This window comes from Tepidiforma sp., from assembly GCF_026419595.1.
Lineage (GTDB): Bacteria > Chloroflexota > Dehalococcoidia > Tepidiformales > Tepidiformaceae > Tepidiforma.
The window spans coordinates 1-55,856 of record NZ_JANZZD010000013.1; the positions used below are offsets into that span (position 1 = coordinate 1).

Here is a 55,856-nt window from a genome sequence, read left to right on the forward strand (position 1 = left end):
AGCGTGAGCACGGGTTCGACGGCGGGCGGCGTCCAGCCGGGTTCGGGCGCGGGCCAGGCCGGCCGCCGCCGGCGGAGCGCCTGCACGGCGAGGACGGCCGCGCCGGCGAGCAGGGCGGCGATGAGCAGGAACTTGAGCAGGCGGCCCATCATGCGCCTCCGCGGGCAGTTTCCCGTTCGAGCAGCTGCTCGGTCACGAGCCGCAGCGCCTCGTAGAGGTAGAGCACCTGGTCGCGCGGGTGGAGCTCGACCTTCTTCAGCGTCTCCTTCCGGGCGGTGACGGGGTCCCACGAGCCGGTGAGTTCGATGCTCTCGTGGTCGATGCCCATCTGGAGCTCGTACAGCTCGCCGTCCTCGGCGACGACGATGCAGCCGAGCTCCGGGTCATCGGCGAGGGGGCCGATGTCGACTTCGATGGCGTTCGTGAAGAGCGCGTTGGGGAAGGGCGGGAAGGGGCGGAGCTCGGCGCACGCCTCGCGGAGGAGATCGGCGAGCTGGAAGGCGGCCCGCTCGAGGATGGCATCGGCCTGGGCTTTCCGCCGGAGTGCTTCGCTGGCCATACGGCCGCAGTATACGGCGGCGCGGGCGCCGGGTCTGCGGGCCATTGCGGGCTGCGAAGGGGCGGCCCGGCAGGCTGTCGTCCTTCGAAGCCGCCCGCGGGTGTAGACTGGGGCACCCGGGCAACAAATGTTCACCCACCTGCACACTCACACCGAATATTCGCTGCTCGACGGCATGAGCAAGATCGGCCCGCTCATGGACCGGGTGAAGGCGCTCGGCCAGGAAGCCATCGCCATGACGGACCACGGCGCCCTCTACGGCGCCATCGACTTCTACCGCGAGGCGACGGCGCGGGGCATCAAGCCAATCATCGGCGTCGAGGCGTATGTCGCACCCGGCAGCCGCTTCAGCCGCGAGAAGAGCGAGAGCTCGCCCTACCACCTCGTGCTGCTCGCCCGGAACCTCGCCGGCTACAAGAACCTCATCGCGCTCGTCACGAAGGCAAACCTCGAAGGCTACTACTACAAGCCGCGCATCGACCGGGAGCTGCTGGAGAAGCACTGCGAGGGCCTCATCGCGCTCTCCGGCTGCCCCTCCTCCGAGTTCCACCGCCGGGTGCAGGAGGGCGACCGCGAGGGCGCTATCGCCGTCGCGAAGTACTACCGCGAGCTGCTCGACGGCCACTACTACCTCGAAGTGCAGGACCACGGCGACGAGAAGTTCACCCGGCTGAACCCGGTCATCGCCGATATCGGCCGGGAGCTCGGCATCCCCGTGGTGGCGACGAACGACAGCCACTACACCTACCCGGAGGACGCGGAGGCCCACGACGTCCTCCTCTGCATCGGCACGAACGCGACGGTCGACCAGCGCGACCGCTACCGGTTCGACGGGCAGGGCTACTACGTGAAGAGCGAGGAGGAGATGCTCCGGCTCTTCCCGGAGAACCCCGAGTTCATCACGAACACGATGCTCGTCGCCGATGCCTGCGACCTCGACCTGAAGTTCGACCGGCAGCTGCTGCCCGAGCCGCCGGTGCCGCCCGGCCGCACCAGCGACGACTACCTCGCCGAGATCTGCTTCCGCGGCCTGCGCGAGCGGTTCGACGTCGTAACGCCGGAGCTGGAGGAGCGGCTCCGCTACGAACTCGACGTCCTCCGGCAGACGGGCTTCACGGACTACATGTTCGTGGTGAAGGAGATCGCCGATTTCGCCCGGAAGTCCGGCATCCGGATGGGCGTCCGCGGCTCGGCCGCCGCCTCGCTCGTCCTCTACGTCCTGAAGGTGACGGACATCGACCCGGTGGCGAACCGGCTCGTCTTCGAGCGCTTCCTCAACATCGAGCGGCGCGAGATGCCGGACGTGGACTTCGACTTCGCCGACGACCGGCGCGACGAGATGATCCGGTTCGCCTACGAGCGGTACGGGCGGGACCGCGTCGCCCAGATCATCACCTTCGGGACGCTCGGCGCGAAGGCCGCCATCCGCGATGTCGGCCGGGCGCTCGGCCTGAGCTACGCCGAGACGGACCGGGTGGCGCGGCTCGTGCCGGAAGTCCTCCACATCACGCTGCCGGACGCGCTCGAACAGTCGGCCGAGCTGCGCGAGGCGTACGAGAGCGACCCGAAAGTGCGCCGCCTCGTCGATACCGCGAAGCGGCTGGAGGGTGTGGCCCGCCATGCGAGCACCCACGCGGCCGGCGTCGTCATCTCGCGCGACCCGCTCATCGAGCACGTGCCGCTCCAGCGCCCCAGCCGCGGCGACGAGGACAGCATCCCGATGACGCAGTTCGCCATGGAGCAGGTGGCGAAGATCGGGCTGCTGAAGATGGACTTCCTCGGCCTGTCGAACCTCACCATCCTCCAGCGCGCGACGGACCTCATCCGGGAGACGACGGGGGAGGAGATCGACCTCGTCCGGCTGCCGGACGGCGACCCGAAGACGATGGAGATGCTCGGCAAGGGCGAGACGTTCGGCGTGTTCCAGCTGGAATCGGCGGGGATGCGCCGCTACATCCAGGAGCTCCAGCCGACGAACATCGCCGACCTCTGCGCGATGGTCGCGCTCTACCGCCCGGGGCCGATGCAGCACATCCCGCGCTACATCGACGGCAAGCACGGCCGCGTGCCGATCACCTACCCCCACCCGGACCTCGCCGACATCCTCGACGAGACGTACGGCGTCATCGTCTACCAGGACCAGGTGCTCCTCATCGCGCGGAAGTTCGCGGGCTACACGCTCGGCCAGGCCGACATCATGCGGAAGGCGATGGGGAAGAAGAAGGCCGAGATCATGGCCGAGGAGCGGGGTCGCTTCATCGCCGGCGCCGTCGCGAAGGGGTACTCGGAGGAGGACGCGCGCGCCGTCTTCGACCTCATCGAGCCGTTCGCAGGCTACGCCTTCAACAAGGCACACAGCTGGTGCTACGGCCACATCGCCTACCAGACGGCCTACCTGAAGGCGAACTACCCGGTCCAGTACATGACGGCCCTGCTGCAGCTGGCGAAGAATGCGCCCGACACGCACGCCCGCATCGCCGCGGCCGTGGCGGAGTGTTCGAAGCTCGGCATCGAGGTGCTCCCGCCGGATGTGAATGCCAGCCAGGACAACTTCAGCGTCGAGCGCCGCCCGGACGGCTCGATGGCGATCCGCTTCGGCCTCGGCGTCATCAAGAACGTCGGCTCGGCGGCCGTCGAAGGCATCATCGCCGAGCGGGAGCGGGGCGGCCCCTACCGCGACATCGAAGATTTCTGCCGCCGGGCGGACCTGACCTCGGCGAACTCCCGCGCGCTGGAGCACCTGGCGAAGGCCGGGGCGTTCGACATGCTCGGCGGGCCGCCGGGCCCGTACAACCGCGCCACGCTCGCCTTCAACGCCGAGCGGCTGATGGGCCTCGCAAAGCGGGAGCGCGAGCTGCGCGAATCCGGCCAGGCGACGATGTTCGACCTCTTCGGCAGCCAGGTGGAGACGCCGCTGCCCTCGCTCGACCTCGAGGCGGTGCCCCAGAAGCGGGAGGACCTCCTCGCCTGGGAGAAGGAGCTGCTCGGCGTCTACGTCTCGGACCACCCGTTCAAGTCGGTGGCCGCGGAGGTCGGGCGGTTCGCCACGCACAGCATCGCGGACCTCGGCCCGGAGCTGGCCGGCCACCCGGTCACCGTCGCCGGCATGCTCACCCGGGTGCAGGCGCGGAGCACGCGCGATGGGCGGAAGTTCTACCTCGCCGAGCTCGAAGACCTCTCCGGTTCGGCCGAGCTGATGGTCTGGAGCGACACCATCGAGCTGACGGGCGAAGAGGCGTGGGCGGAGGGCCGCGTGCTCGTCTGCCAGGTGGAGGTGCGCGACCGGGGCGACCGCGGCGTCGGCTATTCGGTCCGGAAGGCCGCGCCCTACGATGCGGCGAGCGGCACCGCGGCCGGGTTCGCCGCCGCCCAGTGGCAGGTCGAAGCGCCGAAGAAGCGGCCCGCCCCGGCACCCGCGATCGATGACGACCTGCGGCGTTCGGCAGCCGGCGCGCCGCCCGCGGCGAACGGCCGCCCGCCGGCCGCGACCGGGGCGAACGGGAACGGCGGCTACCGGGCGGCCGGCCCCGCGGCGGAGGCGAGCCGCCCCGGCGTCACCCCGCCGGTCGAGGGCGAAGCCGCGCGCCTCGCCATCACGCTCATCGAGACGGACGACGTCGACGCGGACGAGGCGCTCCTGAAAGCGGTGGTGGAGCTGCTGGGCAAGCACCCGGGCAACGACGAGGTGCGGGTGGTGATCCGGGACACGGCGGGCGAAGAGACGGAGTTCGATTTCCCGCGGGCGCGCGCCTCGGAGGAGCTGGCGCGGTCGCTCCGGAGCCTGCTGGGGAACCGGGGCAGCGTGCGGCTGGCCGGCGGCGCGAAGGTCGCCGGCGCGGCGTAGGGCGCTACCAGAGCAAGGGCGGCTCGCGCCGGATCCAGTTCGGCTGGAAGCCGACGACCCGCGCATTCGCCGGCACGTAGAAGCAGATCTGCCCCTCGACGAAGCGCCCCGGCAGCAGGTCGAAGCCCCCGTACTTGTCGTTCACTTCTTCGAACGGCCGGCGCAGCTCCCAGCAGGACGTCGACCAGGCGGTCCCGTCGGCGAGGACGAGCGCAGAGCAGGTGTCGCCGCAGAAAATCTTCTCGGTATTCGACCCGATGTTCGTCGCGCGGGCGTAGATGACCACCACGCGCTTGCCCTCCGGCACCCAGCGGACGCCGACGTACGGGTCGATGATGCTGATGACCTCCCAGCGGATGACGGAGTCGTAGGTGCGCACGTCGATGCTCCGGCCGATGGGCACCTCGACGTTCCGGGGCGCCGCGGTGGGGCTGGGCGTCGGCGACGGCGTCCGGGTCGGCGTAGCGGTGGGCGTCGGGCTCGGCCGTGAGGACGGTGTCGGGGTCGGGGTTGGCGACGCGGTGGCCGTCGGCGTGGGGGACGGCGTCGGCGAGGGCGAGGCGGCCGTCGTCGAGGTCGCCGTTGGCGAGGCTGTTGGGGTCGGCTCTGGTTCCGGCGTCGCTGTCGGCGGCGGCGGCGGTTGGGGGGCGCTCCCGGCGGCCTGCGGAGGCGCGGGTGTGGGGACGGGCGTCGAGGTCGCGGCCGGCGGCGCCGTCGGCTGGCGGACGAGGTCGCGGCGAGCGTAGCGCGGGGCCGTGTCGGCTTCGCCCGGGTCAGTCTCGAGGTCAGAACAGGCGGCACCGAGCGCGGCGAACCCCGCGATGACGAGTGCGAGGAGGGGAACCCGGGCCGCGGACTTCATGCGCGGCATTCTGGATCGTGGCAACGGCCGGCCGCCAGTGGTGATTGGCGGCGCGGCATCAGCGGTCGAGCAGATGCGCGTCGAAGAAGTCGGCGACCATCCGGGTGATCTCCGCCCGCGGCGGGTCCGGCGCGCCGCCCTGCGGGACGAAGCCGTGGCCGGCGTTCGCGACGCGGACGAATGTGACGGGCACGCCGGCGGCCTGGAGGGCTGCGGCCAGCGCCTCGCCCTGGCTGATCGGCACGAGCGCATCCTGCTCGCCGTGGACGATGAGGAAGGGCGGGTCATCCGGGGAAACCTGGGCGACCGGGCTGGCGGCTTTCACCTGGGGCGCGCTGCGGTCGTTCGCGCCGAAGACCGTCGCGAGGATGCCGTCGGAGGTGCCGGGCGTATCGGCCGCGAAATCGGTCGGCCCGAAGAGGTCGACCACGGCGGCGACGCTGGCATCGCCCGGCACGCCGGCCGGTTCGTAGCCGCGGCCGTGGGTGGTGCCGAGGAGGGACGCAAGGTGGCCGCCGGCGCTGCCGCCGTAGACGCCGATGCGGCCCGGGTCGATTCCCAGCTCGGCAGCCCGCCCCTTGAGGTAGAGGATGGCGCAGGTCACGTCTTCGATTTGCGCCGGGAAGCGGTGTTCGGGCGCCAGGCGGTAGTCGATGGACGCGATGGTGTAGCCGCGGCGGAGGAGTTCGGGCCACATCTCGGTGCCGGTACCGGCCGTCCTCGAGCCGGTCGTCCAGCCGCCGCCGTGGATGAACACGATGAGTGCGCCGTTCTTCTGCTCCGGGTGGTAGATGTCGAGCTTCTGCTCCTCGCCGCCGGCCGTGCAGTAGGTGATGTTGCGCTCGGCGGTGCCGGGGAGGTCGGCGGGAGCGGCCGGCCCGAGCCCGTCGCCGCGCCCGGGGCGGGCGGCGCTGGGCGAGGGAGTCTCGGCCTGCGTGGGAGGCCGCCCGGTAGCCGCGGCCGTTAGGGGCGTTCCCGTCGCAGTTGGCGAGGGGGCGGGAAGGGCTGGGCCGGTCCCCTGCGCGCAGGCAGCGGCAAGTGCGAGAAAGGATGCGCAGGCGAGAACGAGTGCGGATCGAAGCATCGCAAGGTCTCCTTTGGACCGGGATGTGATGGCGGGACGGGAGCTGACAGGGCCTCGCCGGCAGTTCAACCGGCGAGGTCGGCGATGTCGCCGGAGGTCACGACGGCGAAGTGCTCGGCGGCGTAGGCCACGAGCCGCTCATAGGCGTCCCAGATGCGTGCCTGCTCCTGCGCGCTCCGGGGCGAAGAAGGGTCCGGCGCGGCGAGGTTCCAGGGCGGCGGGAGAGGGTCGCCCCGCTGCCCCTTCGTGATGGTGAAGTAGATGCTGCTCCAGGCCTCCGCGCCGCGCCGGTAGACGTTGTTCTCGTGGATGTGGCTGATGATGAACGGTGGGCGCGGGCGGTGCGCCTGCTGCCAAGCGGTGAACTGGATGTCGAGCAGATGGAGCGGGTCGTACTCCCCGCCGGCGTCGCGGGCGACGAGGTTCCACCAGAAGTTGTCGCTGCCGTCGATGGGCGTCACCCGCGTGACCGAGAAATCGACTGGCCGGGCGAGCAGCCCGTCGACCTCCTCGAAGGGGTCGTCGATGGCGGTGCCGGCTTCGTGTTCGATGACGGTGACGCGGGCGCCGAGCTGGCGGTAGACCGTGCGCGCGGCGGCGGCGAGGCCGCGCATCCCGGTGGCCGGGCTGGCCGTGACCGGCGCCGTGCCGAAGACCTCGGCGACGTAGCGGTAGCCCCCCGGCCGGCTCCGGTCGAGGCCGCCGGTTTCGAGGTCGAGCGCAAAGGTTTCGTACTCGAGGATGGCGGCTTCGAGGGCGGCGCCGGTGAGCCCGCGGAGGGGCGCTTCGAAGCCGGAGGAGAGCGGGTGGGGCGGGCGGACGTGGTAGCTGATGCCCTGGCGGCTGGCGATGAGCCGCTCGATGGTCGCGGGGTGACGCTCGGCGAGGACGCGTGTCACCTCCGGCGTGAAGTAGAAGTCGCCCTTCACGCCGTGGGCTTCGAAGATGCTGCAGAGGCGGTCGAGCGTCGCCGCGCTCTCGTCGTGGTTCACCCAGTCGTGGACGTTGACGGCGAAGGTGATGCGGGCGGCGGGCTCCGGCGGCGGCGCTGCCCCTGCGGCAGGGGATGGGGAGGGGAATGGGGTAACGGTGGCGGGCTGCGGCCCGCGGGACGGGGTGGCCGGCGTGCAGCCGGCAGCCGCGAGGGCGAGCGCGCCAGCGGCGCCGAAGAGGAAGGTTCGCCTGCGCATGGGGGTCTCCTGTGAAGCTCGAGCGGGCGCTACTTCGGCGCGGTGCCGGGGTTCGCCCGCTCCCAGGCGATGAAGGCGTCGGCCATCGCGGAGAAGGTGGCCCAGGTCACATCGCCCGCGGCGACGAGCGGGCCGACGCTCTCCGCGAGGAACCGGTCGATGACGGCGAACGGCGCGGCGGCGCTGCCGCGGAACTCGCCGGGGTGGATGGTGAAGTGATAGACGTTGACGCGGTCGGCGCGGCTCGCGGCGAGCGAGGCGCGGAGCCGCTCGCCGAGGTAGGCGAAGTAGGCCTCGTCGCCGCCGAACTGGCCGCCCCGGCGGGCGCTGGCGAAGTCCTCCCGGTCGTAGGCGCCCTCGGGCAGGAAGATGACCGGCCCGGCCGGGTCGTGGCGGCTGAAGGCGGAGAACCCGGTGCCGTCGGTGCCGCCGGCGGGCCGCCAGGGGTTCACGCCCGTGAGTTCGAGCGGCGTCGACTGGCTCGCCGGGTTCTTCCAGTCGGAGTTGACCTCGAGCCCGGCGGCCGCCGCCGCTTCGTACACCCGCGGGTAGAGGTTGCCGCCGCTCCAGGAGCGGATGCGGTCGACGCCGCTCGCCCGCCGGAGCAGGTCGAGCTCCTCCTCCAGCACGGCGGTCCAGCGGCCGACGGGGAGCGACGCGGACGATGGGCCGAGGTGCGCGTCTTCGTGGAAGTGGAGGGCGATTTCGTGGCCGGCCGCGGCGAGCTCGCGCAGGATGCTGCTGCCGCGGGCGATGACGGCGGAGGTGAAGGGAGACTGCGCCTGCACCGTCATGCGGCCGCTGTGCTGTTCGACGATCGCGGCGACAGCCCGGATGTCCTCGGACTGGCGTTCGAAGAAGGTGCGGTCGGCGTAGTCGAGCTGGCGGCCTTCGACAGCGCCCGAACGGAACCCTTGCGCGGTGGTGCCGAACGGTTCGATGTGCAGGCCGATGGTGAAGCGGAGCACGGGCTTCGCGGCCGGGGAGGGCGCCGGGTCCGGACGCGCGCCGCTGGAGGGCGTCTCCGGCGTGCAGCCGGCGATCGCCAGCGCGGCCGCGCCGCCGCCGAGCGCGAGCAGCCGCCGGCGGGTGAGGGTGCGGGCGTTCGAAACCGGTTCGGGAGTCATCGGCTGCCTCCGTTACCGTCCGAATGGCGGCCGCGGAGGCCGAAGTGACGGGCGGGCCGCCCGCCGACGTGTGAGAAAGTCGTTAGAAGCTCACCGCGGGAGGAGGCCGGCCTTCCGCGCGTCGTCGAGGAACCGTTCGATGCCGACGTCCGTGAGCGGGTGCTTCAGCATCTGGGGCAGGAGCGACGGCGGGATGGTCGCGATGTGGGCGCCGGCGAGCGCGGCCTGCGTGACGTGGAGCGGGTGGCGGAGGCTCGCCGCGAGGACGCGCGCCTCCAGGCCGTGCGTTTCGACGATCTCGACGCACTGGCGGATGAGGTCCATGCCGTCGTGGCCGACGTCGTCGAGCCGGCCGACGAAGGGGCTGAGGTAGGCGGCGCCGGCGAGGGCGGCGAGGAGCGCCTGGTTGGCGGAGAAGATGAGGGTGACGTTGACGCGGATGCCTTCTTTGGTGCAGCGGTGGATGGCTTCGAGGCCTTCGGCATCGATGGGGATTTTGACGACGACGTTGGGGTGCCAGCTGGCGAGTTCGCGCGCCTCGGCGACGAGCTCGTCGGCGGTGCGGGAGATGCACTCGGCGGAGATGGGGCCGTCGATGACGGCTGCGATCTCCTGGATGCGCTGCTTGTAGGAGACGCCGCCCTCTTTGGCGAGGAGGCTGGGGTTGGTGGTGACGCCGCTGATGACGCCGTAGCGGGCGGCGGCGCGAACCTCGTCGATGGAGGCGGTATCGAGGAAGAGCTGCATGGGAAGGTCCCCGGGGCTGGCGTTGCGGCTCCATGGTACGGGAGGGGCAAGCTATGCGGGGGCGGGTGAAGGCCAGCGGCCCCCGCCTGGGGAGGACAGGGGCCGCTGGGGGGTGCCAGGTTTCCGCCTGAGGGGAACGCAGCAGGAGGAGGGCGTCGACCTGGTGCCTGCGGGCGGTCCCAGGGGCCCTGGAACCCTGAGCCGCGCCACACCGTGGATATTAGGGAGCCCTAACGAAATGTGCAAGGCCTACGCGCGAAATTATCGGTGGTGGCGCGAATGGGAGTTGGGAGTTGGGAGGCAGGAGGAAGAGGGCGGTCCTTCCGAACCGCGACCGGGAGGGAGCGGCGCGGTGGTGTGGCCCAGCTCGCCCGCGGAGGGACCGATGGCGGGGGTCAGCGGACGGTTTTTGCGGAAACGGGATGGACCCCTTGCGCGGGAGGGGTGGCGGTGCGGTAGTGTAGCCGACAGGAAAAATTCGACCCGAGTGGAGGTGTGCGATGTCCTTGCGCGAACGGCGCTCCATCTGGATTGCGGGTGCTGCGGTGGCCCTGGCGGTGCTCGCCGGCGGCTTTTTGGCCGGCCGGGCCGTCTTCGATGACGGGCCGGTGACGGGCGCACCACCCGAGCCACCCTCCTCACCCGCTGAGGTGACGCCCCTGCCAACGCCGTCGCCTAGCGACGAAATCGACACGAGCCGGCCTGGCTGGGCGCTCTCCTACCTCGAAGCGGACAAATTGCTCCCCCGCTACGACCAGGTGATCAACGGCATCACCGTCGGGCCCACGGCCCCGGGTGCGGAATCGGGCTTGTGCCGACCGGGCGAGGCCCGCTGGGTGCTGCTCGAAGAGGCGCAGCAGCTGGATCCCGCCCTGGCTCGGGTGCCGACGCGGCTTCCTGCCGGGGCGATCCTCGACCGGGTGATGGGCATCGCCTGCGGCGAGCACCTGATCGAGATAGATTTCACGTTCGCTATCCCGTCCGCCCCGGATGCAGCGCGGCAGATGGCCCAGGGCCGCAGTTGGTTCGATGTCGAGCACGGCGGACAACTCAGGGTGATCAAAGGACGCGCAACCAGCCCGGTCGCATCGTCCAGCATCGCTGCCGAGCGCTGGGAGGCCGGGACAGTCGCGGGGTTGCCTGCGGCCATCGGGCGGGCGGTCCTCCGCGACGAGCTGGGCGAGAGCATGGTTGTCGTTTGGGACGCCTCGCGGAACCTGCTCATATGGGTCAACGGCACCAACCGCAAGCTTCCCGAGCTGCTCGCCCTCGCCGAGGAGGCGGTGCAATGACGCGTATTTTCGTGACTCCTGCCCTCCTCCTGCTCTTCGTCGCCGGCATGGCAATCGGTGCGCTGACCGCGCCCGGCGCGGGCGCCGCGCAATACACGTACTTCCTCTACGTCAATCCCGGGGCCTCCACCAACCTGCTCACCTGCGGCTGGCACGACGTTTGCGAGCATCCCTACAACTGGGGAAACGCCCTGGACTGGGGGAACGACCCATACACGAACCGATACGTGTACTGGCGGTCGTGGGGCGTCGCCGATAGCGGGTCGGGGACGATGGCCTACGCCTCCCCTTACGACGCGAGTAGCCAGCGATGCTATGGCGCCGGCGCCCATGTTTTCGACCTTGCCTGGCAGTGGAAGGGCTCGGTTGCCTGGCTGCACACGCTGCTTTCGCCGAGCGCGCCGACCATCTCCATCGATGGGAGCTGGGCGGGCGCCTTTACGAGCGGCGGGCCGATGGGAACGACGGTCGCCAGTGAAAAGTCCATAGACTGCCGCTGGACTGCCCCCCACCTCCACCAGTACAGCACGGCGGCTGGCTGGTTCGCCAACACCGAGGTGTATCCACCGGCCCCGAGCGGTGGAACTGGCTACAACCTCTCGGCCTTCGGCAACTGGCAGAACCGCACCACCTGGACCAATTAGGTTCCACCAGTCCGACCTCCTTGGGAGGGGCATTTCGACCGCGCGGGCGCCGCCTCCCCACTGGCGGCCGGGAGAACGGCCGAGCCAGCGGCCTCCCAACTCCCGACTCCAAACTTCCGCGGGCGCTACTGCATCACGAGCTGGCCCGGCTCGCTCATGGAGATCCAGTAGACGCGGAAGGTGAAGAGCCCGCCGAAGTCGTTCAGGTAGCGCGGTTGGCCGGGCAGGTGGCTCAGCCACCGCCCGGTGGCGTTGTCGTATTCGAGGACCTGGTCGTACTTGCCAGCGATGCTAGCGAGGGCATCGGCCACGGCCCGCGCCGGCCCGGTGTAGGTGAAGTTGTTCCAGCCGGCGGCGAGCTCGATCGTTCGCCCGGGGGGCGGGTTGGGATTGAGCGAGGCGACGTTCGCGGCCGGGGCATCGACCCAGTAGGCGTCGAATTGCTGGATGACCGGGTAGTCGTTCACGGCGGCGGGCGCGCCGCGGATGAAGCGGAGGTAGGCGCCGAGGGCCCCGTCGGCCTCGCTGAAGGTCCACTTGAGCGGGTCCCAGCGGTAGATGGCGTTCCACGGCAGCGGCAGCGTCGAGGCCGCGCCCGGCAGCGCGCCCGTCGGCTCGAGGTGGGCGAGGTTCGACCAGCCGCTGCCGAGCGTCTGCACGACGACCGTGCCGGGCGGCGGCGAGACGCTGCTGACGAACAGGCCGGCGATGCCGAGGTCCGCGTTCGTCCCGCCCCAGGTCACGGTCGGTTTCGCGGCGAGGCCGCCGACGACCAGCTCGACCGTCGCGCCCGGCCCGCCGCAGCCCGGCTGCTCGGCCGCGCTCCGCACCCGGAGGGCGAAGGTCGAAACGGGCCCCGCCGCGATGGCCGCGGTCGACCCGCAGACGGCGGACCCGATGCGGGCTTCGATGGCGGTGCCGCCGGGCACATCGCGCCAGTCGCGCTGGGGGACGCCGGTGATGAGCATCGGGATGCGGGCCACGGCGCCGCCGACGTCGATGATGCCGCTGCCGGCCCAGTTCTGGCCGTGGGGCGCGGGCGGCGCCGGGGTGGCGGCCGCGCGCGCGGCGGCGATGTAGTCGTCGGCGTTCAACCGCGAGTTGCGCGAGATGAGGAGGGCGAACATCCCGCTCACGAGCGGGGTCGCGAAGCTGGTGCCGCCCTGGAAGCCGCCGTTCGGCTCGCCGATCTCGGCGTACGGGTTCGAAAGGCCGATGTCCGTCCGCGTGGTCGAGAGCAGCCGGTTGCCGGGGGCCGCGAAATCGACCGCCGGGCCGTAGTTGCTGTAGCTGGCCCAGCTCATGCCGTCGAGGTTGTTCGCCGCGCCGACGGCGATGAGGTTCGGGTACTGCGTGTAGGCGGCCGGGTAGGCGACGCCCGCCGGCTGGCCCGCGCTGTGGTTGCCCGCCGCCGCCACGACGATGACGCCGTTGTCCTGCGCGAGCTGGAGCGCCGCCCGGAGCGCGGGGATGTCGGCCTGCGTGTGGGGCGGGTCGCTCGCGATGCTGATGTTGATGACGCGCGCGCCCTGCCGGACGGCGTAGACGATCGCGTCGGCGATGCGCGTCATGAACCCTTCGCCGCGGCAGTCGAGCGCCTTGATCGGGAGCAGGCGCACCTTCCACGCGACGCCGCTGACGCCGATGCCGTTATCGCCCGCGGCGCCGATGATGCCGGCGACGAGCGTGCCGTGGCTGTTCGGCATGTCGTCGAGGATGGCGCCGGTCGGCGTCGAGCTCGTGTAGCCGCACATCGCCTGGTTCACCTGCGTCAGGTTGATGAAGCGGCAGCCGTAACGGTCGTTGATGCAGCCGTTGTTGTCGCGGTCGATGCCGTCGCCGCGGTTGTCGACCGGGTTCTCCCAGAGCTGGCCGGCGAAGTCGGGATGGCGCACATCGAGGCCGGAATCGATGACCGCGACGATGACATCGCGGGAGCCGGTGTGGAGGTCCCACGCGGCGGGCGCGCCGATGGCCGCGAGGTACTGGGCCTGGTTCGGGCCGCTCCCCGAGCCGAGGTAGTACGGGTCGTTGGGGATGGCGGCGGCGCGGACGGGCGCATCCGGCACGGCGCTCAGGACGTTCGGCGCCTTCGCTACCTCGGCGGCGAACTCGGCCGGGTCGCGGCCCGGCGGCACGGGGAGGGAGAAGTAGCCCTGCTCGGCGAGCGTGGGCGGCGCCTCCCAGGCGCGGAGCGGCTGCGCGCGGAGGGCGGTATCGAACTGGACGGCGATGTAGGCGGCGGGCGCTTCGGGCTCGTCATCGGCGGCAGCCGGGGCAGCGCTCCCTGCGGCGGCGGCCGCGCTCATCCCCGCGGCGGCCAGGATGATCGCGAACCAGCGTCTCCGCACGGGGCCTCCTTCCGCCCTCAGGCCGTCAGTTGCCGATGACTCCGATGGCCGGGGTCGGGATCGGCGTCGGCTCCACGGCGGGGGCTTCGCCGAGGAGCTTCCGGTCCACCAGCACGGCGAGCTCCCGCGCCTGGTCGGTCGACATGTACGGCTTCGCGCCGAACGTCTGGACGGCGACCACGGCGTTGCCGCGCCGGAAGATGACCCGATGATAGACGGAGGGGATATCGGTCGTCCCGATGGTGGGGCCGTCGAAGCGGAAGGCGGCAGACTGGTTGGCGAGCGGCCGCGCCTGCGCCGGCTGGCTGCCGGTGCGCGCCTTCATCCGGTCCTCCAGGTAGTCGTAGGCGAGCTTCGCGCCGGCCGGCGATTCGAACAGGTAGACCTCGACGGCGGCGTAGTAGCCGCCCTGGGCGACCTGCGCGGCCCGGCCGATGGGGTCGAAGTAGACCTGGTAGCCGTCGATGATGCGCCACTGCTTCGAGAGCTCTTCGCCGCGCGCGTTCGTATCGAACCAGTAGCTCGCGGCGAAGGTGGAGATGTTCATCGTGAACGTATCGGAGGTGTTCACCTCCATCTCGGGCGGCATCTCCTCGAGGAGCGGGGTGTACTTGCTGGCGGGCAGGCTCACGGTCGGCTCGGGGCCGCCGGCGAGGCCGCTCGTGCTGGCGGGCGTGGGCTCCTTCACGTTTCCTGAAACGTTCGAACCGCCGCCGGAGTTCCCGTCGCCGCCGCTGGTGAGCAGGAGCGTGCCGACGGCGCCGCCGGCGATCAGCACGAGGCCGGCGAGCAGGACGAGCACCGGCGTCGCGGGCCGCTTCCGGCGCGCCATCAGTTGCCCGCCGAGGGGTTGTAGTTGCTGGTCGGCGTCGGCTCCGGCGCGTCGAGCTGGCCGAGCGCCTTCTTGTCGCTGATGAGCGCCAGTTCGCGCGCCGCGTCCACCTTCATGAACGGCTCGGCGCCCTTCGTGAGGACGACGCAGACGAGGTTGCCGCGCTGGAAGAGCACCTGGTGGTAGACGGCGTTGACGCTCGATTTGCCGATGGTGCCGAGCGTCATCACGTAGGCCGCGCTCTGGTTGCCGACCCGCGTCATCGTCACGGGCGCCATGCCGGGCTGGGCCGCGGCGAACCGGTTGAAGTAGTCGTACGCCTGCTTCGCGCCCGCTTCCTGTGCGAAGAGGTGGCATTCGGTGCGGATGTAGTAGGCGCCGTTGAGGACGGCGGTGTCGCGCCCTTCGGGCGAGTAGCCGGTCTGGTAGCCGCCTTCGTAGCCCCACTGGCTGAGCAGCTTTTCGCCCTCCGCCTGCGAGGGGAAGACCTTCGTCTGGGCGTAGCCGGCAGCATCGACCACGACCGTCGCGGGGATGTCGGTGATCCAGTTCGTGCCGAGGTCTTCGACGCGGATGACGTACTTGCTTGCGGGCGGCGAGAGGTCCGGGCTGACGCCCGGGTTGGTGACTTCGACGGTGGCAGTGCTGCCCCCGGCCGGGGCGGGCGTATCGCCGGCGCCGTCGCCGCAGGCGGCCGCGAAGGGCAGGAGGGTTGCGATGGCACAGGCGGCCAGCGCCATGGCGCGAGACATACCGAACCTTCCCCGGGGGCGTTGCTTTCGCGAGTGTACGGGCGGCCCCCGGTTAGCGGAAGAAAAGGCGAAAGGTTTGGGAAGGAGGTTGGAGGTTGGAGGTTGGAGGTTGACCTCTCTCCCTGCTCCCTTCTCCCTCCTCCCTTCTCCCTCCTCCCTCCCTCCCCCGGTGCCACCCGCCGCTTGGAGCTGCGGCCCGGGCCCGGCCACGCTCGGCAGCATCACGCCACGGAACGGAGGTTCGCCCCGCGATGCCCTACCAGCAGCTGCCCCTGCCCGACCCGCCGCTCCCGGCGCTCCTGCGCCAGCTCGATTTCGACCGGATGGCGCGCTACCGGGAGTGCCTCGACTTCTACCAGGGCCGCCACTGGCCCGGCCGGCCGCGCCGCGGCGAACGGCGGCTCACCTTCAACTACGCGCGCGCCATCGTGGACAAGGTGACCGGCTACCTGCTGGCCGGCGCGTCCGTGCAGGTCGCGGGCGACGAGACGCCGGCCGGGCTCGAACGCGCCCGCCTCGCCGAGCGCGCCCTCCGGCGGGTCGAAGCCGCGAACGGCGTGAGCCAGCTCGATTTCGAAACTGAGCTCGACTGCGCCGTCCTCGGCGATGGCGCCTACCGGGTGGCGTGGGACGCGGCCGCGGGCGAGGTGCGCATCACCGCGCCGGACGTGCAGGGCATCTTCGCCTGGCGCGACCCGGCCGACCCGAACCGGCTCACCGCCGTCGCGCACCGCTACCGCGCCGGCGAAGAGGAGCTGATCGAGTACTGGACGCCGGGCGGGTTCGAGCTGTGGCGCGGCTCGACGCTCGAGGAGCGGCTGCCGAACCCCTACGGCTTCATCCCTTACGTGGTCTTCCCGAACGTGCGCGAGCCGAAGCAGGCGTGGGGGTCGAGCGATATCCCGCCGCTCGTGGAGGCGAACCGGGAGCTGAACCGGGCCTTCAGCCAGCTGAGCCAGGTGCTCGAACTCTCGGGCAACCCGATCGCCGTGCTCGAAGGGGTGACCGGCTCGGAGGACATCACCGTCGAGCCCGGCGCCATCTGGGAGGTGCCGGAGGATGCCCGCGCCTACCTGCTCGACCTCCTGCAGGGCGGCGGCGTCGCGCTCCACACGGCCTACATCGACCTGCTCTACCGGGTGCTGCACGACCTCGGCGAATCGCCGCGGACGGCCTTCGGGCACAACCCGCAGGGGCTGAGCGGGGTGGCGCTGAACACCGAGCTGGACCCCATCGCCCGCAAGGTGGAGCGGAAGCGGCGCATCCGGACGGCGGTGTACGAGCGGCGGGCGTGGATGGTGCTGCAGCTGCTCGCCCGGTTCGAAGGGCTGGAAGCGGAGGGGCTGCGGCCGGTGATGCAGTGGGGCCCGGTGCTGCCGGCGGACCGCTCGCGGCAGGTGCAGGATGCGCGGCTGCTCGTGGCGAGCGGCATCATCTCGCGCCGGACGGCCGCTGCCAGCCTGGGCATCGACGACCCGGAGGCGGAGGCGGCGCGGGTGCGGGAGGAGGCGGGGTAGGGGAGGGGAAGGGAGGAGGGAGGAGGGAGGAGGGAGAAGGGAGAAGGGAGAAGGGGAGAGAGGGAGAGAAGGAGAGAGGGAGAGAGGGAGAGAGGGAGGAAGGGAAAAAGGTCTCCTTATCAGCCTCCTAACTCCCAACTCCGTAGTCGCGGGGCTCCGTCCCCGCGGAGGGCCGGGAGGCCCGGCGGGAGGTGGGCCTCCACACCGTCCACCGCCTCCGCCCCGGGTTGGAGGTTGGTCCCCCTCCCCTTCCGGCCCCGCCCCCGGGTTGGAGGTTGAAGGTTGGAGGTTGGAGGTTGGGAGGAGTGGTCGTAGTCGCGGGGCTCCGTCCCCGCGGAGGGCCGGGAGGCCCACCCGTGCCTCGGAGGTCGGCGCGGCCCGCCTCTCGGGCGCCCTGCCCCGGGGGTTGGAGGTTGAAGGTTGGAGGTTGGGCGTTCCCCGCCTCCCGCCTCCCGGTTCCCGGTTCCCGCCTCCCGGTTCCCGCCTCCCGTTTCCCGGTTCCCGCCTCCCGGCTCCCGTTTCCCGCGGCATCCGTTGGGCGCATGGCGCCCCGCGGGGACGGAGCCCCGCGACGAGGGACCCCGCCCCTCGGGCGCCCCGCCCCCGGGTTGGAGGTTGAAGGTGGGAGGTTGGGCGTTCCCCGCCTCCCGGTTCCCGCCTCCCGGTTCCCATTTCCCGGGGCATCCGTTGGGCGCATGGCGCCCCGCGGGGACGGAGCCCCGCGACTACGGACCCCCGCTCCGCCACCCCGGTCGTCCTCCCCGTCTCCCTCCTCCCTTCTCCCTTCTCCCTTCTCCCTTCTCCCTCTCTCCCCTCCCCGCCCTACCCCTCGAGGCTTTCGAGCAGGCGGACGAGCCGGCCGATGAAGAGCGGCTTCGCGAGGAAGGCGTCTTCGGGGCCGGCGAAGGGGCGCGGGTAGGCGCTCATCAACACGATGCGGGGACGCGGCTGCCGCTGCGCGAGCGCGGCCGCTACCTCCGTCCCGGGCTGGTCGGCGAGGGCGACTTCGAGGAGCACGACGTCGGGCGGGTCGTCGTCGACGAGGGCGAGGGCGCGGCGAGCGTCGGGCGCGGTGATGGCCCGCCAGCCTTCGCCTTCGAGCACGAGGCGCAGCACGCGGCGCACCGCAGCGTCGCCATCGACGATGAGGATGGTGCCGCGGCGGCCGGGCGGCTCCTCAGGTGCCGCGGGTGGCCCCGGTCGGGGGCTGCTCATGGCACCAGTTTCGGCCGGGGGCCATTCCAGCGGCACCGCGCCCCGCGCCGCCGGGCTTGCAGTTGCATATCAATTCGGAGCCTTCGCCGCGCGTGGCCGGTGAACGCGCCGCCGCCGGCGTGACGTTCGAGTGACGGACAGGTGGCAGCCGCGAGAGAAGTTCGTAGGAATCCGCCCCGGCGGCGTCCGCCCCTCTTCCCGCGCGGTGGCGGCAGGGTGACGATGCGATGACCAGCCGGGAACGCTCCCGGGGAAGGACGGTTACTAGCCATGACGCCCCACCTCATCACCCTCCTCGTCGACAGCGACGATTTTTCCCGGGAGACGATGCGCAGCCGCCTCGAGGGCGCAGGGCTCGAGGTCACGCTCGAGCGGCCGGGCGGCCTCGCCGCGCAGCAGACGGTGGCCGAATCGCACCCCGATGTCGTCATCGTCGCCGTCGAACCGCCCATCCAGCGCGCGCTGCAGGTCATCGAGTTCACCCGGGCGCTCCTCCCCGGGGCGATGCTCATCGCCTACGCCTCCGAATGGTCGCCCCACGTGGAGCGGCGGCTCATGCAGGCCGGCGTCAACGACTTCCTCCACGGCAGGCTTTCGCGCGAGCGGCTGGTCGAAGTCGCCGGGCGGGCGCGGGCGATGGCGATCCGGCGGGCGAAGCTCGCGAACGGCGACGCGCTGCCGCACGGCCGGGTCGTCACCGTCGTCGGGCAGAAGGGCGGCATCGGCAAAACGACGACGAGCACCAACCTCGCCGCCGCCATCGCTGCCCGGGGCGAACGCTCGGTGCTGCTCATCGACCTCGACACGCGCTTCGGCGACGTCGCCATCATGCTCGACGTGAAGCCGGAGTACACCGTCTCCGAAGTCGCGCTCGAACCCTCCTATCTCGACCGCGAGGTGTTCCACCGGGTGCTGCTCGAGCACGAATCGGGCGCGAAGGTGCTGCCGGCGCCGCGCGACTACCGGAGCTGGCTGAACTGCTCGCCGGAGCACATCCAGCGGCTCATCCGCTTCGCCGCCACGGTGTTCGATGTGGTCATCTGCGATACGCCGGGCACCTACAACGACGTGGTCGGCGCGGCGCTCGCGGTGAGCGACCGGGTGGTGGCGATCACGAGTTCGGACCCGGCGAGCCTGAAGAACATGGCGCTCCTGGTCGACCATTTCCGGGCGAAGGGCCGGCCGGACGACGACGTGCTGGTGACGCTCATCCACGGGCACGGCGAACGGGGGCCGGGGCGAGCTGACGTGGAGGACGTCATCGGCCACCCGGTGAACTTCGAAATCCCGTTCGACCGCGAGGTGCGGAAGGCGACGCAGGCCGGGGTGCCGGTGGTGCGCTGGCGCCCGGGGTCGCCGGCGGCGCGGGTGTACGAGGCGCTCGCAGCGGCAGTCGCGGGCTACCCGGCGCCGGCCGCCGGGCCGGATGTGCGGGCGCGGTTCTTCGGCGTCTTCGGGCGGAAGGCGCGCGCGGGCGCGGCGCCGGCCGCCGCCCGGGAGCGGGACAGCGTGGCGGTGTGACCTCCCGAAGACCGCATAGCCACCGCGTAGCTACGCCGCCGCTATCGAGACGAAGCTCCTCTCCAGGCGAAGGACCCCCGGTCGAGCCAGCCGGGGGTTCTCCGCGCGGGGGAGGGAGAAAGGGAGAAAGGGAGAATCCCCCTCCCCCGGGTCTCTTAGCTGCCAACTCCCACCTCCCGCTTTCCGCCTCCCAACTCCGTAGTCGCGGGGCTCCGTCCCCGCGGAGGGCCGGGAGGCCCGGCGAGAGGTGGGCCTCCACCCCGTCCACCTCCCCGCCCCCGGTTGGAGGTTGGAGGTTGGGCGTTCCCGCCTCCCGCGTCCCGGTTCCCGCTTCCCGCGGCATCCGTTGGGCGCATGGCGCCCCGCGGGGACGGAGCCCCGCGACTACGGGCCCCGCCCGGTGCCCCGCCCCGGGTTGGAGGTTGAAGGTTGGAGGTTGGGCGTTCCCGGCTCCCGCTTCCCGGTTCCCGTCTCCCGCTCGCCGTCTCCCGGGGCATCCGTTGGGCGCATGGCGCCCCGCGGGGACGGAGCCCCGCGATTACGGGCCCCGCCCGTCGGCCCGTGCCCCGGGTTGGAGGTTGAAGGTTGGAGGTTGGGCGTTCCCGGCTCCCGCTTCCCGGTTCCCGGTTCCCGCGGCATCCGTTGGGCGCATGGCGCCCCGCGGGGACGGAGCCCCGCGACTACGGGCCCCGCCCGTCGGCCCGTGCCCCCGGTTGGAGGTTGGAGGTTGGGCGTTCCCGCCTCCCGCGTCCCGGTTCCCGGTTCCCGGTTCTCGTCTCCCGGGGCATCTGTTGGGCGCATGGCGCCCCGCGGGGACGGAGCCTCGCGACTACGGGCCCCGCGCGGCGCCCCGCCCCGGGTTGGAGGTTGAAGGTTGGAGGTTGGGCGTTCCCGCCTCCCGCCTCCCGGTTCCCGGCTCCCGCCTCCCGCCTCCCGGTTCCCGTCTCCCGCTTCCCGCCTCCCGGCTCCCGGTTCCCGCTACCAGGCGGGCGGGACGATGGTGACGACGCTGCCGGAGCGGTGATAGATGCGCGGGAGGCGGCCGGAGAGGCAGGCGAGGAGGTCCCACGCGATCGTGCCGGCGAGGCGGGCGACTTCTGTCGCGGTCAGCCGCTCGCTGCCGTCGGCGCCGAGGAGCGTCGCGACGTCGCCCTCCTTCGCCCCGGGGACGTCCGTGACGTCGGCGAGGAACTGGTCCATGCACACGCGGCCGATGACGGGACAGCGGCGGCCGGCGACGAGCACTTCGCCGGCGTTCGAGAGCGACCGCCGCCAGCCGTCGGCGTAGCCGACGGGGATGAGCCCGGCGCGGGTCGGCCGGCTGGCGCGCCAGGTGAGGCCGTAGCTCACGCCTTCGCCCGGCGCGACGTCGGAGACGCGGGCGAGGCGGGCGCGGAGGGCGAGCACCTGCCGGAGCGCCGGGCCCGGGGTGTTCGCCGGCAATTCGCCGTGGAGGGCGAGCCCGATGCGCACGCCGGAGTAGCGGAACGCCTCGCGCCGGAGGGCCGTCGCCGTGTTCGCCGTGTGGCGGTAGGGCACCCACGGGAGCGCCGCGGCCGCCTGTTCGAACCGGCGGTGCTGCTCCTCGCTGAACGAATCGTCGGCTTCGTCGGCGTTCGCCATGTGGGTCGTCAGCCCTTCGACCCGGAGGCCCGGGAGCGTGCGGCAGTACTCGGCGAGCGCGATGCCCTCTTCGAGTTCGACGCCGAAGCGGTGGAGGCCGGTATCGAACTTGATGTGGACGTCGGCGGTCGCGCCCGCTTCGACGGCGGCCGCGGAGAGGGCCTCGGCGAGCTCGCGGGAGTGGCAGGTGAGCGTGAGCCGCGCGCGGACCGCCTGCGTGGCGTCGGCCGGGAAGGCGTGCCCGAGGACGAGGATAGGCCGGGTCACCCCTGCCTGCCGGAGCAGGTAGCCCTCGTGTGGCCACACGACCGCGAAGCGGTCGACGCCGGCCGCTTCGAGGGCGGGGGCGACGACGCTCGCGCCGGCGCCGTAGGCGTTCGCCTTGACGACGGCGATGAGCTCGACGGGGCCGAGGAGCGTCTTGAGCGTGCGGACGTTGGCGGCGAGCGCGTCGAGGTCGATTTCGAGCCAGGCGTTGAGGGCGGCCGTGACGTCGGCGAGGGCGTTGCGGGTGATGGGCGGGTGGGCCACGGGCCTGGACCGGTCCTTTCGCCAGCAGCGCAGGGGCCCTTGGCGGGCGCCTGCTGCGATGCCTTAGCATCGGCGACGTGAAGGCCGGACGCAATCGCGCGGCCTGGGGCGGGTTCGTGCTCCTCTGTTCCGCAGTGGTCGTCGCTGCCGGCGCGGTCGAATGGGCCTCGCGCGACGGCGGCGCGCCGGCCGCACCCGGTGGCGCTCCCGGGCCGGGCGAACCGGCGGCCCCGCCGGCCGCCGCGTCGCCCTCGCCGACGGCCGGGGCCGGGCCGGTCTCGCCGGCGCTCGCCGAGGCGGAAGCCCGGTTGCGCGAGGGCCGCTTCGACGAGGCGCTGGCCGGGTTCGAAGCGGCGGCCCGCGCCGCCAGCAGCCCGTCGGCAGCGGGCGAAGCGTGGTTCGGCGCCGGCCGCGCGGCCGAAGAGCTGGGCGAACGCGGCCAGGCGATCGACGCGTTCCGCGCCGCGCTCGCGGCCGCGCCCGCCGGGAGCGAGCTGGCCGACCGCGCCGCCTACCGGCTGCTCCGCGCGCTGAACGATGCCGGCCGGACCTCCGAAGCGCTCGCGGTGCCCGCACCCGCTGGCGGGGGCGTCATCGCCGCCTACGCCCGGTTCGAACGGGGCCGCGCGCTCGCGGCAGCCGGCGATACGGCCGCAGCCGCCGCGGCGTGGGAGGCGGCCGCGGCGGACACGTCCCTCGCGGTGCCGGTGCGGGCCGCGGCGCTCGCAGGGCTCGCGGGGCTGGCGCGCGATGCCGGCGACGATGCCGCGCTGGCCCGCTGGCTCGATGCGCGGGTGGCGCTCGATGGCAGCCCGGCGGCGCGTTACGAACGGGCGCTGGTGGCGCGGCGGCTCGACGATGCGGCCGGGTTCGAACGCGGCCTCCGCGAGCTGATGGCCGCTGCGCCGCTTTCGCGCGAAGCCACCCTCGCGATCGCCGACCTCGAGGCCGCGGGGTTCGCGGTCGACCCGGGGCAGGCGGGCTTCATCCTCTACCGGCGCGGCGCCTACGCCGAGGCGGTTCGCCTGCTGAGCGGCGCCGCAGAGGAGCCCGGCATCGGCGCCGCGGAGCGGACCTTCCGCGCCTATTACCTCGCAGCCGCGCTCGAGGAGCTGGGCCGGTTCGATGAAGCGGTCCGCTGGTATGACGCGGCAGCCGCGACGGGGGCGGCGTCGCCGTTCGTCCACCGGGCGAAGTACTGGGCGGCGCGCGTGCTCGAAACCTCCGGACGCTCGGCGGAGGCGGCGGAGCGCTATCTCGCGCTCGCGGTCGAGGGGCCGCCGGGCGAGTTCTCCCGGGAGGCGGCGTTCCGCGCAGGGTATGGGCGGTACGTCGCAGGCGATATCGCGGGCGCGCTCGCGGCGTGGGAGGCGGCGCAGGCGGCGGCGAGTCCGCGGCTCGAATACTGGCGCGGCCGCGCGCTCGAAGCGCTCGGGCGGCCAACGGAAGCCGCGGACGCGTACCGCCGGGCCGCGGCGCTCGACCGGTTCGACTTCTTCGCCATCGAAGCCGCGGCACGGCTCGGGGACCCGGTGCTCTCGCTCGATGTCGGTTACCGGCCGCGCGACCTCGCGCGCGGGGTCGACTGGGAGGCGGTCGCGGCCTGGCTGCGCGGGCGGGTCGGCGGCGATTGGCCGGGTTCGGCGCCGACGGCAGCCTGCGCGCTGGCCCGGGCCGGGCTTTCGGCCGAGGCGGCGGCCGAGCTGGAGCGCGCCGCGGCGGGCGCGGATGCCTGGCGGCTGCTCGAACTCGCGCGGGAGGCCCGGGAGTGCGGGCTCGGCCACCTCGCGCTCGGGTACGCGGTCCGGCTCCGGCAGGCCGCGGGCGCCGCGCCGTGGGAGGCGCCGCCCGACCTCCTTCGCGTCGCGTACCCGGTCGATTACCCGGCGGCGCTTGACCGCGCGGCGGCGTCGGCCGACGTCGACCCGCTCTTCCTCGCGGCGCTCGTCCGGGCGGAGAGCCTCTGGGACCCGCGCGCGGGGTCGGGGGCAGGGGCGCTCGGGCTCACGCAGGTCATCCCGCCGACGGGCGAAGGCATCGCGCGGGCGCTCGGGTTCGCGGGGTTCGAACCTGCGGACCTCTTCCGGCCGGCGGTGTCGCTCGAGTTCGGGGCGTACTACCTCGGGGTCCAGCTGCGGCGGTTCGGCGACCCGCTGCTGGCGCTGGCGGCCTACAACGCGGGGCCGGGGAACGCGCTCCGCTGGGCGGCGGGCGGCGATGCCGGCGCGGCGGCGCTCGCCGAGCGGATCGATTTCAGCGAGACGCAGGCGTACGTCCGCGTCATCGTCGAGGCCTACGCGTACTACCGGCTCGCGTGGGCGGAGTGATTCGACCATAACGGCTCGGCCGGGGTAACGTGGAGGTTCCCCCGAGCGGAGAGCCACCAGGAGGTGACCCATGGCGACGAAGCGGACGTACCAGCCCCACCGGATCCCGCGGAAGCGCGAGCACGGCTTCCTGAAGCGGATGTCGACCCGCGCGGGGCGGCTGGTGCTGAAGGCCCGGCGGCTGAAGGGCCGGAAGCGCCTCACCGTCGTGTAGGCCGGGGGCGCGCCGTGGACCGTTCGCGGAGGCTGCGGAAGGGTCCAGAGTTCGATACAGCGTATCAGAAGGGGACTGCCGTGCGCGGTCCCCTTCTCGTTGTCCGGGTGTCGGCGAACGGCCTGGCGCGCGACCGGTGGGGGTTCGCGGTGGGGCGGCGGCTGGCGCCGCTGGCGCACGACCGGAACCGGGTGCGGCGCCGGCTGCGCGAGGCGGCGCGGGGGGTGACCGCCGCGCGCGGCGAGCGGGGGCGCGACGTCGTCGTGGTCGCGCGGGAGGGCGCGCTTTCGGCGGGCGTCGCGGAGCTCGAGCGGGAGCTGGCGCGGCTGCTGGCGAAGGCGGAGCGGGAGCTCGCGGCCCGGGAGACGGCAGCGAGCCGGACATCGGACGGGGGTGAGGGCGCGGCGTGATCGGGAGGCTGCTGGCGAAGCCGCTCATCTGGCTGGTGATCGCCTACCAGGCGACGGTATCGAAGGTGATGCCGCCGGTCTGCCGGTTCGAACCGTCGTGTTCGCGGTATGCGCGCGAGGCGCTGGAGCGGCACGGGGCGTTCCGCGGCGGCTGGCTGGCGCTGCGGCGGCTCAGCCGGTGCCGCCCCTTTGGCGGGAGCGGCTACGACCCGGTCCCGGATTGAGGCGGGAGGTGGGAGGAGGTCGGGGCGAGGAGCGGGGGACGCGAGGGACGGTGGCGCGTGGGGCGGGGTGACAGCGCATCGGGCGACAGAAAGGAAGCGCGGCGGTTCGGGCGGGTGGTGGCGCGGGCTGCAGGCTCTGCGGCGCAGCGGACCCGGGCCGGGTGGGGCTGTTTCACGTGAAACGGCCGCTACCCGCCGTTGGACGCGCCGGCTGTGCGGCGGGGCGGAGGGGAGGGCGGTTTTCGACGCGTCCGGTGCGGGCCCGGGGACATCGCGTGCTGACGAACGCCATGCCGCCGGCGTCGAGCTGGCGGGCGATACGGCGGGCGGCCGAGGCCTTCGGAATCACGGCGCGGGCAATGTCCGTGAGGCGTTTCACGTGGAACGGTGGTGCGCGGGGCCGGTGGGCGGCGGTCAGCGGGGGCGTCCGGCAGCGTCATCGGGCGCCCGGACGCGCGGAGCTCGCGGCCCGTGTTCCACGTGAAACAGGAGCCCCGCCTGTGATGGCAGTTCCCGCACCGCGCCCCGGCGGACGGATGGCGGCGACGGCGAACGTCGCGCGGTCGTCGTGCGGCCCTTGCCGCCACGTTGCACGTGAAACGCCGCTGCCGACGGCTGCGGAGCGCGACGGCCGTCGGCAGCGGCTGGAACCCGGGGGCGGTGTGTTCCACGTGGAACGTGCGCCGTCCCGGGCGTCCAGGGCCCGTCCCGACTCCTTCGCCGCCCGTGCGTTTCACGTGGAACAGGCCCGGGGCATCGCCGAGACGAACATATGTTCTTCGTTCCACGTGGAACACCCGGCGGGCGGGCCGCGCGGCCCGTAAGCCCCAAGGCTGCTACCATCCCCGCGTGACCCGCCTCCGCCTCGCCGGCGCCGCGCTCCTCGCTGCCGTCGCCCTCCTCGCCGCCAGCTGCGTCTCCGTCACCAACCCCGAGGGCTGGGCCCCGCCCGTCCTCGACGGCACCAGCCTCTACCTCACCACCGACCACGGCCACGTCTCCCGCACCACCCTCGCCGACGACGGCCGCAGCGCCGCCGCCCGCTGGACCTTCCCCGATAAAGACATCAAGGCCGACGACAAAATCCGCCCCAACGCCGCCTACGGCCCGCCCATCCTCGCCGACGGACGCGTCTACTACGCGACCTACGAAGCCGGCGTCTTCGCCCTCGACGCCGAAACCGGCCGGCCCGCCTGGCCCGATGAAGGCAAAACGAACGCCGGCAATATCCGCGGCAACATCGCCGGCGGCCTCGCCTACGCCAATGGCATCCTCTTCTTCGGCACCACCGAAGGCCGCCTCTACGGCTGGAACGCCAGCAACGGCGCCCCCGCCCAGGGCTGGGAAACCCCCCTCGTCTTCGACTCCGGTATCTGGGCCACCCCCGTCGCCATCGGCGGCACCCTCTACGTCGCCACCATGAACGGCGAGGTCCACGCCATCCGCATCAGCGACCGCTCGCCCGCCTGGCCCGAACCGTTCAAGGCCACCGGCGCGATCGCCGACCTCGTCGCGCTCGACGACGCCCGCATCTTCGTCCCCTCCATCAACCGCCACGTCTACCTCCTCGATGCCGCCACCGGCCAGGTGCTCACCGACTTCCGCGCCCGCGACTGGGTCTGGACAGCCCCCGCCCTCCAGGGCAACCGCCTCTACTTCGGCGATTTCGGCGGGAACGTCTACGGACTCGACATAAGCACGTCGCCAGCGACGGAGCTCTGGCCGCCGGCCTCCACCGAGGGCCACCGCGTGAAAGCTGCCCCCGTCATCGTGGATGATGTGCTCATCGTGGCCGACCGGGGGCCTGTGGTGACCTTCATCGATGCCAACACCGGCGAGGTGCTGAATCGCGTGCCGATCGACGGCGCGGGCACGGTCCGCGCCAATCCGCTCGCGGCAAACGGCGGCGCCTACATCCTCACCACGAACGCGCGGCTCTTCTTCGCCAACCCGCAGAACCGCTCCGTGGTCGAAGTGCCGGTTACCGGGGTGAAGCGCTGATGGGCGAGTTCTTCACCGTCGCCCTCCTCAACCCGATGGTGAACCTGCTGGTTCTCCTCAACAACCTCCTGTTCGGCTCCTTCGGGCTCGCCATCATCGCCTTCACCATCCTCGTCCGGGTCGTCACCTTCCCGCTCACCTACCGCCAGCTCCATGTGACCCGGCAGATGCAGGCCGTCCAGCCGCGCATCCAGGAGATCAACAAGAAGTACAGCGACCCGAAGCGCCGGCAGGAAGAGATGATGAAGCTCTACCGCGAGGCCGGCGTGAACCCCCTCGGCTGCCTCGGGCCGATGCTCATCCAGTTCCCCATCCTCATCGCCCTCTACAGCGCCGTCCGCATCGTGCTCCCGAATTCGCCCGAGGCGCTCGAAAAGCTCTCCAGCCACGTCTACGACTGGTCCTACCTCCAGCACGCCCTCCCGATGCAGGAGTTCTTCCTCGGGATGGACCTGCGCCACCCCAACCTGCTCATGGTGGTGCTCGTCGGCGTCACCACCTGGGCCCAGTCGAAGACGACCGTCACCGTCAGCACCGATGAACGGGTGCGCCAGCAGCAGGCCATGATGAACGTGATGCTGCCCCTGATGTTCGCCTTCTTCGCGCTCCAGTTCCCGAGCGGCGTCAGCCTCTACTGGGTCGTGAACAGCATCGTGGGCATCGGCTTCAACATCCTCATCTACGGCTTCAAACCGCTCGGCATCGAACCGTTCTTCAAGGTCCGCGCGCCCGAACCGGCGCCCGCGGCAGCCGAACCGGTCCCCGCAGCGGCTGCCGTCTCATCCGCTCCAGAATCGAGGACTCCCAGCCATGGACCAGGCCGAAGCAAGCGGCAAAACCGTCGAAGACGCCCTGACTAACGCCCTCGCCATCCTCGGCGCCCGCCGCGAAGACGTCGAAGTTACCATCATCGATGAAGGCAAGAAAGGCGGCCTCTTCTCCCGCGGCCGCGACGCTGTCGTCCGCGTCACCCGCATCGCCCGCAGCGAACCTTCCGCTCCGCCGCCAGCCGCCGCGCCCGCCCCCGCGGCGGCCGCCGACCCGGGCGAGAGCGCGCCGCGCCGCGAGGGCGACCGCGGCCGCCGGCCACGCCAGCCTTCCGGGCGCGGCGGCGGCCAGCCCCGCCCCTCCGCCGGCCCCGGCCGCGCGCTCGAACCGGCCCCGCTGAAGCTCACCGATGCCGACTTCCTCGCCCGGCCCGCCGGCAGCAGCGCCGAACCGCCAGCCGAGCGCCCCGCCCGCGGCGAACGCCCGCGCCAGCCCGCCCGGCCCCGCGCCGAGCGGCCGGCCGCGCCCGCCCGCCCCTCCCGCCCCGCCCGGCCGAAGAGCGACCAGCCGCACGTCGAGCCCGACATCAACGCCGAAGAAGTCGACTACGCCGCCCAGACCATCGACGACATCCTCCGCATTCTCGGCATCGACGCCGAGATCTCGATCCGCGAGCCGCTCACGCCCGGCGACGGCCGCGGCTCCGTCCTCGCCGTCATCGACATCCGCGGCGACAACCTCGGCGTGCTCATCGGCCGGCGCGGCGAAACCCTCCTCGCGCTCCAGTTCCTCGTGAACCTCGCGCTCGCTCGCAAATACCCGGGCCGCGGCGGCGTCACCGTCGATATCGAGCACTACCGCCACCGGAACGAGGAGCGCATCGTCGAAATGGCCCGCCGCATGGGCGACCGCGTCCGCCAGACGGGCACGCCGATCACGCTCGAACCGATGTCCGCCGCCGAGCGCCGCATCGTCCATCTCCAGTTCGTCGACGACCCCGAGCTCGAAACCCACAGCATCGGCGAAGGCGAAAACCGCAAAGTCGTCATCAGCCGGAGAGGCGAAGGAGGCTAGCCACGCGCGCGCTGGTCGCCGGCAACGTCGCGCTCGACCGCACTCCCGATGGCGGGTGGGCGCCCGGCGGGCCTGCGCTCTACTCCGCCTTCATGGCGCGCGCGCTCGGCTGCGAGGTCACCCTCATCACCTCGCTCGAACCGGAATTCCCCGCCGGCCTGCTCGACGGCATCGACCTCCGCGCTGCGCCGGGCAGCGTCGCCCGCTACGAAAACCGCTACGACGCCCGCGGCAACCGCACCCAGCGCCTCCTCGCGCCCGGGTCCGACCTCCAGCTCGTGCCGCACCTCGCGCCCGGCGAAACCTTCGACCTCGTCTTCTACGCCCCCGCCTACCACGAATTCCGCAAAGCGCCGCTGCGCTTCCGCGGCGCCGTCGTCGGGGTGTCGCTCCAGGGCGCGCTCCGTTCGGTCGACCCGGAGGGGCGCGTCATCCCGAACCCGCGGCCGCTGGAGGCCGCCCGCGCGCTCGTCCGGCCCGGCTGGTGCGCTTTCCTGAGCGAGGAGGATACGGCCGCGCCCGAAGCCCTCGCCGCCGCCCTCGCGGCCGAAAAAACGCTCGTCGTCCTGACGCGTGGCTACAACGGCGCTACACTGTTCGAACTGGATGGCAGCTCACACAGCTATCCCGCCGTGCCTGCCGAGGCGACCGAACCGACCGGCGCCGGCGACTGCTTCGCCATGGCGTTCATGGTCCGCCTCGCCGAGACCGACGCCGTCGACCAGGCGATGCGGTTCGCGCTCGCGGCCGGCGCCCTCGCCGTCGAAGCGCCCGGCCTCGCGGGCATCGCGAGCCGCGCCGCCATCGAAGAACGCATGACCCGGGAGGCCGCCTGATGGGAGCTCGCATCGTCTCGCTCGTCAACCAGAAAGGCGGCGTCGGCAAAACCACGACCGCCGTCTCCCTCGCCGTGGCCCTCGCCCGCCGCGGCCAGCGCGTCCTCCTCGTCGACCTCGACCCGCAGGCGAACGCCACCAGCGCGCTCGGCGTCCTCGGCAGCGGCCGCGCCGGCGTCTACGACGCCATCCTCGATGAAACCCCCGTCGAGGAGTGCATCGCCCGCGTCGAGGACGAAGGCGTCGACCTCGTGCCGTCGAGCGCGGAGCTCTCCGGCGCCGAAGTCGAACTCGTGCCCGTGCTCGCCCGCGAGCGGCGGCTGGCCAACGCCCTCCACCCCGTGCGCGACCGGTACGACTGGGTGCTCATCGATTGCCCGCCCTCCCTCGGCCTGCTCACCATCAACGCGCTGACCGCCAGCGAGAGCGTCATCATCCCCGTCCAGTGCGAATACATGGCGCTCGAAGGGCTCAGCCGGCTGATGGAGACGCTCGACCTCGTCCGGCGGAACCTGAACCCGGGCCTCCACGTCCTCGGCGTCGTGCTCACGATGTTCGATGCCCGCACCCGGCTCGCCCAGCAGGTCGTCGATGAGGTGCGGAGCCACTTCCCGCAGACGTTCGCCACGATCATCCCGCGGTCGGTCCGCCTGAGCGAGGCGCCGAGCCACGGCCAGTCGATCTTCCGCTACGAGCCGGGCGGCAGGGCGGCCGCCGCCTACGAAGCCGTCGCCGCCGAACTCTTGGAACGCGTGGGAGTCGCCGTATGACACAGCCGAAGCGTGGACTGGGCCGGGGCCTCGATGCCCTCTTCGGGAGCACCCCGGCAGCGCCGCCCGTCGCCGAGCCGCCGCCGGCCGCCGCGCCGCCCGCGGAGCAGCAGCCGCCCGTGCCCGAGCGGGAGCCCGCCCGCGAGGTGCCGCCCGAACCTGCGGCGCGGCTCGCGCCGGAGCCCCGCCCCGCGGCCCCTGCGCCCCGGCGCGGCGGCCCCGAGCTGCTCGATATCGACCTCATCGCGCCGAACCCGGAGCAGCCGCGCACCCACTTCGAGCCGGAGCAGCTGCGCGAACTCGCCGATTCGATCCGCGAGCACGGCATCATCCAGCCGCTCATCGTCACCCGCGACGCCGAGGGCGGCTACCGGCTCATCGCCGGCGAGCGCCGCCTGCAGGCCGCCCGCCTCGCCGGGCTCGAAACCGTCCCCGTCGTCGTCCGCGAAGCTGCCGATGAGGAGCTGCTCGAACTCGCCCTCATCGAAAACATCCAGCGCGCCGACCTGAACCCGGTCGAAGAAGCGATGGCCTACCGCCGGCTCATCGAGGAGTACGGGCTGACGCAGGAAGAGGTGGCCCGGCGCGTCGGCAAGAGCCGCGCGACGATCGCCAACGCGCTCCGGCTGCTCCAGCTGGAGGCGGAGATTCGCCGCAGCCTCGTCTCCGGCGAAATCACCGAGGGCCACGCCCGCGCGCTCCTCGGGCTGCCGGAGGGCCGCGGCCGGGTGAACGCATGGCGCGAAGTGGTCCGCCGGCAGCTGTCGGTGCGCGATACGGAGAGCTACGTTCGGCGGCAGCTCGCCGCCGCCCCGGAAACGGCATCGAAGCCGGCCGCCCAGACCGCCCGGCGCGATGCCGCCCTCAGCGATATCGAGGCCCGGCTGCGGCGCGCCCTCAGCACCCGCGTCCGCGTCGAGCCGCAGAAGAAGGGCGCGCGCATCGTCATCGAGTGCTACTCCGCGGAGGAGTTCGAAAACGTCGTCAGCACCCTGCTCGGGGAGTACCAGTAGCCATGGCGCACGAGGAGACGCCCGAACACCGCCTCGCCGACCTCGGCATCGAGCTGCCGCCCGTGCCGCCGGCGGCCGGGCTGTACGCCCCCGCCGCGCGGAGCGGCAGCCAGCTCTACATCTCCGGGCAGGTGCCGCGCGCCGCGGACGGCTCCGGCGTCGCTGCCGTCGGCAAGCTGGGGCAGGATGTCACGGTCGAAGAGGGCGCCGCGCTCGCCCGGCTCTGCGCCCTGCAGGCGCTCGCCATCGCGCGGGCCGAGCTGGGCAGCCTCGACCGGGTGGTGCGGGTGGTGCGGGTCGCGGGGTACGTCGCCAGCGCGCCGGGCTTTACGGGCCACCCGGCCGTGGTGAACGGCGCCTCGCAGCTCTTGCTGGACGTCTTCGGCGACGCGGGCCGCCACGCGCGCATCGCCATCGGCGTCGCCGAGCTGCCCGCCGGCGTCCCGGTCGAAGTCGAATTCCTCTTCGAGGTGGCGTGAGGGGCGGAGGGCGGCTGGGGTGTGGGCCGGCGCGGTCGTTACCTGCCCGCCGCACTGCGGCAGCGGCACCCGGTGCCTGTGACACGTTGACACGTTCGATGCTGTTGACGATGATTCAGTCGTATCCCCCCTCTCTGCTTCGGCGGGAGGGCCAGGCCGCGGAAACGCGGCCTTGTTTTTTGAGGCGTGCGTGCGAGCGGCGGTCTACATCGACGGCTTCAACCTCTACTACGGCATCCGCGCGATGATGCGCGCCCGCGGCGCGGGCGAACTGCGGTGGCTGGACATCCTCGAACTCTCCCGAAAGCTGCTTCCGCGCGATGACGTCGTGGTCGTCCGGTACTTCACCGCGCTGGTCGACGATCGCCCGGACCAACCGGGAACCGCAGCCCGCCAGCGAGCCTATCTCAGAGCGCTGGGTACGCTGCCAGGGGTCGAACTCCACTTTGGCACGTTCAGGACCCGCCGAGTCCGCCTCCCCCGTTCGAACTCGAAGCCCGGCGAACCGCGCACCGTCGAAGTGCTGAGGACCGAGGAGAAGGGCTCCGACGTGAATCTCGCGACGTACCTGCTGCTCGATGGATTCCAGGACCGGTACGACGTGGCGGCGGTGGTCACCAACGATTCCGACCTGGCCGAACCCATCCGGGTGGTCCGGGAGCAACTCCGCAAGGAGGTCTTCGTTGTGACGCCTCAGCCCCCGATGGTCAACGAGCTCCGGCGCGTGACGACGCGCGTGCGCGACCTTCGCCCGGGCGTCGTGGCGCGGTGCCAGCTCCCGGTGCCGGTGATCGATGCGCAGGGGCGCGAAATCCGCCCGCCCTCGACGTGGGGCCCAATCCCGCCGCGGCCGTAGCGTCCACCCTCCCCGCCCCTGCCGCCGCCCCGGGTTGGAGGTTGAAGGTTGGAGGTTGGTGCCGGGCCTCCGCTCCCCCGCCCCGTCCCAGTTGAAGGTTGGAGGTTGATGGCGGCGCCGCGGTGAGCCCCTCGTAGTCGCGGGGCTCCGTCCCCGCGGAGGGCCATGAGGCCCACCCGGACGTCGGAGGTTCGGCCCCTCCCCTCCCCCGCCGCCGCCCCGGGTTGGAGGTTGCCGGAACCTCGCAACGCCTCCCGCCTCCCGGTTCCCGGTTCCCTCTTCCCGGTTCCCTCCTCCCGGGGACATCCGTTGGGCGCATGGCGCCCCGCGGGGACGGAGCCCCGCGACTACGGCCCCTCCCCGCCCCCGCCGCCGCCCCGGGTTGGAGGTTGAAGGTTGGCGGAATCGCGTACCGCCGCACGCTCCCGTCGCCCTCCTCACTTCACTTCTCTCTCTTCTCTCCTCTCTCCTCCCGCCTCCGGGTTCCCGCCTCCCTCCTCCCGGTTCCCGCCTCCCTCCTCCCGGTTCCCGGTTCCCGCTTCCCCGTGATACCCTCGCTGCCGGGCGCTGACGCATCGAGCGCGCCGCATCGAGGGGACCGCCGGTGTACAACGACCTCGCCATCTTCTCCGGCCGCGCCCACCCGGCGCTCGCCGAAGCCATCGCTGCCCGCCTCGGCCGCTCCCTCGGCAAAGTCGACGTCTTCGAGTTCTCCAACGAAAACATCTTCGTCCAGTTCCAGGAGAACATCCGCCAGCGCGACGTCTTCCTCGTCCAGCCCTTCGTCAGCCCCGTCAACACGTCGATCATGGAGCTCCTCATCATGATCGACGCTGCCCGGCGCGCCTCGGCCGGCCGCATCACCGCCGTCATCCCCTACTACGCCTACGGCCGGAGCGACAAGAAGGACCAGCCGCGCGTCCCCATTACCGCCCGGCTCATCGCCAACATGCTCGAAACCGCCGGCGCCGACCGCGTCCTCACCCTCAACCTCCACGCCGGCCAGATCCAGGGCTTCTTCAACATCCCGCTCGACGAGCTGAACGCCCTCTACCCCGTCTCCGCCTACTTCCGCACGAAGAACCTCGCCAACTACACCGTCGTCGCCACCGACGTCGGCGGCGAAAAACGCGCCCGCGACCTCGCCGTCCGGCTCGATCTGCCGCTCGCGATCATCGACAAGCGCCGCATCGGCAACGCCGAGGTCGCCGAGGCGATGCACGTCATCGGCGAAGTCGAAGGCCGGAACTGCCTCATCCTCGATGACGAGATCAGCACGGCGGGCACGATCGTCTCGGCCGTCAACGCGCTCCGGCAGAACGGCGCGCGCGAAATCATCGTCAGCTGCTACCACCCGGTCTTCGCCGGCCCCGCCGTCGAGCGGCTCCGCTCGCTCGACCTCCACGAGATCGTGGTGACCGATTCCGTGCCGCTCGGCCCGGAGAAGATCCTGCCGAACATGACGGTCATCCCCGTCGCGCCGCAGTTCGGCGATGCCATCGCCCGCATCCACAGCGGCCAGTCGGTCGGCGCCCTCTTCCAGTAGCGGCGGCCCGGGTTTCGCGGAACCGGCCGGGCCGCCATGCGGCTTCGCGGGCATTTGTTATGACGTTGTAATGCGCCGTTGACGAACTGTTGAACCACGGCGCCGCGCGGATGTGGTACAACGAAGGTGCCGAATCGGCGGCCCGGCCGCCGAGCGGGGGAACCGTCTCTTTGGGGTGTATCCCGGCGCAGGCCGGGTAGGCGACTCCCCTCGCCGAACCCGTCAGCTAACCCCGCAGGCATCGGGGAGAGGCCCGGCAGCCCTCCAGCCTGCCGCACGTGCCTCTCAGGTCCACCGGGATGTGCAGCCGCCGGCCGCAGCGCCGGGGAAGCGGCATCCCCCAAGAGCTGACAGCGCAGGAGGCACGACGATGCTCCGACCCGGTTTCCAACCCTGGTGGCGCCGCTGGCTCGCGCCGCAGCCCGCCAACCCCATCGCCCGGCAGCAGGTGGTCCGCACCTGCCCGGAATGCCGCGCCGCCTACGAACCGCGGCAGCGGTACTGCCCCGGCTGCCACATCGCCACCCCTGAGTGGCGCTACGGCTAGAGACGCCCAGTTCCCTCCTCTGGTGTGCTGCGACCCCTGGCAGCACACACCGGCGGGCCGCCCCGGCACGGGCGGCCCGTTCGGCGTCCACCTTGACCGGCGCGTGACCCCGCGGGCGCGGCCTGCGACAATCGGACGGTGACGAACCCCGAGCCCGAAGGCCCGCAGCCCGGCGGCGACCCCGAGTTCCCGTCGCCCATCGCCGCCGAAGGAGGCAGCGGCCGCCCCGTCTACCTCCGCCGCCAGCCGGCCTGGAGCTACTTCCTCACCCCCGGGGCGATCCTCATCGCCGCACTCATCATCGCCGGCGCCATCTGGTGGCAGCCCGGCAGCGACGATGACGGGTCACCCGCCTCCCCCGCCGCGGGCGGCACCGCCGCCGCCAGCACCGCGCCCGCCGGCGCATCGCCCACCGCCGCCGCGCAGGCCTCCCTCCTCGATGCCTTCCTCGGCTACGCCCGCACCGTCGGCCTCGATGAGCAGCAGCTGATGCAGTGCCTCAACGACGGCGCGAACGTGCAGCTCATCAACAGCCACCTGCAGCGCGGCAACCAGCTCGGCGTGAGCGGCACCCCCACCTTCTTCATCAACAACAAGAAGCTCGTCGGCGCCCAGCCCACGGCGCTCATGCTCGAAATCATCGAGAAAGAGCGCTCGCCGAACCCGCCGACGTCCCTCGATGCCTACTCGCCGCAGCTCCAGCAGCTCGCAGCCACGAACCCGCCGTCGTTCGAAATCCTGCCCGCCCGGCCGGACCTCTCCGGCGCCGCCTTCGAAGGCAGCCCGAACGCCCGCGTCGTCATCGCCGAGTTCAGCGACTTCCAGTGCCCCTTCTGCCTCCGCTGGAACCAGGTGACGCTGCCGGAGGTGCGCAAGCTCCTCGGCGATGAAGTCGCCCTCGCCTTCCTCCACTTCCCCATCACCCAGATCCACCCGAACGCAGGCAACGCCAGCCTCCTCGCCATCTGCGCCGGCAAGCAGGGCAAGTTCTGGGAGATGCACGACCTCCTGTTCGCCCGCCAGCAGGAGTGGGGCAACCTCCGCTGACCGCGCGCTGACCCACGGCCGCCGCGCGCCGCGCTACCATCGAAGGGCGATGCCCGAAACCCGCCGCTCCGGCGTCCGCATCCACTACCGCGTCGAAGGGCGCGGCGACCCCGTCGTGCTCGTCCACGGCTATACCGCCTCCGGCTGGTCGAACTGGATCGCCCCCGGCTGGGTCGAGCGGCTCGCGGGCGAGCACACGCTCATCCTGCCCGACCTCCGCGGCCACGGCCGGAGCGAAAAGCCGCCCGAGACCGGCGCCTACAGCCGCGCCGCGCTGGCCGCCGATGTCCTCGCCGTCATGGACGAAGAAGGCATCGAACGCGCGCCGGTCGTCGGCTACTCGATGGGCGGCATGGTCGCGCTCGAGCTGCTCGGCCGCCACGGCGCGCGGTTCGAGCGCGGCATCATCGGCGGGATGGGGAGCTACTTCCCTCGCGGCCGCGGGCGGTTCGCTTTCGAACGGCGCCACCCGCGGAGCCTCGCCCCGGCGCGGCGGCCGCTCGACCACCTCGCCTACCTCGCCCGCTACTGGAGCGAGATGGACCTCGTCGCGCTCAACCGCGTCTTCCGCGGCGTCTTCCGCGACGGCGTGCCGGTCGACCCGGAGGTCCTGCCGGCCATCCGCCAGCCGGTGCTCGTCGCCGCCGGCACGCGCGATGTCTTCTTCGAGCCCGCGGCGGCGCTCGCGCGCCAGCTGCCGAACGCCCGCTTCCTCCCGGTGCCCCACGACGCGCACATCAGCGCCATCCGCAACCCGCGCTTCATCGAGGCCGCGGCGGCCTTCCTGCGGGCGCCGGTAGCTACGCCGTAGCTATGGCCTAGTAGCGCCCGGCCGCGAACGAGCCGACGTCCTTCCAGACCAGCTGCGCGCCGGAATGCCCGGCAATGGTCATGGTCGCGATGGCGATGATGCCGATGACGCCGGCCGCCGCCCAGGCGGCCATCGGCGCCCAGCCCGGCAGCGCCCGCTTCCGTTCGATGGCGGCGAGGACGGCGAAGCCCGCCAGCCCGAGCCCGAGGATGACGGCCCAGAGGAAGGCGGCGTCGCCCTGCTCGGGGTGGTCGCCGAAGCGCACCTGCTGGCCGGCCGCGCGGGCCGCGTTCTTCACCGAGTCCTCGAGCGGCTCGCCGGACGCCTTCGCCAGCCACGCGAAGACGGCGCCGGCGATGCCGATGGCGGCGGCAGGCAGCGCATACGCCTGCCGCCAGGCACGTCGCCACCCGGTAGCTACATGGAAGACGGCCACCAGCGGCACGAGCACGACCGCGGCGTGGACGACGAGCGGGTGGGCAGGCAGGCCCGCGATGGTGAACAGGAACGGCGGCATGGAGCCTCCTCTGCGGCAGGGTTCGAACGAGTCGCCGCCGGCAGTGTCATTCGGCGCCGCATTGCGGAAAAGCAACTTTGGCATCCGCTTCTTTACCCGCCGCGCCGGCCCGTTCCGCCGCGATTCGCCGGTGCGAATGCCCGCCGGCCGGCGGCTCGACAGCGCCCCGCGCGGGGCGGAGAATCGCCCCCGAAGCCCGTTCGCGAACGGAGGTGCCCCCATGGAATTCCGCGATTCCCCCGCCGAAGCTGCCTTCCGGCAGGACGTGCGCGCCTTCCTCGATGCTGAGTTCCCGCCCGAGTTCGCCGACCGGCCGGTCGAATGGGGGCTCTTCAACGGCGCCGGCCGCGCTGTGCCCGGCTTCGCCGACTTCATGCGCGAGTGGACGAAGAAGCTGAACGCCCGCGGCTGGGGCGCGCCCGCCTGGCCGAAAGAGCACGGCGGCGGCGGCCTCAGCGTGAAAGAGCAGTTCATCCTCAGCGAGGAGTTCGCCTGGCGCCGCGCCCCGCGGCCCGGCGGCATCGGCCACGGCTGGGCCGGCCCCACCATCATGGTCTACGGCACCGAAGAGCAGAAGCGCGAATACCTGCCGAAAATCATCTCCGGCGAACACATCTGGTGTCAGCTCTTCTCCGAACCGGGCGCCGGCTCCGACCTCGCCAGCCTCCAGACCCGCGCCGTCCGCGACGGCGACGACTACGTCATCAACGGCCAGAAGATCTGGACCTCCGGCGCGCAGCACGCCCACATGGGCATCCTCATCGCGCGGACGAACCCCGACGCGCCGAAGCACCGCGGCATCAGCTACTTCCTCGTCGATATGAAGACGCCGGGCATCACCGTCCGGCCGCTCGTGAACATGCTCAACAGCCACGAGTTCAACGAAGTCTTCTTCGAAGACGTCCGCGTGCCGGCGAAGAACCTGCTCGGCGAAGAGAACCGCGGCTGGTACCTCGCCACCACCACGCTCGATTTCGAACGGAGCGGCATCGCCACGAGCGTCTCCCACCAGCTCATCGTGCGCGACCTCGTCCGCTTCGCGCGGGAGAGCGCCATCGGTGGCCGCAGCGTGGCTACACGGCCCTCGCTCCGGAGCGAACTCGCCGACCGCGCCATCGAAGCGCAGGTCGAATCGCTCATCTCCTATCGCATCATTTCGATGCAGGAGCGGGGTGAAATTCCGAACAAGGAATCGTCGATCGCGAAGCTCTACTCGAGCGAGCTGGACGTCCGCCTGGCGGTGACGGCGATGCACCTCGCCGGCCTCTACGGCCAGGTGACGGACCGGGAGGACGCGCGCGTGCTCGGCGGCCGCATCGCCCGCTTCTACATGCACAGCACGACGAGCCCGATCGGCGGCGGGACGAGCGAAATCCAGCGGAACATCATCGCGACCCGGGGCCTCGGCCTCCCGCGCGGTTAGGCCGCGGAGCCCGCCCGGCGGAGCTGCGCCTGCAGCCAGGCGATATCGGCCTGCAGGCGGGCGGCCTCGCGTTCGCGCATCGGCCGGAAGGCAGGCTCCCCGCCGGGCTCGCGCAGCTCCCGTTCGAGCGCGGTGAGCCGCCGGGCCGCCGCCGCGAGCCGCTCCCGGATGGCGCGGCCTGCCTCCCCCGCGCCGGCTGCCTCCGCCGCCGCCAGCGCGAGCGCGAACCCCGGCCCATCGAGCGGCTCCCTCCGCAGTGCCTCGAGCGCCGCCGCGGCGAGACGTTCCCGCCCGGCGGGGGTCAGCGCCAGCCGCCGGCGGAGGTGGCCCGTCTCGCCTTCTTCGACCGCGGCCGCGGCCAGCCCCTCCGCTGCCAGCGCATCGGCCGCCCGGTAGAGCGCGCTCCGGCTCACGGCGATGCCGAGCCCCTGCAGGTGGTCGAGCAGCGCGTACGGGTGGCCGGGGGCGATGGCGAGGGCGGCGAGCAGGGCGAAGCGGGCGTCCATGGCGCCAGTCTGCGCCGCGCCCGCGCGCGGCCTCCATCGGGGAAACCCCGCTCAGCGCGCGGGAAGCTCCCCATGCGCGAAGCTTCCCGCCGAGGAAGCATCCCGGGCGGGACGGTGCCCCGCCGGGAATCTTCCCGCGCGGGAACGTTCCCCCCGGAGCATCCCCGCCGCTGGCCCGCCGTCGTTCCCCGTGAAACACCCTGCCGGGGCCGGCGGGCGCTGCACGGCGTTTCAGCAGCATCATCGTTCCCGCGCCTTTCCCTCCGCGGTGGCAGGTGGGTGACGGCCGGGTGGACGCCCCGCCGCGGCCGCCCCCTGGCCGCCGAACCTGCTACCGTGGATTCCATGGACGAGAGCAGCGAACCCGGCAGTCCCGGCGGCGAAGTCGCCATCGTCTGCGCCTGGTGCCGGCTCCGCGTCGGCGGCGCCCCCTCCGGCCGGGTCTCCCACGGCATCTGCCCCCGCTGCGCCCGCGAATTCCTCGAGCGGCTGCCCGCCTCCTACCTCGAATCCATCGCCGACGACGACGGCACGGTCACGCTCTTCTCCGGCTACCGGTTCTCGCTCGACGAGGTGCGCCGCCGGGCCGCCGGCTGAGCCCCGTTCCCGGGCGCGAAAAGCGGGCGGCGGGTCCGCTCGCCCGCCGCCCGCGCCGCCCCCTCCCGGGGAGGTTCGGCTAGGCCGTGCGCCGGCCCGTGGCGGCCCGCAGCACGAGCAGGAAGATGACGCCGCCGACGACGGCGAGCGCCATGCTCCGGAAGTCGAAGCTGCCCACCGTGCCCCAGCCGATGGCCGTGCCGATGAAGCCGCCGATCATGGCGCCGACGATGCCGATGCCGATGGTGACGATGAGGCCGCGGAAGCCGCCGCCGCCCGGGTCGTCGCCCGGGACGATGAGCTTCGCCAGCGCCCCGGCGATCAGGCCGAAGATGAGCCATGCGATGATTCCCATGGAGTGCTCCTTTCCGCGCGGGCCCTGTGGTCTGCGCTCCTGCGCGGCCCGTTCGCGTCGTTCTTTACCCTACGTGCCGGCCGGCGAAAGACGCGTCGCGAACCGGCGGCCGCCCGTTGCATTTCTGTCGCAATCCCGCCGCACTCCTGCCGAACCCCGCCGCGGCAGGGTTTTCCCGGATTTTTCCGCTGCGAACCGCGCGCTTCCCCTCCCGTTCACGTCCGGTTCGCTGCCTCGTGGTACGGTGAGCGGAGCAGGGGCTGCGCAGCGCCCGGCAACGATCCGTTCCTACAGGTGTGACTGGCTCGAAGGTGGTGGACCCGACTCCGAAGCTCCCGGCGCTCTCCCTGTTCGCTCTCGCGAAGTTCACCGCGCAGGCAGGCCAGAACCTCTTCTTCGCTGCCCTCCTCGTCACCGCCGGCACGGCGAACCATGTGGCCGCCGGCCTCTCCTCCTTCTTCGTGGCGATGCTGCTCGCCTCGCTCGCCTTCGGCGTGCCGGGCGGCGCGCTGGCCGACCGCATCGGGCCGTCGCGCGGCTTCGCGCTCGGCGGCATCGCCCGCGCCGCGGTGATGCTCGCCTGGGTGCTCGGGCCGAAGAGCGCCGTGGCGGTGCCGGCCGTCGTGTTCGCCTACTCCGCCGTCTCGCAGGTGTACTCGCCCTCCGAGATGGCGCTCGTCCGCACGCTGGGCGGCCGGCGGCACGGCGCGGTCCATTCGCTCGTGCTGACGCTGCAGTTCGCGGGCCAGGGGCTGGCCGTCGCCGCGCTCGCGCCCTTCCTCTGGTGGCTCGGCGGTACGCCGGCGATGGCGGCCGGGGCCGCGGCGGTCGCCGGGCTGGCCGCGGCGTTCGCGTGTAGCCTCGCGGTAGCCACCGAGCGCCTCCGGCTCGAACTCCCGGCCCGCGGCTCCGCCTTCCGCGATACGCTCCGCTTCTTCCGCCGCCACGCGGTCGCGCGCGAAGCCGTCATCGCGCTCGCACTCACGTCGATGGTCGTGCAGGGCAGCATCGTCGCCCTCCCGCTCTACCTCCGGAACGACCTCGCGGCCGGGTCGCTCGGCGCGGCGGTCGTCGTCGGCGCGGCGGCGCTCGGCGTCGGCGCGGGCCTGCTCGCCGTCGCCCTCCGGCTCGGGCCCGGCGGCGCGAGCGCCACCATCCGGACGGCGGTGCTCGCCATGGCGGTCGGCACGCTCGCCCTCGCCTCGCTCGACTACGGCCTCCGCGCGGCCCTCGAACTGACGGAAGTCGGCCCGTTCGTCGACCTCGACCTCTCGCTCGGGGCCTCGTTCGCCGTGGCGGTGCCCGTCGCGTTCCTGCTCGGCCTCGCGGTCTCGCTGGCGCTGCTGGCCGCGCGCACGGCGCTCACCGCGGCCGCGCCGGTCGCCCACCAGTCGCGCGTGTTCGCCGTGCAGGCGGTGCTCACCGATGCGTTCGTGGTGCTGCCGCTGGTGCTGTTCGGCATCGGCGTCGAAGTCGCCGGGGCGCGGCCGGTGCTGGCGCTCATGGGCGGCGTGGCGGCGTTCGCCTTCCTCGTGCTGGAGGGCCGGGTCGTCATCGGCTGGCTGCACGCGCCGCACGAACCCGCGGCCGTCCCGGTGCCCGCCGAGCGCGACTGAGCGGCCGCCCGCTTACCCGCCGGTCATCCCTTCGAGCAGTTCGGTCACCTTCGCGCGGAACGCTGCGGCGTCCGCCAGCGCCCCGAAGCGCGTCAGCTCCCGCCCCTCCGCGTCGATCAGGACGAACGTGGGCGTTTCGCGCACGCCGTACCGCTCCGCCGATGTATCGCGGTCGACCGACTTTTCGACGAAGACGGCGCGGCCGCGGAACGACTCCATCACGCGGTGGACGAACTGCATCCGTTCGCAGGCGGTGCAGGCGGGCGAGGAGAAGAAGACGAGCGTCGGCAGGCCGGCCGGCTGCGGCTGCTCCGGGGTGGGCAGCGGCGCGAGCGCGTGGTAGGCAGTGTGCGCCGGCCCGCGCACGGCGAGGATATCGCCGCCTGCGTTCTCCCGGGCGATCTCGATGAGCTGCGGGTCGACCGTCGATTCGCCGCGCGCGGCGAGCCCGACCCACGCGGTGAAGCCGATGGTCGGCAGGACCATGGCGAGGATGATGAGCCAAACCGTCAGGCTCCAGCCCGGGTTCCACCAGGCCCGTTTCCGCCGCGGCGCCGCCGTCATGCCTCCATTGTCGGGCAGCCGCGCGCCCGCGTCGCGGCCCGCCTCAGCCCCCTGCCGCCGGCGGGAAGATATCGACCTCCGCCCCGGGCGGCACCGGCGTGGCCAGCAGCTGCAGGTGGCGGATCTCCCGGCCGTCGACGAACACCTTGATGTAGTCGCCCAGCTCGCCGGTCTCCGTCCAGAGCAGCGCGCGGATCTCCGGGAACCGGTCGCCGACGGCCCGGAGGAGGTCGCCCGCCGTCGCTCCCGGCGGCAGGTCGAACTCGACCGTCTTGCCGCCGGCGAGCGGCCGCAGCGTGGCGTAGAAGTTCACCCGCATCGTGCTCCCCCCTCGGCGGGCGCGGCCCGCGCGCTACAGCCCGGCGACTTCGGCGTACCGCTTCAGCGCCGGGATGACCTGCTCGGCGCCTTCCGGCCGGACGCCGAAGATGACGCGGTCGACGCCCATCGCGGCGTACTGCTCGAGCACCTCCTTCGATGGCGGCACGCCGAAGACGGAGACGGGGATGGGGCCGCGGCCGGCGGCCTTCGCCCGCTCCTGCAGCTCGCGGATCATCCCGGCGAGCACCTGCCCCGTGCGGCCGCCGATCGGCATCCAGCCGTCGCCGTACTCCAGCACGCGGTCGAGCGTGTGCGGGCCGGCGCCGCCGACGAGGATCGGCGGGTGCGGCTTCTGCACCGGCTTCGGCCACTGCCAGATCGGGTCGAAATTCACGAACTTCCCGTGGAACTCCGCCTCGTCGTTCGTCCAGATTGCCTTCATCGCGAGGACCCGCTCGCGCAGGATCTTCCAGCGGTGCTTCGGGTCCGTCCCGTGGTTCTCCATCTCCTCTTCGTTCCAGCCGCCGCCGATGCCGAAGAGGAAGCGGCCGCCGGAGAGGTGGTCGACCGAGGCGACCTCCTTCGCCGTCATGATCGGGTCGCGCTGCATCACGAGGCAGACGCCGGTGCCAACCTTCAGCGTCTTCGTGACCGCGGCGACCGCGCCGCAGGCGACGAACGGGTCGAGCGTGTGGGAGTACTCCTTCGGCAGTTCGCCGCCGCCCGGCCACGGCGTGCGGCGGCTGGTGGGGATGTGCGAGTGCTCGGGGAAGAAGAGCGATTCGAACCCCAGCTCCTCGGCCGCCCGGCCGAGGTCGGTGACGGGGATGGCGTAGTCGGTCGGGAACATCTGGAGGCCGTACTTCATGGCGTGCTCCTGAAGGGGGGGTCGCGGCGTGTTGCCGCCGGATTCTCGCCGCCATCGTGCAAGGCCGCAACCGCGCGGACGACTTCGAGCGCATCGGTGATGACGCCGCGGACGCCGAGCCGTGCGAGCCCCGGCAGCAGCGCCGGGTCGTTCACCGGCCACGTGAGCAGCGCATCGGCGAGGGCGTGCAGCCGCTCGGCCCGCTCCGCCGTGAGCAGCTCGCGGTGGATGGCGACGGCCGCCGTCCGCTGGCCGGCGAGGTGGCGCGCGATCCGTCCGAACCGCCGCGCCGAACCGATGGAATGCACGACGATCGCCGCCGGCTCGGCGTGGAACGGCTCGAGCAGCGACCACCGCTGGGCGCTCACGAGGTAGGGCCGGCCCGGCGCCAGCTCCCGCATCGCGCGGCGGACGGCCGGACCGAGCCGGTCGTTCCAGCCCTTCAGGTCGAGGTGGAGGAGGATCTCCGGCGGCGCGTCCTCCAGCAGATGCGCGAGCTGGAGCCGCGGCCCCCAGCCGGGGCGCAGCTCCCAGCGGTCCCAGAGCAGCGGCAGCGGGCCGGCCGTCTTCGTATGCCGCACTTCGAGCCGGCCGCGGTGCAGCCAGAGGTCGGCTTCGATGACCCGCGCGCCGGCGGCCGCGGCCTCCGCGATGCGCCCCGGCTCGTTGCCCGCCCGGTGGGCGATGGCGAACAGCCCCGCCGGCAGCTCAGGCGGCATCGGCCCTGCCCGGTTCGAACGGCCGCAGCCACGGGCCCGGCCGCCACGGCGCGAACCGCCGCCCGCGCGCCAGTTCGACGAGGTAGAGCGCCGTGAGCGCCATCGCCGCGCCGACGATGAGGTCGAGGATGTAGTGGTTCGCGGTCAGCACGGTCGCGAGCCCCATCGCGGCCGGCGCCGCCACGCCGATCGCCTTCACCCATGCGCGCCGCGAGCAGCGGATGATCCCGAGCCCGATGAGCAGGTTCCAGCCGAAGTGGAAGCTCGGCATCGCCGCATACTGGTTCACCAGCGCCGGCGGCTGCAGCACGCGGTAGGAGCGCGAGTGCTCGGTCACCGTGTCGATCAGGTTCGGGTCGAACAGCCGCGGCGGGGCGACCGGGAAGAGCGCGAAGATGATGAGCCCCGCGCTCCCCGAGAGCAGGAAGGCGTTGCGGATGGCGCGGTACTCCCCCGGGTGGCCGAGCACGAGCCACGCCGCCACGATGGCGATGAACGGCCAGTGCCCCCAGATGTAGACCCAGTTCGCGAGCGTCACCAGCGCGTGCGAATGGAGGATGAGCGCCTGCAGCCGGTCCTCGATGTGGATGCCGAGCAGCTGCTCGAGCTCGACGACGCGGCTGGCGTTCCGCAGGGCGTCGGCCGTCGCGCCCTGCGTGAGCCCGCGGATGGCGAAGTAGGCGAGCACGGCGATGAACATGAGGCCGAGCTCCCGCCCGGCCGCGATGACGGCACCCTTCCCGGTGCGGGGCGCCCCGGCGGCGCGTTCCCCCTCCATGCTCCAAGTCTAGTGCGCTGCGGATGGCCTGTGGGCACCCCGCGCCCGCATCCTGCCGGGGCGCGGCAGCAGGATGCGGCCCGCCGCGGGGATCCGGTACGCTCGAACCCGACGACTTCCCGCCGGTGGATGGCCGTGCCGCTTCCCCTCGCCCTCGCCGCTGCGTTCCCCGCGCTCAGCCCGGCCGATGCCGCCGGGGCGGCCGGGCTCGCCATCTTCGCCGTCGGCCTCGCCGTTGCGGGCGTTGCGCCGCGGGTGCTCGTGCGGCGGCCGGGGCTGACGCCGCTGCTGGCGGCCGGGGCCGTGCTCTGGGGCGCGGCGCTCTTCGCGGCCTGGTACGCCTGGAGCGCGCCCGCCCGGCAGGGCGCAGGCGGCGGCGAGCCGCTGACGCTCGCCCTCACCGAGCCGGCCGCCGAAGCCGCGCTGCCGCTCGACGACCCCTTCGCCAGCATGCCCCCGGCCCAGCCCTGACCGGAACTTGACGAACGGCTGTCGAAGGGCGAGATTGCGTTTTGACAATCGAAGACCGGGAGGGCCCTTCCGCCGCTCGCCGCGCGGGAGGAGCCGGGGCAAGCCGGTGCGAATCCGGCGCTGTGCCGCAACTGTGAGGTCCCCCGCCAGCCGGGGGCCGAGCCAGAAAACCCGCCCAACCGGACCGATGATCCTTCGCGCGAAAGGGGTCGGTGCCATGGTTCGCATCACCTGAGCCCGCCGCCGAGGCGGGTTTTTCGTTCCCCCGTCCTCGCTGCCCGCCCGCTCCTCCGCCGCGCCGCGGGCTGCTGCCTCGCGCGCCAGACATCTTGCCCCCGGAGTGTCCATGAAACGTCTCGTGCTGCTCGCCGCTGCTGGCGCCGCGCTCCTGCCGGCGCTCGCCTTCGCCGCCCTCCCCGCCACCGACGCCGTCCTCAAGGGCGCCGCCTTCATCAAGACCGTCCAGCGCCCGGACGGCGGCTACGCCGAAGCGCCCGGCCAATCGATCGACGCCATCATCGCCGTCCGCGCGGCGGGCTACGACCCGCGCCTCGATGTCCAAAACGGCAAGACGTCGGCCGACTGGCTCATCGCGTACGCGCGGGCGGTCACCTCGCCCGCCGCGGCCGCGAAGGCCGCGCTCGGCGCGAAGGCGCTCGGCCTCGACCCGAAGAACGTCGGCGGCACGAACCTCATCGCCGTCGCCCAGGCCGGCTACGACGCCGAGACCGGCGCCTACGCCGACAACGCGTTCAGCCAGTCCGTCGCCATCCTCGGCCTCGCCTGCACGGGCAACCAGCCCGGCGCGAAGGCGGCCGACAACCTGAAGGCCGCGGCCGTGCAGGGCGGCGGCTGGGGCTTCGGCGGCTTCGCCGACCCGGATACGACGGCGATCGCCATCCAGGCGCTCCTCGCCGCCGGCGTACCGAAGACGGACGAGGCGATCAGCGAGGGTCTCGCCTGGCTGAAGGCGAACCAGGGCAGCGACGGCGGCTGGGGCTACGACCCGGCCGAATCGAACACCTCCTCCACCGCCTTCGCCGTGCAGGCGCTCCTCGCCCTCGGCGAGAACCCCGAATCGGCGGCCTACACGAAGAACGGCGTGAACCCGGTCCAGTACCTCCTCAGCCAGCAGCTGCCGGACGGCTCGTTCGCCGGTTATGACCCGGCGTTCGCGGCGAACCAGGTGGTGCCCGCGCTCGCCGGCCGCACCTACTGCAACGCCCCGGAAACGCCGATCACCCGCACCCGCCCGGCGGCCCAGCCGACGCCGACCCCGCAGCCGACGACGCCGGCCGCCTCGCCCACGGCCCGGCCGACCACCCCGGCGCCGCGGCCGCCGGCCACTGGCGACAGCGCCGGCCCGGTCAGCCCGGCCGGCGGCGAAGGCGCGCTCGCGCTGGCGGGGCTCGCGCTCCTCGCGGCGGGCGGCGCGGCCGCTGCCCTCGCCCGGCGGCGCAGCTGAGGCCGGCCATGCACCCGGCGAGCTGGGTCGGCTGGGTTCTCGCGGTGATGGCGGCGGCGCTCGCCACCACCAACCCGTTCTACCTGGCCGTCATCCTGCTCGCCGTGGTGCTCGTCGCCGTGCTCGCCCCGCGCGAGGGGCCCGGCGTCATCAGCTTCCGCGCGCTGGCCGTCTTCGGCGGCGTGATGTTCGCGCTCTCGCTCGGCATCGCCGCCATCAACGGCAGCTACGGCGACCACATCCTGTTCACCATCCCCGGGCCGGAGGTGCCGTCGTGGCTCGGCGGCCTCCGGCTCGGCGGCCCCGTCTCAGCGGAAGGGCTGGCGGGCGCCGCGATCCGCGGCCTCGCCATCCTCTGCATCCTCTTCGCCTACGGCGTCTTCAACGGCGCGGTCAGCCCCCACCGGGTGCTCCGCTCCACGCCGGCCGCCCTCTTCCAGGCGAGCCTCGTCGTCACCGTCGGCCTCACCCTCCTGCCCTCGAGCGTCGAAGACCTCCGCCGCGTCCGCGAGATGCGCGCGCTGCGCGGGGCGCCCGGCGGCTGGCGCGAACTGCCGGCGCTCGTCGTCCCGGCCATCGTCGGCGGGCTCGAACGCTCGCTCCGGCTGGCCGAGGCGATGGAGGCCCGCGGCTACGGCGCGAGCCCGCCCCTCCCGGCGGCGCCCCGGCTCGCCGCTGCGGCCTCGGCGCCGCTCCTCATCGCCGCGGCCTGGCTCTGGTTCTACGAAACGGACTGGCGGCCGCTCGCCGCGCTGCTGACGTTCGCCGCCGCGGCGCTCCTCTGGTGGTGGTGGCGCGCCGCCAGCCGCGCCCGCGCCGTCAGCCGGTTCGAGCGCGAGCCGCTCCCCGCCGCGGAGCGGGCCGGGCTGGCGGTGGCGGCGGGGGCCGCGCTCGGCCTCCTCGCGCTCCGGCTCACCGGCCACGGCGCGCTCACCTACAACCCGTTCGCCGGCCTGCCGCTGCCCGGCTTCGAACCGCTGCCCGCGCTGCTCGCCGCGGCCCTCGCCTGGCCGGCGGTCCTGCTCATCGCCCGGCCGGCGCCCGCCCGCGGGGCCGCCGAGCGCGACGGCCGCCTCGCCGCGGAGCCCGCGCCGTGAGCCCCCTCGCGCTGCTCGAGGGCGTGACCTACACCTACCCGGGCAGCCCCCGGCCGGCGCTCGAGGGCGTCAGCCTCGCCATCGAGCCCGGCAGCCTCGTCCTCGCGGCCGGCCCCTCCGCCAGCGGCAAGTCGACCCTCCTCCGCCTGTTCAACGGCCTCGTGCCGCAGTTCCACGGCGGCCGCATCAGCGGCAGCGCGCGGGTCGCCGGGCTCGACCCCTTCGCGGCCCCCGCGCGCCGGATGGCGCTCGAGGTCGGCATGGTCTTCCAGGAGCCGGAAGCGCAGGCCATCGCCGAGACGGTGCAGGAGGAGATCGTCTTCGGCATGGAGCAGCAGGGCATCGCCCCGGCCGAGATGCGCCGCCGGCTCGAGCGGCTCCTCGCCGAACTCGGCATCGAGCACCTCCGCGGGCGGCGGCTCGCCACGCTCTCCGGCGGCGAACGCCAGCGGGTCGCCATCGCCGCCGTCCTCGCGCTCGAACCGCGGCTGCTCGTGCTCGATGAGCCGACTTCCCAGCTCGACGGCGACGGCGCCGAGGCGGTCATCGGCGCGCTCGAAGGCCTCCGCCGCCGCGGCGACCTCGCCATCGTCGTCGCCGAGCACCGGCTGGAGCGGCTGCTGCCCCGCGCCGACGCCGTCATCGCCGTCGAAGGCGGCCGCGCCGCGCTGCTGCCGCCGGGCGAGGCCGCGGCCGTCCTCCGCTCGGTGCCGCCCGCCGTCGAGCTCGCGCGCCGGCTCGGGCTCCGGCCGCTGCCGCTGACGCTCGGCGCGGCGGCCGCCGCCTTCCGCGGGCGCGAGCTCGGGGCCGCGCCGCGCCCGCTGCCCGCGCCCGGCGCCGAACTCCTCCGCGCCGAGGGCCTCGCCGTCCGCTACGGAGCCGCCGAGGCGCTGCGCGGCGTCTCGTTCAGCCTCCGCGAGGGCGAAATCGTCGCCCTCGTCGGGCCGAACGGCAGCGGCAAGAGCACGCTCTTCCGCGCGCTCGCCGGGCTCGTCCAGCCGGCCGCCGGCGCGGTCCGCTTCGACGGTGCGCCCGCGCCGCGCGGCGCCCGCGAGCGCACCGCCCGCGCCGGCTTGGTGCCGCAGGACCCGGCCCTCGCCCTCTACCAGGAGTCCGTCGCCGCCGAGCTGGCCGAGACGCTCCGCCACCGCGGCCTGCCCCGCGGCCGTGCGGACCTCGAGGCCGCGGCCCGCGCCTGGACCGTCGACGGGCTGCTCGACCGCGACCCGCGCGACCTCTCGGTCGGGCAGCAGCAGCGCGTCGCCATCGCGGCGATGCTCGCCCACGGCCCCCGCACCTGGCTGATGGACGAACCGACGCGCGGCATGGACGGCCCGGCGAAGGCGTGGCTCGCCGCCCGGCTCCGGGAGCATGCGGCGGCCGGCGGCGCGGCCATCGTCGCGACCCACGACATCGAATCGGCGGCCCAGTTCGCGACCCGCGTCATCGGCCTGCAGGCCGGCGAGATCGTCTTCGACCTGCCGGCGGCCCGCGCCTTCGCCGCCGACGGCCCGCTGCCGACGCAGGTCGCGCGGCTCGTGCCGGGCGCCGTCACGCTCGAGGAGGTGGCCATCCCGTGCGCCGCCTGATCGCCGCCCTCGCCGCGGCTGCCGCGCTCGTCCCCTTCGCCGCCCGCGCCGACGGCGAAGCCGGGCTCGTCATCCAGGTCGGCGACCAGGTGACCACGTGGTGCGTGCCCTTCACTGGCGACAGCATCCCCGCCGAGCAGCTGCTCGCCGCGAGCGGCCTCCCGGTCGAGCAGTTCGGCGGCGGCAGCGGCCGGGTCGTCTGCGCCATCGGCCAGGTCGGCTGCTTCGATGCCGCGAACTTCGATGCCTGCTTCTGCCAGTGCAAGGGCGGCGATTGCACCTACTGGGCCTTCTTCACCCGGGCCTACGGCCGCGGCTGGGTCTACTCGTCGCTCGGCATTTCGCTGGCGAAGGCGAAGGACGGCGAGGTCCACGGCTGGAAGTGGGGCCGCGGCGGGCCCTCCAGCGCGCCCGCGCCGGCCGACATCACCTTCGAGCAGATTTGCGGCCACCCGCCGCGGGGCGGCGCCGCCCCGACGGCCGCCGCCACCGCGCCCCCGCCGACGGCGCCCGCACCGGCGACGGCCGCGCCGGGGGCGGGGGGTTCGCCCGCTGCCGCATCGCCGGCGGCCGGCACAGCCTCGCCGGCGGCCAGCCCGGCGGGCGAAACGGCCACCGCCGCGCCCTCCCCGCCGACTGCGGCGGGCGTCACCATCACGGCCGCGAGCCCGGTGCCGCCGGGCAGCACCCCGGCCGCAAGCGGCGGCAGCGCGTCCGGCGCCGGCGATGACGGCGCCGGCGGGCGGCTCGCCGGCTTCGGCGCGGTCGCCGGGGCGCTCGTGCTCGCCATCATCGGCGCGGCAGCCTGGAGGCGGCGCCGTGGCCGTTAGCCCCGCCCTCCCCCGCGCCGCCGCCCGCCCGGCCGCCGCCCGCTTCGACCCCGGCGCGCTCGTCTTCGTCCTCCTCAACGTGCTGGGGCTGTTCGCCTACCTCCACCCGTTCTTCGCGCCCGGCGTCGTCGACGAAGGGTCGGCGTGGTTCGCCCACCAGGCCGATGCGCCGGTGGTGTTCGCCGGCATCGCCGCGCTCTGCCTCATCCTCGTCGTGGCCGACCTCGCGAGCGGCGGGCTCGATAGCAAGCGGCTCGCCGTCCTCGGCGTGCTCTCGGCGCTGGCCGCGGTGCTGCGGACCATCACCCTGCCGGCGGGCGCGAACCTCTATTTCTTCCTCGTCATCCTCGGCGCATTCACCTTCGGCGCGCGGCTCGGCTTCCTGCTCGGCGCGCTGTCGTTCTTCCTGAGCGCGGTGGTGACGGGCGGGTTCGGTCCGTGGCTGCCGTTCCAGATGTTCGCAGCGGGATGGATGGGCGCGAGCGCGGGGCTGCTCGGCCGGTTCGCCGATGCGCGGGAGCTCGGGCCGCGGCCCCGGCTCGCACTGGTCATCGCCTTCGGCTCGGCCTGGGGGCTGCTCTACGGCGCGATCACGAATCTCTGGGCCTGGCCGTGGATCGTCGCCGGGCCGGATATCTCCTACCAGGCGGGCGCCGGCCCGCTCGAAACGCTTCGCCGCTACTGGAACTACTACCTGCTCACCAGCCTCGGCTGGGATCTCTTCCGGACCATCTGCAACGCGGTGGTGCTCGCGGCCGTCGGTGGGCCGATCCTCCGCGCGCTCCTCCGCTTCCGCGAGCGGTTCTCGTTCGAACGCGCCGCGCCCGGCGGCTAGCGGCCGCCACCGCCGCAGCCCGCCGGTGCGACGGCGAGCGTCGCCTGCCGGCCCGCGCCGTCGTACGCGGTGAACGTCACCGGCCCGGCGCCCTGTCCGTCGAGCGTGAGCCCGGCAATCCACTGGAGGCCGCCGGCCTGGCCGAGGTCGACGCTGACGCTTTCGCCGCCGCCGGTGGTGAAGCTGGCCGTCACCCGCACCACGGCGATGTCGTCGACCGCCTGCGCGGCGAGCGTGACGCTCGGCCGGCCGCCGGCCGTCCCGCAGGTCATGCTCGCCGAGAGGATCTGCGGCGGCTGCCCGCCCCGCCGGCCGATGACCGGCACGGCGAAGCTGTTCGCCGGCCCGGTCACCGTCACCGTCGCCGGGTAGTCGCCCTCGTCGGCGGGGAGCGCGGAGCCATCGACCCGGAGCGTGATGGTGACCGACCCGTAGGCCGGGATGGTGCCGCCCGCGGGCCCGGTGAGCCACGCCGCCGAGGGCGCGAGGCTGTACTCCGCCGCGCAGCCGGTCGCGTTCTGCAGCTGGAAGCTGGCCTGGCTGCCGGCCTGGATGACGAGCGTGCCGGTGCCCGGCGGCAGCGAGAGCGATGCCGCGCAGGGCGTCGGCGTGGCCGATGGCGCGGCGGTCGGCGTCGCGGTCGCGGTGGTCCCGGGGGCCGTCGCCGTCGGGCTGGCCCCGGCGGCCGTCGGGCTCGGCGCCGGCGTGGCGCCGCCGGCCGGCGCGGCCGTCGGCGAAGCGCCGCCCGGGCCGCCGCCGGGCGAGGGGCTCGACCCGGCCGTTGGCGAGCTGCCCGCACCCCCGGCGGATGGGGACGGGCTGCCGCCGCCCGCCGCCGTCCCGGGCGAGGGGCTGACCGGCACGATGATCGTCTGGCTCCCGCCGCCCGCCGCGGGGGTCTCGAAATCCGGGCTGCCCTGCCGCGCGCCGCTGCCGTCGTCCCGCGTGAGCGCCAGCGGGCTGAACGGCAGGACGAGCGCGAGCAGCAGCACGCCGGCCGCCACGCCCAGCAGCGCCCCGGCGCGGAGGAAGCCCGGCGAGGTGAAGCCGTGGCCGCCCTGCGGCGGGGCCGGCTGGTTCGCCGGCTGCCCGCGGCGCGGCTGCCGCGGGCGCGGCCCCGGCGCCCGGAGCAGCTGCTCGAGCCCGGCCGCGCGCACCCCGGGGGGCGCCGCCACCGGCGCGAGCCCGCCGAAGACCGCCAGCGGCGCGAGCCGCCGGCGCCGCTCGCTGCACTCGCCGCACCGCTCGACGTGGCGGTCGACCGCCTTCCGGACGTCCGGCGTCATCGTCCCGGCGGCCGCGGCCGGCGCGAGCACGGCCGCCAGCTCCTCGCATCGCTCGCCGGCCTGCTTCCAGAGGACGTAGGCGCTGATGGCGCTCTCGACCGCCTTCTTCAGCCGGTGGAGGAGGACGTACGCGTTGTTCCGCGTGATGCCGAGCGCGGCGGCGATCTCCTCCGCATCGAGCCCCTGCCGCAGGTGGAGGTCGAGCAGCGAGAGCTGGCGCGGGTCGAGCCCTGCCGCGGCTTCCCAGACGAGCTTCGCCGCGGCCGCGGCCTCTGCCGCCTCCTGCGGGCTGGCGAACCGCGAGGGGTCGACCACGTCGAAGGCGAACTCCTCGCCCTCGCTGTCGATGAGCGCGAGCGGGCGGGTCCGGCCGCGCCGCTCGAGCCGGTTGAGCGCGGTGTTCCGCGCGATGCTGAACAGCCAGCCCCGGAAGCTGGCCCCCTGCTTGAGGCCCCCGAGCGCGTTCATGGCCTTGAGGAACGTCTCCTGGGCGATGTCCGCGGCCTCGTCCCGGTCGCGCACCATGCGCGCAGCGAAGTCGTAGACGGCATCGAAGTAGCGCTCGTACAGCTGTGCGAGCGCGTCCCGGTCGCCGCCCTGCGCGGCTTCGACGAGGTCCGCGTCAGTGAGCTGGGTCATGCCAACTCCATGCGCCCGGGAGGGGGCGAAGCCCGCCGGGCAGAGGGAAGACCGCCCGGGGGTGGCTCATCTTACACCTGCGGCCCATCAGGCCCGGTTCGAACGCTCCCGCCACCAGCCTTCGAGGAAGCCTGCGCCGTAGCTCACGTGCATGGTGGCCATGGCGGCGAAGGTGAGCGCCGGGTTCGCCCCGTGGCGCTGCGCCGCCCGGTAGGCCGCGAACCCGCCGAGCCCCACGTACGCCAGCGCGAGGCCGCGGAGCGCCAGCCGCGCCGTCTTCGAAACCCTGCCGATCAGCCAGAGCGCCGGGCCGCCGGCCACCATCGCCGCGGGGGCGAAGTGCCGCGCCCGCAGCGGCCGCCCGCGCGCGAAGAGCGTCCCCTTCGCCGCCCCGTATTCGCGGTACTGCCGGGCGAGCGCATGCAGCGTCCGCCGCGGGTAGTAGCTCGAGCGGATCGCCGGGTCGAGCCAAATCTTCCCGCCCGCTTCGATGAGCCGCGCGTTGTAGCTGTCTTCGTCCGCGCCGTCGACCGTCTCGTCGAACTCGCCGACCACCTCCCACACCCGCCGGTGGTAGCAGCCGAACGGCACCGTATCGACGTAGCCCGCCTCGCTCGCGTAGCGGAACTTCGCGTTGCCGACGCCGAACGGGGAGGACATCGCCGCCGCGATCGCCCGGCCGACGGCGCCCTCGCCGATCGTCTCGATCGGGCCGCCGACGCAGGCCGCGCCGGTCCGCTTCAGCGCCTCGACGGACTGGCGGACGAAATCGGGCCGCACCGTGCTGTGCGCGCCGATGATGATCCAGCAATCGCCGCGGGCCGCCTTCATCCCTTCGTTCAGGCCGGCGACGGTGATCCGCCGCGGGTTGTCGACCAGCTCGAGCCGGGCGAAGGGCGAAGGATAGGCCCGCACCAGCTCCCGCGTCCGGTCGGTGCTGCCGCCGTCCGCGACGATGACTTCGATGCCGTCGGCGCCGTAATCCTGCGCCGCCAGCGCATCGAGCAGGGCGGTGATGTACCGCTCTTCGTTCAGGCAGGGGATGACGATGGAGACGAGCGGCCGCTCCGGCAGGGTGAGCGGCGCATCATCGAGGCGGGCGGCAGCGGCGGGTGCGGTCATGCCTCCACGCTATCACGCCCCGCCCGGCGGTCAATCCGCGCGCGGTGCCACGCCTCCACCCGGGCGGCGATGCGGACCGCGTCGTGGTGCTGTTCGACCCAGCGGCGGGAGGCCGCGCCGACCGCCTCGGCGACCACCCGGTCGTCGAGCAGCCGCTCCGCCGCCTCCGCGACCTGCGCCGGGGTCTCGGCGTGCACCACCGGCGCCTCCGCGCCATAGACGTCGGCGAAGCGGAACGAGGCGATGACCGGGCGGGCGCAGGCCATCCCCTCGAGCTCGACCATGCCGATGGCGCCTTCGTGCACCTGCCCGATGAGCACCTTATGGCGCGCCATCAGCGCCGGAAGCCGCTCCCGCGGCTGGCGCAGCAGCAGCACGACGCTCGGCAGCTGTTCGAACTCGCGCGTCAGTTCGCCGCCCGCGATGGCGGTGACCCGGAGGCCGGGCCGGCGGGCCGTCAGCTCGCGGATGCCGGCGAGGATCTTCGCCGCGCCCTTGTTCTCCGCCAGCGCGCAGATGATGAAGACATCCCGCGCATCGGGCGGCAGCGGCGCCGGCCGGAAGGTGCCGAGGTCGACCGGGTTCGGCAGGAACTCGGCATCCGGCCGCACGGCCCGGCACCACGGTTCGAGGTCCGGCGTCGAATAATAGACGTGGGCCGCGCGGCGCATCGCCAGCCGGATGAGCCCCCGCCACGGCCGCCGGGCGAGGTCGCGCACGTCGTCGCCGTGGCAGTGGAGGACGTAGGGCACGCCGGCGAGCACGCCGACGAGCCCGAGGTAGGCGTAGTGGATGTGGACCGCGTCGTAGCGGCCGCGCCGGAGCCGCCACGCAAGCCGGAGCCAGTCGGCCAGCCGCAGGGGCGCCACCGCCAGCTTCAGCAGCGGCGGCAGGCCCGCGCCGTACAGCCGGGGCTGGAGCAGCTCTGTCTCGTGGCCGCGCGCGCGCAGGCCGGCCGCCAGTTCGGAGGCGACGGAAGCGACGTCGTTGACCTGCGCGAACCGCATCAGGCTGCCGGCGCCGCGGGGACGGGCTCGCCCCGGATGATCGCCTGCGCCACCGCTTCGACCCGGTCGACGATTCGGCCGAGGCCGTGGTGCCGCTCGACCCACGCGCGGCCGGCCGCGCCCGCCCGGTCCCGGACCGCGGGGTCGTTCGCCAGCCGCTCGACGATGCGGGCGATGTCGTCGCCGTCGACGGCGGAGAAGAAGGGCGGCGGCTCGCTGTAGCCCCCGCGCTCGTTGAACCAGGTGACGACCGGCCGGCCGCAGGCCATCGCCTCCAGCTCCGCCATGCCCGCCGAGCCGAGCCGCGCCTGCCCGATGACGATGCCGTGCTCGTCGATGATCTGCGGCAGGCGGGCGCGCGGGTGCCGCGCGTAGAGCGTGACGTTCGGCAGCGCCCGGAACGCTTCGGTGTACTCGCCACCGCCGAAGGCATCGATGCGCAGGTCCGGCACGCGCTCGGCGAGCAGCCGGCAGGCGCGCAGGATGCGCTCCGCGCCCTTCACCTTCGTGAGCGCGCAGGCCACCCACGCCGCGCGGTGGGCCGAGGCCGGCGTCCGCGGCGCGAAGAGGGACGTGTCGATCGGGTTCGGCAGGAACTCGGCGTCCGGCCGCAGCGGCAGCACCCACGCCGCGAGGT

The 55,856-nt window shown here is 73.2% G+C and carries 53 protein-coding genes and 2 riboswitches (1 of these 55 running past the window's edge); of the genes, 30 read left to right on the forward strand and 23 right to left on the reverse strand.

Translation table 11 applies throughout. From position 1 onward, the window contains the following. Positions 1-148 precede the first annotated feature (148 nt). Positions 149-559, reverse strand: a complete 411-nt coding sequence (locus tag N2041_RS08365) for a hypothetical protein (RefSeq protein ID WP_297677716.1) — start codon at positions 557-559, stop codon at positions 149-151. 127 nt (positions 560-686) lie between these two features. Between N2041_RS08365 and dnaE the strand changes: the two genes are divergently transcribed. Beyond that, positions 687-4,403 (forward strand): DNA polymerase III subunit alpha, encoded by a 3,717-nt coding sequence (gene dnaE, locus N2041_RS08370; protein ID WP_297677718.1) that lies wholly within the window; start codon positions 687-689, stop codon positions 4,401-4,403. A gap of 4 nt (positions 4,404-4,407) precedes the next feature. On the opposite strand, the gene N2041_RS08375 is transcribed toward dnaE, so the two are convergent. From N2041_RS08375 to fsa, 5 genes are all read right to left on the reverse strand, one after another. Next, positions 4,408-5,265, reverse strand: a complete 858-nt coding sequence (locus N2041_RS08375) for a hypothetical protein (protein WP_297677720.1) — start codon at positions 5,263-5,265, stop codon at positions 4,408-4,410. Between the two features lie 58 nt (positions 5,266-5,323). Next, positions 5,324-6,349: an alpha/beta fold hydrolase gene (locus N2041_RS08380; protein WP_297677722.1), complete on the reverse strand. Its 1,026-nt coding sequence runs from the start codon at positions 6,347-6,349 to the stop codon at positions 5,324-5,326. Positions 6,350-6,414: 65 nt separating this feature from the next. Then, the gene (locus tag N2041_RS08385) at positions 6,415-7,539 is read right to left on the reverse strand and encodes a hypothetical protein (protein ID WP_297677724.1); all 1,125 of its coding nucleotides are present in this window, start codon (positions 7,537-7,539) and stop codon (positions 6,415-6,417) included. A 29-nt stretch (positions 7,540-7,568) separates the two neighbouring features. Next, a complete protein-coding gene (locus N2041_RS08390; RefSeq protein WP_297677726.1) occupies positions 7,569-8,666 on the reverse strand; it encodes a hypothetical protein in 1,098 nt (365 codons plus the stop codon). A 90-nt stretch (positions 8,667-8,756) separates the two neighbouring features. Continuing rightward, positions 8,757-9,413, reverse strand: a complete 657-nt coding sequence (gene fsa / locus N2041_RS08395; RefSeq protein ID WP_297677728.1) for a fructose-6-phosphate aldolase — start codon at positions 9,411-9,413, stop codon at positions 8,757-8,759. Positions 9,414-9,913: 500 nt separating this feature from the next. Between fsa and N2041_RS08400 the strand changes: the two genes are divergently transcribed. Both N2041_RS08400 and N2041_RS08405 read left to right on the forward strand, forming a co-directional pair. After that, positions 9,914-10,705 carry a hypothetical protein gene (locus N2041_RS08400; protein ID WP_270057835.1) on the forward strand — a complete coding sequence of 264 codons (792 nt, stop codon included), beginning with the start codon at positions 9,914-9,916 and terminating at the stop codon, positions 10,703-10,705. After that, positions 10,702-11,349 (forward strand): hypothetical protein, encoded by a 648-nt coding sequence (locus N2041_RS08405; protein WP_270057836.1) that lies wholly within the window; start codon positions 10,702-10,704, stop codon positions 11,347-11,349. The genes N2041_RS08400 and N2041_RS08405 overlap by 4 nt, the downstream gene beginning before the upstream one ends. Before the next feature lie 125 nt (positions 11,350-11,474). Here the strand turns inward: N2041_RS08405 and N2041_RS08410 are convergent, their stop codons facing one another. The 3 genes from N2041_RS08410 to N2041_RS08420 are packed head-to-tail and all read right to left on the reverse strand — an operon-like array spanning position 11,475 to position 15,284. Then, entirely contained in the window at positions 11,475-13,700 is a 2,226-nt protein-coding gene (locus N2041_RS08410; protein WP_297677734.1) for a S8 family serine peptidase, read from the reverse strand. A gap of 25 nt (positions 13,701-13,725) precedes the next feature. Further along, positions 13,726-14,532 (reverse strand): hypothetical protein, encoded by an 807-nt coding sequence (locus tag N2041_RS08415; RefSeq protein WP_297677736.1) that lies wholly within the window; start codon positions 14,530-14,532, stop codon positions 13,726-13,728. Further along, positions 14,532-15,284 carry a hypothetical protein gene (locus tag N2041_RS08420; protein ID WP_297677738.1) on the reverse strand — a complete coding sequence of 251 codons (753 nt, stop codon included), beginning with the start codon at positions 15,282-15,284 and terminating at the stop codon, positions 14,532-14,534. The genes N2041_RS08415 and N2041_RS08420 overlap by 1 nt, the downstream gene beginning before the upstream one ends. 251 nt (positions 15,285-15,535) lie before the next feature. Here N2041_RS08420 and N2041_RS08425 point away from each other — a divergent pair, with 251 nt between their 5' ends. Continuing rightward, complete coding sequence (locus N2041_RS08425) at positions 15,536-16,801, forward strand: phage portal protein (RefSeq protein WP_297677740.1); 1,266 nt, start codon at positions 15,536-15,538, stop codon at positions 16,799-16,801. Positions 16,802-17,623: 822 nt separating this feature from the next. Here the strand turns inward: N2041_RS08425 and N2041_RS08430 are convergent. After that, on the reverse strand, positions 17,624-18,016 hold the full coding sequence (locus tag N2041_RS08430) for a response regulator (RefSeq protein WP_297677742.1): 393 nt from the start codon (positions 18,014-18,016) through the stop codon (positions 17,624-17,626). A gap of 270 nt (positions 18,017-18,286) precedes the next feature. On the opposite strand from N2041_RS08430, the gene N2041_RS08435 reads away from it, so the two are divergent. Continuing rightward, positions 18,287-19,537 carry a CpaE family protein gene (locus N2041_RS08435; RefSeq protein ID WP_297677744.1) on the forward strand — a complete coding sequence of 417 codons (1,251 nt, stop codon included), beginning with the start codon at positions 18,287-18,289 and terminating at the stop codon, positions 19,535-19,537. Between the two features lie 978 nt (positions 19,538-20,515). Here the strand turns inward: N2041_RS08435 and alr are convergent. After that, positions 20,516-21,691, reverse strand: coding sequence for an alanine racemase (gene alr / locus N2041_RS08440; protein WP_297677746.1), 1,176 nt, complete (start codon positions 21,689-21,691; stop codon positions 20,516-20,518). 77 nt (positions 21,692-21,768) lie between these two features. Here alr and N2041_RS08445 point away from each other — a divergent pair, with 77 nt between their 5' ends. The 16 genes from N2041_RS08445 (at position 21,769) to N2041_RS08520 (ending at position 36,614) form a co-directional block, all read left to right on the forward strand. Beyond that, positions 21,769-24,018 (forward strand): lytic transglycosylase domain-containing protein, encoded by a 2,250-nt coding sequence (locus tag N2041_RS08445; RefSeq protein ID WP_297677748.1) that lies wholly within the window; start codon positions 21,769-21,771, stop codon positions 24,016-24,018. A 70-nt stretch (positions 24,019-24,088) separates the two neighbouring features. Beyond that, positions 24,089-24,232, forward strand: a complete 144-nt coding sequence (gene rpmH / locus N2041_RS08450; protein WP_158066874.1) for a 50S ribosomal protein L34 — start codon at positions 24,089-24,091, stop codon at positions 24,230-24,232. 14 nt (positions 24,233-24,246) lie between these two features. Then, complete coding sequence (rnpA, locus tag N2041_RS08455; protein ID WP_297677752.1) at positions 24,247-24,642, forward strand: ribonuclease P protein component; 396 nt, start codon at positions 24,247-24,249, stop codon at positions 24,640-24,642. Continuing rightward, entirely contained in the window at positions 24,642-24,866 is a 225-nt protein-coding gene (gene yidD / locus N2041_RS08460; protein ID WP_367187709.1) for a membrane protein insertion efficiency factor YidD, read from the forward strand. Before rnpA ends, yidD begins: the two co-directional genes overlap by 1 nt. A gap of 849 nt (positions 24,867-25,715) precedes the next feature. Continuing rightward, positions 25,716-26,867 (forward strand): PQQ-binding-like beta-propeller repeat protein, encoded by a 1,152-nt coding sequence (locus tag N2041_RS08465; protein ID WP_297677756.1) that lies wholly within the window; start codon positions 25,716-25,718, stop codon positions 26,865-26,867. Beyond that, positions 26,867-27,727 carry a YidC/Oxa1 family membrane protein insertase gene (locus tag N2041_RS08470; protein ID WP_297677758.1) on the forward strand — a complete coding sequence of 287 codons (861 nt, stop codon included), beginning with the start codon at positions 26,867-26,869 and terminating at the stop codon, positions 27,725-27,727. Before N2041_RS08465 ends, N2041_RS08470 begins: the two co-directional genes overlap by 1 nt. Beyond that, on the forward strand, positions 27,678-28,709 hold the full coding sequence (gene jag / locus N2041_RS08475) for an RNA-binding cell elongation regulator Jag/EloR (RefSeq protein ID WP_297677760.1): 1,032 nt from the start codon (positions 27,678-27,680) through the stop codon (positions 28,707-28,709). Before N2041_RS08470 ends, jag begins: the two co-directional genes overlap by 50 nt. 92 nt (positions 28,710-28,801) lie before the next feature. Continuing rightward, positions 28,802-29,545: a carbohydrate kinase family protein gene (locus tag N2041_RS08480; RefSeq protein ID WP_297677761.1), complete on the forward strand. Its 744-nt coding sequence runs from the start codon at positions 28,802-28,804 to the stop codon at positions 29,543-29,545. Further along, complete coding sequence (locus N2041_RS08485) at positions 29,545-30,315, forward strand: AAA family ATPase (protein WP_297677763.1); 771 nt, start codon at positions 29,545-29,547, stop codon at positions 30,313-30,315. Before N2041_RS08480 ends, N2041_RS08485 begins: the two co-directional genes overlap by 1 nt. After that, on the forward strand, positions 30,312-31,328 hold the full coding sequence (locus N2041_RS08490) for a ParB/RepB/Spo0J family partition protein (protein ID WP_297677766.1): 1,017 nt from the start codon (positions 30,312-30,314) through the stop codon (positions 31,326-31,328). Before N2041_RS08485 ends, N2041_RS08490 begins: the two co-directional genes overlap by 4 nt. Positions 31,329-31,330: 2 nt before the next feature. Further along, the gene (locus tag N2041_RS08495; protein WP_270057856.1) at positions 31,331-31,807 is read left to right on the forward strand and encodes a RidA family protein; all 477 of its coding nucleotides are present in this window, start codon (positions 31,331-31,333) and stop codon (positions 31,805-31,807) included. A 190-nt stretch (positions 31,808-31,997) separates the two neighbouring features. Beyond that, positions 31,998-32,663, forward strand: coding sequence for an NYN domain-containing protein (locus N2041_RS08500; protein ID WP_297677769.1), 666 nt, complete (start codon positions 31,998-32,000; stop codon positions 32,661-32,663). A gap of 604 nt (positions 32,664-33,267) precedes the next feature. After that, positions 33,268-34,209 carry a ribose-phosphate pyrophosphokinase gene (locus tag N2041_RS08505; RefSeq protein ID WP_297677771.1) on the forward strand — a complete coding sequence of 314 codons (942 nt, stop codon included), beginning with the start codon at positions 33,268-33,270 and terminating at the stop codon, positions 34,207-34,209. Positions 34,210-34,326: 117 nt separating this feature from the next. Beyond that, positions 34,327-34,465: riboswitch (cyclic di-AMP (ydaO/yuaA leader) on the forward strand. A gap of 114 nt (positions 34,466-34,579) precedes the next feature. Next, on the forward strand, positions 34,580-34,756 hold the full coding sequence (locus N2041_RS08510) for a hypothetical protein (RefSeq protein WP_297677773.1): 177 nt from the start codon (positions 34,580-34,582) through the stop codon (positions 34,754-34,756). A 138-nt stretch (positions 34,757-34,894) separates the two neighbouring features. Then, a complete protein-coding gene (locus N2041_RS08515) occupies positions 34,895-35,803 on the forward strand; it encodes a thioredoxin domain-containing protein (RefSeq protein WP_297677775.1) in 909 nt (302 codons plus the stop codon). Positions 35,804-35,852: 49 nt separating this feature from the next. Continuing rightward, on the forward strand, positions 35,853-36,614 hold the full coding sequence (locus N2041_RS08520; protein ID WP_297677776.1) for an alpha/beta hydrolase: 762 nt from the start codon (positions 35,853-35,855) through the stop codon (positions 36,612-36,614). Positions 36,615-36,621: 7 nt separating this feature from the next. Here the strand turns inward: N2041_RS08520 and N2041_RS08525 are convergent, their stop codons facing one another. Next, positions 36,622-37,131: a DUF2231 domain-containing protein gene (locus N2041_RS08525; RefSeq protein WP_297677778.1), complete on the reverse strand. Its 510-nt coding sequence runs from the start codon at positions 37,129-37,131 to the stop codon at positions 36,622-36,624. 220 nt (positions 37,132-37,351) lie between these two features. Between N2041_RS08525 and N2041_RS08530 the strand changes: the two genes are divergently transcribed. Continuing rightward, on the forward strand, positions 37,352-38,554 hold the full coding sequence (locus tag N2041_RS08530; RefSeq protein WP_297677780.1) for an acyl-CoA dehydrogenase family protein: 1,203 nt from the start codon (positions 37,352-37,354) through the stop codon (positions 38,552-38,554). On the opposite strand, the gene N2041_RS08535 is transcribed toward N2041_RS08530, so the two are convergent. Next, positions 38,551-39,060, reverse strand: a complete 510-nt coding sequence (locus N2041_RS08535; protein ID WP_297677782.1) for a helix-turn-helix transcriptional regulator — start codon at positions 39,058-39,060, stop codon at positions 38,551-38,553. The two genes, N2041_RS08530 and N2041_RS08535, sit on opposite strands and share 4 nt — an antisense overlap. Before the next feature lie 345 nt (positions 39,061-39,405). Between N2041_RS08535 and N2041_RS08540 the strand changes: the two genes are divergently transcribed. Further along, positions 39,406-39,657 carry a hypothetical protein gene (locus tag N2041_RS08540; protein WP_297677784.1) on the forward strand — a complete coding sequence of 84 codons (252 nt, stop codon included), beginning with the start codon at positions 39,406-39,408 and terminating at the stop codon, positions 39,655-39,657. A gap of 79 nt (positions 39,658-39,736) precedes the next feature. Here the strand turns inward: N2041_RS08540 and N2041_RS08545 are convergent, their stop codons facing one another. Further along, positions 39,737-40,012 (reverse strand): GlsB/YeaQ/YmgE family stress response membrane protein, encoded by a 276-nt coding sequence (locus tag N2041_RS08545; RefSeq protein WP_297677786.1) that lies wholly within the window; start codon positions 40,010-40,012, stop codon positions 39,737-39,739. Between the two features lie 296 nt (positions 40,013-40,308). Here N2041_RS08545 and N2041_RS08550 point away from each other — a divergent pair, with 296 nt between their 5' ends. Beyond that, positions 40,309-41,628: a hypothetical protein gene (locus N2041_RS08550; protein WP_297677788.1), complete on the forward strand. Its 1,320-nt coding sequence runs from the start codon at positions 40,309-40,311 to the stop codon at positions 41,626-41,628. Between the two features lie 12 nt (positions 41,629-41,640). Here N2041_RS08550 and N2041_RS08555 read toward each other — a convergent pair whose 3' ends face one another. Genes N2041_RS08555 through N2041_RS08575 form a run of 5 tightly spaced genes read right to left on the reverse strand, consistent with a single transcriptional unit; the run spans position 41,641 to position 44,878 of the window. Continuing rightward, positions 41,641-42,192, reverse strand: coding sequence for a thioredoxin family protein (locus N2041_RS08555; protein ID WP_297677790.1), 552 nt, complete (start codon positions 42,190-42,192; stop codon positions 41,641-41,643). Between the two features lie 43 nt (positions 42,193-42,235). Then, the gene (locus N2041_RS08560) at positions 42,236-42,505 is read right to left on the reverse strand and encodes a ubiquitin-like small modifier protein 1 (protein WP_297677792.1); all 270 of its coding nucleotides are present in this window, start codon (positions 42,503-42,505) and stop codon (positions 42,236-42,238) included. A 39-nt stretch (positions 42,506-42,544) separates the two neighbouring features. Continuing rightward, on the reverse strand, positions 42,545-43,381 hold the full coding sequence (locus tag N2041_RS08565) for an LLM class F420-dependent oxidoreductase (RefSeq protein ID WP_297677794.1): 837 nt from the start codon (positions 43,379-43,381) through the stop codon (positions 42,545-42,547). After that, a complete protein-coding gene (locus N2041_RS08570; protein WP_297677796.1) occupies positions 43,378-44,100 on the reverse strand; it encodes a hypothetical protein in 723 nt (240 codons plus the stop codon). Before N2041_RS08570 ends, N2041_RS08565 begins: the two co-directional genes overlap by 4 nt. Then, entirely contained in the window at positions 44,090-44,878 is a 789-nt protein-coding gene (locus N2041_RS08575; protein WP_297677798.1) for a phosphatase PAP2 family protein, read from the reverse strand. The genes N2041_RS08570 and N2041_RS08575 overlap by 11 nt, the downstream gene beginning before the upstream one ends. Before the next feature lie 135 nt (positions 44,879-45,013). Here N2041_RS08575 and N2041_RS08580 point away from each other — a divergent pair, with 135 nt between their 5' ends. The 6 genes from N2041_RS08580 (at position 45,014) to N2041_RS08605 (ending at position 51,165) form a co-directional block, all read left to right on the forward strand. Continuing rightward, positions 45,014-45,349: a hypothetical protein gene (locus N2041_RS08580; RefSeq protein ID WP_297677800.1), complete on the forward strand. Its 336-nt coding sequence runs from the start codon at positions 45,014-45,016 to the stop codon at positions 45,347-45,349. A gap of 96 nt (positions 45,350-45,445) precedes the next feature. Continuing rightward, positions 45,446-45,522: riboswitch (cobalamin riboswitch) on the forward strand. Positions 45,523-45,695: 173 nt separating this feature from the next. Then, positions 45,696-46,814, forward strand: coding sequence for a prenyltransferase/squalene oxidase repeat-containing protein (locus N2041_RS08585; RefSeq protein WP_297677802.1), 1,119 nt, complete (start codon positions 45,696-45,698; stop codon positions 46,812-46,814). Positions 46,815-46,822: 8 nt separating this feature from the next. Further along, positions 46,823-47,911: an energy-coupling factor transporter transmembrane component T gene (locus N2041_RS08590; protein ID WP_297677804.1), complete on the forward strand. Its 1,089-nt coding sequence runs from the start codon at positions 46,823-46,825 to the stop codon at positions 47,909-47,911. Next, complete coding sequence (locus tag N2041_RS08595) at positions 47,908-49,500, forward strand: ABC transporter ATP-binding protein (protein WP_297677806.1); 1,593 nt, start codon at positions 47,908-47,910, stop codon at positions 49,498-49,500. Before N2041_RS08590 ends, N2041_RS08595 begins: the two co-directional genes overlap by 4 nt. Further along, on the forward strand, positions 49,488-50,330 hold the full coding sequence (locus N2041_RS08600) for a hypothetical protein (protein WP_297677808.1): 843 nt from the start codon (positions 49,488-49,490) through the stop codon (positions 50,328-50,330). Before N2041_RS08595 ends, N2041_RS08600 begins: the two co-directional genes overlap by 13 nt. Beyond that, positions 50,320-51,165, forward strand: a complete 846-nt coding sequence (locus tag N2041_RS08605; RefSeq protein WP_297677810.1) for an ECF transporter S component — start codon at positions 50,320-50,322, stop codon at positions 51,163-51,165. The genes N2041_RS08600 and N2041_RS08605 overlap by 11 nt, the downstream gene beginning before the upstream one ends. Here N2041_RS08605 and N2041_RS08610 read toward each other — a convergent pair. The 4 genes from N2041_RS08610 to N2041_RS08625 all read right to left on the reverse strand — a co-directional run. Then, complete coding sequence (locus N2041_RS08610) at positions 51,162-53,090, reverse strand: RNA polymerase sigma factor (protein WP_297677812.1); 1,929 nt, start codon at positions 53,088-53,090, stop codon at positions 51,162-51,164. The two genes, N2041_RS08605 and N2041_RS08610, sit on opposite strands and share 4 nt — an antisense overlap. Before the next feature lie 87 nt (positions 53,091-53,177). Next, positions 53,178-54,212 (reverse strand): glycosyltransferase family 2 protein, encoded by a 1,035-nt coding sequence (locus tag N2041_RS08615; RefSeq protein ID WP_297677813.1) that lies wholly within the window; start codon positions 54,210-54,212, stop codon positions 53,178-53,180. Further along, the gene (locus tag N2041_RS08620; protein WP_297677814.1) at positions 54,209-55,219 is read right to left on the reverse strand and encodes a glycosyltransferase family 4 protein; all 1,011 of its coding nucleotides are present in this window, start codon (positions 55,217-55,219) and stop codon (positions 54,209-54,211) included. Before N2041_RS08620 ends, N2041_RS08615 begins: the two co-directional genes overlap by 4 nt. Next, positions 55,219-55,856, reverse strand: the 3' portion of a protein-coding gene (locus tag N2041_RS08625; RefSeq protein WP_297677816.1) for a glycosyltransferase family 4 protein. The gene runs 412 nt beyond the window's last position; only the last 638 of its 1,050 coding nucleotides appear in the window; its start codon lies beyond the right edge, outside the window; it ends in the stop codon at positions 55,219-55,221. The genes N2041_RS08620 and N2041_RS08625 overlap by 1 nt, the downstream gene beginning before the upstream one ends.

Bases quoted from the DNA above. Each gene is read 5' to 3' on its own strand.
- N2041_RS08385 (WP_297677724.1), bottom strand. From the start codon at position 7,539: ATGCGCAGGCGAACCTTCCTCTTCGGCGCCGCTGGCGCGCTCGCCCTC.
- N2041_RS08425 (WP_297677740.1), top strand. From the start codon at position 15,536: ATGCCCTACCAGCAGCTGCCCCTGCCCGACCCGCCGCTCCCGGCGCTC.
- N2041_RS08575 (WP_297677798.1), bottom strand. From the start codon at position 44,878: ATGGAGGGGGAACGCGCCGCCGGGGCGCCCCGCACCGGGAAGGGTGCC.
- N2041_RS08485 (WP_297677763.1), top strand. From the start codon at position 29,545: ATGGGAGCTCGCATCGTCTCGCTCGTCAACCAGAAAGGCGGCGTCGGC.
- N2041_RS08405 (WP_270057836.1), top strand. From the start codon at position 10,702: ATGACGCGTATTTTCGTGACTCCTGCCCTCCTCCTGCTCTTCGTCGCC.
- N2041_RS08520 (WP_297677776.1), top strand. From the start codon at position 35,853: ATGCCCGAAACCCGCCGCTCCGGCGTCCGCATCCACTACCGCGTCGAA.
- N2041_RS08565 (WP_297677794.1), bottom strand. From the start codon at position 43,381: ATGAAGTACGGCCTCCAGATGTTCCCGACCGACTACGCCATCCCCGTC.
- N2041_RS08470 (WP_297677758.1), top strand. From the start codon at position 26,867: ATGGGCGAGTTCTTCACCGTCGCCCTCCTCAACCCGATGGTGAACCTG.
- N2041_RS08420 (WP_297677738.1), bottom strand. From the start codon at position 15,284: ATGTCTCGCGCCATGGCGCTGGCCGCCTGTGCCATCGCAACCCTCCTG.
- N2041_RS08615 (WP_297677813.1), bottom strand. From the start codon at position 54,212: ATGACCGCACCCGCCGCTGCCGCCCGCCTCGATGATGCGCCGCTCACC.
- N2041_RS08610 (WP_297677812.1), bottom strand. From the start codon at position 53,090: ATGACCCAGCTCACTGACGCGGACCTCGTCGAAGCCGCGCAGGGCGGC.
- N2041_RS08570 (WP_297677796.1), bottom strand. From the start codon at position 44,100: ATGCCGCCTGAGCTGCCGGCGGGGCTGTTCGCCATCGCCCACCGGGCG.
- N2041_RS08510 (WP_297677773.1), top strand. From the start codon at position 34,580: ATGCTCCGACCCGGTTTCCAACCCTGGTGGCGCCGCTGGCTCGCGCCG.
- N2041_RS08535 (WP_297677782.1), bottom strand. From the start codon at position 39,060: ATGGACGCCCGCTTCGCCCTGCTCGCCGCCCTCGCCATCGCCCCCGGC.
- N2041_RS08400 (WP_270057835.1), top strand. From the start codon at position 9,914: ATGTCCTTGCGCGAACGGCGCTCCATCTGGATTGCGGGTGCTGCGGTG.
- dnaE (WP_297677718.1), top strand. From the start codon at position 687: ATGTTCACCCACCTGCACACTCACACCGAATATTCGCTGCTCGACGGC.
- fsa (WP_297677728.1), bottom strand. From the start codon at position 9,413: ATGCAGCTCTTCCTCGATACCGCCTCCATCGACGAGGTTCGCGCCGCC.
- N2041_RS08555 (WP_297677790.1), bottom strand. From the start codon at position 42,192: ATGACGGCGGCGCCGCGGCGGAAACGGGCCTGGTGGAACCCGGGCTGG.
- N2041_RS08545 (WP_297677786.1), bottom strand. From the start codon at position 40,012: ATGGGAATCATCGCATGGCTCATCTTCGGCCTGATCGCCGGGGCGCTG.
- N2041_RS08390 (WP_297677726.1), bottom strand. From the start codon at position 8,666: ATGACTCCCGAACCGGTTTCGAACGCCCGCACCCTCACCCGCCGGCGG.
- rpmH (WP_158066874.1), top strand. From the start codon at position 24,089: ATGGCGACGAAGCGGACGTACCAGCCCCACCGGATCCCGCGGAAGCGC.
- N2041_RS08495 (WP_270057856.1), top strand. From the start codon at position 31,331: ATGGCGCACGAGGAGACGCCCGAACACCGCCTCGCCGACCTCGGCATC.
- N2041_RS08430 (WP_297677742.1), bottom strand. From the start codon at position 18,016: ATGAGCAGCCCCCGACCGGGGCCACCCGCGGCACCTGAGGAGCCGCCC.
- jag (WP_297677760.1), top strand. From the start codon at position 27,678: ATGGACCAGGCCGAAGCAAGCGGCAAAACCGTCGAAGACGCCCTGACT.
- N2041_RS08380 (WP_297677722.1), bottom strand. From the start codon at position 6,349: ATGCTTCGATCCGCACTCGTTCTCGCCTGCGCATCCTTTCTCGCACTT.
- N2041_RS08435 (WP_297677744.1), top strand. From the start codon at position 18,287: ATGACGCCCCACCTCATCACCCTCCTCGTCGACAGCGACGATTTTTCC.
- N2041_RS08480 (WP_297677761.1), top strand. From the start codon at position 28,802: ATGGCGCGCGCGCTCGGCTGCGAGGTCACCCTCATCACCTCGCTCGAA.
- N2041_RS08590 (WP_297677804.1), top strand. From the start codon at position 46,823: ATGCACCCGGCGAGCTGGGTCGGCTGGGTTCTCGCGGTGATGGCGGCG.
- N2041_RS08585 (WP_297677802.1), top strand. From the start codon at position 45,696: ATGAAACGTCTCGTGCTGCTCGCCGCTGCTGGCGCCGCGCTCCTGCCG.
- N2041_RS08365 (WP_297677716.1), bottom strand. From the start codon at position 559: ATGGCCAGCGAAGCACTCCGGCGGAAAGCCCAGGCCGATGCCATCCTC.
- N2041_RS08620 (WP_297677814.1), bottom strand. From the start codon at position 55,219: ATGCGGTTCGCGCAGGTCAACGACGTCGCTTCCGTCGCCTCCGAACTG.
- N2041_RS08415 (WP_297677736.1), bottom strand. From the start codon at position 14,532: ATGGCGCGCCGGAAGCGGCCCGCGACGCCGGTGCTCGTCCTGCTCGCC.
- N2041_RS08490 (WP_297677766.1), top strand. From the start codon at position 30,312: ATGACACAGCCGAAGCGTGGACTGGGCCGGGGCCTCGATGCCCTCTTC.
- N2041_RS08540 (WP_297677784.1), top strand. From the start codon at position 39,406: ATGGACGAGAGCAGCGAACCCGGCAGTCCCGGCGGCGAAGTCGCCATC.
- N2041_RS08525 (WP_297677778.1), bottom strand. From the start codon at position 37,131: ATGCCGCCGTTCCTGTTCACCATCGCGGGCCTGCCTGCCCACCCGCTC.
- N2041_RS08375 (WP_297677720.1), bottom strand. From the start codon at position 5,265: ATGAAGTCCGCGGCCCGGGTTCCCCTCCTCGCACTCGTCATCGCGGGG.
- N2041_RS08530 (WP_297677780.1), top strand. From the start codon at position 37,352: ATGGAATTCCGCGATTCCCCCGCCGAAGCTGCCTTCCGGCAGGACGTG.